Annotated in this window: 43 protein-coding genes and 1 tRNA gene; 42 read left to right on the forward strand and 2 right to left on the reverse strand. The window is 39.1% G+C overall.

What is annotated here, in order from left to right; all coding sequences use genetic code 11:
- The 22 genes from lon to VIK44_RS12200 form a co-directional block, all read left to right on the forward strand.
- Positions 1-1,240: endopeptidase La (lon, locus tag VIK44_RS12095; protein ID WP_331554146.1), on the forward strand; the 1,240-nt coding region annotated here is incomplete at its 5' end.
- Between the two features lie 43 nt (positions 1,241-1,283).
- Positions 1,284-1,865 carry a ribosome biogenesis GTP-binding protein YihA/YsxC gene (gene yihA / locus VIK44_RS12100; protein WP_331554147.1) on the forward strand — a complete coding sequence of 194 codons (582 nt, stop codon included), beginning with the start codon at positions 1,284-1,286 and terminating at the stop codon, positions 1,863-1,865.
- Between the two features lie 245 nt (positions 1,866-2,110).
- A complete protein-coding gene (gene queG, locus VIK44_RS12105; protein ID WP_331554148.1) occupies positions 2,111-3,046 on the forward strand; it encodes a tRNA epoxyqueuosine(34) reductase QueG in 936 nt (311 codons plus the stop codon).
- Positions 3,047-3,124: 78 nt separating this feature from the next.
- Positions 3,125-4,600 carry a glutamate--tRNA ligase gene (gene gltX / locus VIK44_RS12110; RefSeq protein ID WP_331554149.1) on the forward strand — a complete coding sequence of 492 codons (1,476 nt, stop codon included), beginning with the start codon at positions 3,125-3,127 and terminating at the stop codon, positions 4,598-4,600.
- Positions 4,601-4,752: 152 nt separating this feature from the next.
- Complete coding sequence (gene secD, locus VIK44_RS12115) at positions 4,753-6,036, forward strand: protein translocase subunit SecD (RefSeq protein ID WP_414637077.1); 1,284 nt, start codon at positions 4,753-4,755, stop codon at positions 6,034-6,036.
- A gap of 13 nt (positions 6,037-6,049) precedes the next feature.
- Positions 6,050-6,943 (forward strand): protein translocase subunit SecF, encoded by an 894-nt coding sequence (gene secF, locus VIK44_RS12120; RefSeq protein ID WP_331554151.1) that lies wholly within the window; start codon positions 6,050-6,052, stop codon positions 6,941-6,943.
- A gap of 286 nt (positions 6,944-7,229) precedes the next feature.
- Positions 7,230-8,348 (forward strand): lysylphosphatidylglycerol synthase transmembrane domain-containing protein, encoded by a 1,119-nt coding sequence (locus tag VIK44_RS12125; RefSeq protein WP_331554152.1) that lies wholly within the window; start codon positions 7,230-7,232, stop codon positions 8,346-8,348.
- A gap of 126 nt (positions 8,349-8,474) precedes the next feature.
- Positions 8,475-10,595, forward strand: coding sequence for a single-stranded-DNA-specific exonuclease RecJ (recJ, locus tag VIK44_RS12130; RefSeq protein ID WP_331554153.1), 2,121 nt, complete (start codon positions 8,475-8,477; stop codon positions 10,593-10,595).
- The gene (locus VIK44_RS12135) at positions 10,595-11,113 is read left to right on the forward strand and encodes an adenine phosphoribosyltransferase (RefSeq protein WP_331554154.1); all 519 of its coding nucleotides are present in this window, start codon (positions 10,595-10,597) and stop codon (positions 11,111-11,113) included. Before recJ ends, VIK44_RS12135 begins: the two co-directional genes overlap by 1 nt.
- 36 nt (positions 11,114-11,149) lie before the next feature.
- Positions 11,150-13,315, forward strand: coding sequence for a bifunctional (p)ppGpp synthetase/guanosine-3',5'-bis(diphosphate) 3'-pyrophosphohydrolase (locus VIK44_RS12140; protein ID WP_331554155.1), 2,166 nt, complete (start codon positions 11,150-11,152; stop codon positions 13,313-13,315).
- 9 nt (positions 13,316-13,324) lie between these two features.
- Positions 13,325-13,777 (forward strand): D-aminoacyl-tRNA deacylase, encoded by a 453-nt coding sequence (dtd, locus tag VIK44_RS12145; RefSeq protein ID WP_331554156.1) that lies wholly within the window; start codon positions 13,325-13,327, stop codon positions 13,775-13,777.
- Between the two features lie 8 nt (positions 13,778-13,785).
- A complete protein-coding gene (locus VIK44_RS12150) occupies positions 13,786-14,415 on the forward strand; it encodes an MBL fold metallo-hydrolase (RefSeq protein ID WP_331554157.1) in 630 nt (209 codons plus the stop codon).
- 11 nt (positions 14,416-14,426) lie between these two features.
- The gene (gene hemZ / locus VIK44_RS12155) at positions 14,427-15,881 is read left to right on the forward strand and encodes a coproporphyrinogen dehydrogenase HemZ (RefSeq protein ID WP_331554158.1); all 1,455 of its coding nucleotides are present in this window, start codon (positions 14,427-14,429) and stop codon (positions 15,879-15,881) included.
- A gap of 219 nt (positions 15,882-16,100) precedes the next feature.
- Entirely contained in the window at positions 16,101-17,870 is a 1,770-nt protein-coding gene (aspS, locus tag VIK44_RS12160) for an aspartate--tRNA ligase (protein WP_331554159.1), read from the forward strand.
- Positions 17,870-18,337 (forward strand): SoxR reducing system RseC family protein, encoded by a 468-nt coding sequence (locus VIK44_RS12165; protein ID WP_331554160.1) that lies wholly within the window; start codon positions 17,870-17,872, stop codon positions 18,335-18,337. Before aspS ends, VIK44_RS12165 begins: the two co-directional genes overlap by 1 nt.
- Before the next feature lie 144 nt (positions 18,338-18,481).
- Positions 18,482-18,558, forward strand: a tRNA-Pro gene (locus VIK44_RS12170).
- 142 nt (positions 18,559-18,700) lie between these two features.
- Positions 18,701-19,816, forward strand: coding sequence for a hypothetical protein (locus VIK44_RS12175; RefSeq protein ID WP_331554161.1), 1,116 nt, complete (start codon positions 18,701-18,703; stop codon positions 19,814-19,816).
- 12 nt (positions 19,817-19,828) lie between these two features.
- A complete protein-coding gene (locus VIK44_RS12180; protein WP_331554162.1) occupies positions 19,829-20,479 on the forward strand; it encodes a YggS family pyridoxal phosphate-dependent enzyme in 651 nt (216 codons plus the stop codon).
- Positions 20,480-20,489: 10 nt separating this feature from the next.
- Positions 20,490-20,978 carry a cell division protein SepF gene (locus VIK44_RS12185; protein WP_331554163.1) on the forward strand — a complete coding sequence of 163 codons (489 nt, stop codon included), beginning with the start codon at positions 20,490-20,492 and terminating at the stop codon, positions 20,976-20,978.
- 6 nt (positions 20,979-20,984) lie between these two features.
- The gene (locus VIK44_RS12190; RefSeq protein ID WP_331554164.1) at positions 20,985-21,254 is read left to right on the forward strand and encodes a YggT family protein; all 270 of its coding nucleotides are present in this window, start codon (positions 20,985-20,987) and stop codon (positions 21,252-21,254) included.
- A gap of 40 nt (positions 21,255-21,294) precedes the next feature.
- A complete protein-coding gene (locus VIK44_RS12195; protein ID WP_331554165.1) occupies positions 21,295-22,032 on the forward strand; it encodes a YlmH/Sll1252 family protein in 738 nt (245 codons plus the stop codon).
- 27 nt (positions 22,033-22,059) lie between these two features.
- The gene (locus tag VIK44_RS12200; protein WP_331554166.1) at positions 22,060-22,977 is read left to right on the forward strand and encodes an RluA family pseudouridine synthase; all 918 of its coding nucleotides are present in this window, start codon (positions 22,060-22,062) and stop codon (positions 22,975-22,977) included.
- Between the two features lie 201 nt (positions 22,978-23,178).
- Here the strand turns inward: VIK44_RS12200 and VIK44_RS12205 are convergent, their stop codons facing one another.
- Positions 23,179-24,951: an Rqc2 family fibronectin-binding protein gene (locus VIK44_RS12205; protein WP_331554167.1), complete on the reverse strand. Its 1,773-nt coding sequence runs from the start codon at positions 24,949-24,951 to the stop codon at positions 23,179-23,181.
- 426 nt (positions 24,952-25,377) lie between these two features.
- Between VIK44_RS12205 and VIK44_RS12210 the strand changes: the two genes are divergently transcribed.
- The 13 genes from VIK44_RS12210 (at position 25,378) to VIK44_RS12270 (ending at position 38,831) form a co-directional block, all read left to right on the forward strand.
- Complete coding sequence (locus tag VIK44_RS12210; RefSeq protein WP_331554168.1) at positions 25,378-26,256, forward strand: YicC/YloC family endoribonuclease; 879 nt, start codon at positions 25,378-25,380, stop codon at positions 26,254-26,256.
- 8 nt (positions 26,257-26,264) lie between these two features.
- Complete coding sequence (gene gmk / locus VIK44_RS12215) at positions 26,265-26,945, forward strand: guanylate kinase (RefSeq protein WP_414637078.1); 681 nt, start codon at positions 26,265-26,267, stop codon at positions 26,943-26,945.
- Positions 26,946-26,947: 2 nt separating this feature from the next.
- Positions 26,948-27,247, forward strand: a complete 300-nt coding sequence (rpoZ, locus tag VIK44_RS14265; protein WP_414637079.1) for a DNA-directed RNA polymerase subunit omega — start codon at positions 26,948-26,950, stop codon at positions 27,245-27,247.
- A gap of 13 nt (positions 27,248-27,260) precedes the next feature.
- Entirely contained in the window at positions 27,261-29,648 is a 2,388-nt protein-coding gene (gene priA, locus VIK44_RS12225) for a replication restart helicase PriA (protein WP_331554169.1), read from the forward strand.
- Positions 29,649-29,841: 193 nt separating this feature from the next.
- Positions 29,842-30,282, forward strand: coding sequence for a peptide deformylase (def, locus tag VIK44_RS12230; RefSeq protein ID WP_331554170.1), 441 nt, complete (start codon positions 29,842-29,844; stop codon positions 30,280-30,282).
- On the forward strand, positions 30,279-31,220 hold the full coding sequence (gene fmt / locus VIK44_RS12235; protein ID WP_331554171.1) for a methionyl-tRNA formyltransferase: 942 nt from the start codon (positions 30,279-30,281) through the stop codon (positions 31,218-31,220). Before def ends, fmt begins: the two co-directional genes overlap by 4 nt.
- A 67-nt stretch (positions 31,221-31,287) precedes the next feature.
- Entirely contained in the window at positions 31,288-31,974 is a 687-nt protein-coding gene (locus tag VIK44_RS12240; protein WP_331554172.1) for a zinc metallopeptidase, read from the forward strand.
- A complete protein-coding gene (gene rsmB, locus VIK44_RS12245) occupies positions 31,974-33,299 on the forward strand; it encodes a 16S rRNA (cytosine(967)-C(5))-methyltransferase RsmB (RefSeq protein ID WP_331554173.1) in 1,326 nt (441 codons plus the stop codon). The genes VIK44_RS12240 and rsmB overlap by 1 nt, the downstream gene beginning before the upstream one ends.
- A gap of 202 nt (positions 33,300-33,501) precedes the next feature.
- Positions 33,502-34,533: a 23S rRNA (adenine(2503)-C(2))-methyltransferase RlmN gene (gene rlmN, locus VIK44_RS12250; RefSeq protein WP_331554174.1), complete on the forward strand. Its 1,032-nt coding sequence runs from the start codon at positions 33,502-33,504 to the stop codon at positions 34,531-34,533.
- Entirely contained in the window at positions 34,530-35,276 is a 747-nt protein-coding gene (locus tag VIK44_RS12255; RefSeq protein WP_331554175.1) for a Stp1/IreP family PP2C-type Ser/Thr phosphatase, read from the forward strand. Before rlmN ends, VIK44_RS12255 begins: the two co-directional genes overlap by 4 nt.
- Positions 35,266-37,101: a Stk1 family PASTA domain-containing Ser/Thr kinase gene (gene pknB, locus VIK44_RS12260; RefSeq protein WP_331554176.1), complete on the forward strand. Its 1,836-nt coding sequence runs from the start codon at positions 35,266-35,268 to the stop codon at positions 37,099-37,101. Before VIK44_RS12255 ends, pknB begins: the two co-directional genes overlap by 11 nt.
- A gap of 207 nt (positions 37,102-37,308) precedes the next feature.
- Positions 37,309-38,196 carry a ribosome small subunit-dependent GTPase A gene (rsgA, locus tag VIK44_RS12265; RefSeq protein WP_331554177.1) on the forward strand — a complete coding sequence of 296 codons (888 nt, stop codon included), beginning with the start codon at positions 37,309-37,311 and terminating at the stop codon, positions 38,194-38,196.
- Positions 38,196-38,831, forward strand: coding sequence for a thiamine diphosphokinase (locus tag VIK44_RS12270; protein WP_331554178.1), 636 nt, complete (start codon positions 38,196-38,198; stop codon positions 38,829-38,831). The genes rsgA and VIK44_RS12270 overlap by 1 nt, the downstream gene beginning before the upstream one ends.
- Positions 38,832-38,899: 68 nt before the next feature.
- Here VIK44_RS12270 and rpmB read toward each other — a convergent pair whose 3' ends face one another.
- Positions 38,900-39,088 (reverse strand): 50S ribosomal protein L28, encoded by a 189-nt coding sequence (rpmB, locus tag VIK44_RS12275; RefSeq protein ID WP_331554179.1) that lies wholly within the window; start codon positions 39,086-39,088, stop codon positions 38,900-38,902.
- A gap of 139 nt (positions 39,089-39,227) precedes the next feature.
- Between rpmB and VIK44_RS12280 the strand changes: the two genes are divergently transcribed.
- The 7 genes from VIK44_RS12280 to VIK44_RS12310 form a co-directional block, all read left to right on the forward strand.
- Positions 39,228-39,572 (forward strand): Asp23/Gls24 family envelope stress response protein, encoded by a 345-nt coding sequence (locus tag VIK44_RS12280; protein ID WP_331554180.1) that lies wholly within the window; start codon positions 39,228-39,230, stop codon positions 39,570-39,572.
- A gap of 12 nt (positions 39,573-39,584) precedes the next feature.
- Positions 39,585-41,198 (forward strand): DAK2 domain-containing protein, encoded by a 1,614-nt coding sequence (locus tag VIK44_RS12285; RefSeq protein ID WP_331554181.1) that lies wholly within the window; start codon positions 39,585-39,587, stop codon positions 41,196-41,198.
- A 39-nt stretch (positions 41,199-41,237) separates the two neighbouring features.
- Positions 41,238-43,277 carry an ATP-dependent DNA helicase RecG gene (recG, locus tag VIK44_RS12290; protein WP_331554182.1) on the forward strand — a complete coding sequence of 680 codons (2,040 nt, stop codon included), beginning with the start codon at positions 41,238-41,240 and terminating at the stop codon, positions 43,275-43,277.
- 8 nt (positions 43,278-43,285) lie between these two features.
- Positions 43,286-43,855 (forward strand): 16S rRNA (guanine(966)-N(2))-methyltransferase RsmD, encoded by a 570-nt coding sequence (gene rsmD, locus VIK44_RS12295; RefSeq protein WP_331554183.1) that lies wholly within the window; start codon positions 43,286-43,288, stop codon positions 43,853-43,855.
- Positions 43,845-44,342, forward strand: a complete 498-nt coding sequence (gene coaD, locus VIK44_RS12300) for a pantetheine-phosphate adenylyltransferase (RefSeq protein WP_331554184.1) — start codon at positions 43,845-43,847, stop codon at positions 44,340-44,342. The genes rsmD and coaD overlap by 11 nt, the downstream gene beginning before the upstream one ends.
- On the forward strand, positions 44,339-44,785 hold the full coding sequence (locus VIK44_RS12305) for a hypothetical protein (RefSeq protein ID WP_331554185.1): 447 nt from the start codon (positions 44,339-44,341) through the stop codon (positions 44,783-44,785). The genes coaD and VIK44_RS12305 overlap by 4 nt, the downstream gene beginning before the upstream one ends.
- 21 nt (positions 44,786-44,806) lie before the next feature.
- The coding region (locus VIK44_RS12310; protein WP_331554186.1) for a CvfB family protein at positions 44,807-45,481 on the forward strand (675 nt) is incomplete at its 3' end.

The raw sequence follows: 45,481 nt of genomic DNA on the forward strand, positions 1-45,481 counted from the left end.
AACCTCCATAGCAAAATCCATTGCCAGGGCACTTAATCGAAAGTATGTACGAATGTCTTTAGGGGGAATGCGTGACGAAGCTGAGATTCGTGGCCACCGCCGAACCTATATTGGTGCCATACCGGGAAGAATCATTTATAATATTAAAAAATGCGGCACTCGAAATCCACTCTTTCTTTTAGATGAAGTAGACAAACTGGGCCAGGATTTTAAAGGGGACCCGGCCTCAGCGTTACTTGAGGTTTTAGATCCGGAACAAAACAATACCTTTACGGATCACTATATGGAATTGCCTTTTGACCTTTCCCAGGTGCTTTTTTTAACCACGGCCAATGCCCTGTCATCCATTCCGCGACCCTTATTGGATCGGATGGAAATTATTGATGTGAACGGTTATGTTGAAAGTGAAAAAGTTGAGATCGCTAAGAGATATCTTATCCCTAAGCAGCTGGAAATCCACGGGTTAAAAAAATCAACCTGTAAAATCAGTGAAACTGTTATAAAGAACACCATTGAGTATTACACAAGAGAGTCCGGGGTTCGTGAACTCGAACGTAAAATCGCTCAAATCTGTCGTGTTGCAGCCAAAGAAATCGTTGAAAAAGATCGCAAAAGCATTAGTGTTACCCAAAAAAATCTTGAAAAATTTCTGGGAAAACATCAATATTCCTTTGAAACAGTTGGGGATAAAAAAGAAGTCGGGGTTGTTAACGGCCTTGCCTGGACATCCGTTGGCGGAGACACCCTTCAAATTGAAGTTATTGTGGTAGATGGTACCGGAAAAATTGAATTGACTGGTCAGTTGGGGGACGTCATGAAGGAGTCTGTAAAAGCGGGAATCAGTTATATCCGTTCCAAAGCAGAAGATTTGGGTGTCAGATCGGATTTTTATTCCAAGAAAGATATTCATTTACATGTCCCTGAAGGAGCAGTTCCGAAAGATGGCCCATCAGCAGGGATTACCATTGCAACAGCGCTGGTTTCAGCACTAACCAATAAGCCAGTGCCTCAGAATCTTGCAATGACCGGTGAGATTACCTTAAGAGGTCGGGTTCTCCCCATCGGAGGACTTCGGGAAAAACTCACAGCTGCCCATCGGGCCGGCATTAAAGAAATCATTTTACCCAAAGAAAATGAAAAGGATCTTGAAGACGTGCCAAAGGTTGTTTTAGAAGCACTTCATATTCAGTCTGTATCAAACATGTCTGAGGTTATTGAAATTGTTTTTAACCAGTTATAAAAGGATAAGTCAGATCCTAAGAACATTAGAAATGGAGTAAATTATGAAAGTAACAAAAGCAGAGATTGTCATCAGTGCTGTGGCGGAAGCCCAGTATCCTGTTGACAATCTGCCTGAAATTGTCCTGCTGGGACGATCAAACGTAGGAAAGTCATCATTTGTTAATACCCTTATTGAACGAAGGGGATTAGCGCGCACCAGCTGCCAGCCAGGAAAAACACAAACCATGAACTTTTATCGGATCAATGATCTTTTTCATTTTGTAGATATGCCTGGTTATGGCTATGCCAAGGTTTCTAAAACCGAACGGGAAAAATGGGGAAAGATGATTGAAAAATATTTAAGAAATCGGGAAAATGCTGTCCTGATTTTTCAACTCATGGATTCTCGGCATGTGCCATCCGAAGATGACCGACTCATGCATGAATGGTTAACCTATTATGGATTAAACCCGGTAATTATCGGAACAAAATCAGATAAAATTTCAAGAACGAATCAAAAAAAATCAATTAATCAGATTGTAAAAGCACTGGATTTAAGGGATACCCGGGAAATTATCTTTTTCTCTACCGAAACAAAGGAAGGAAAAGAAGAGGCCTGGGCTAAAATAGAGTCAGTATTGTAATAAAACAATAAGAGCTACCCACAGGTAGCTCTCATGTTGTCGACAAACGACCGTCCCGACCAATTGTTAATCAGTTGTATGCTTCAATTCGTACAGGCTGTCGCCTGTTCGCCTTAATGCACACAACACGATGTAACTAATTGTCGGTACTGCTTTATCAATTTGTCTAAAGTCACGGAGCTACCCATCGGTAGCTCTTTCTCGTGGTGGGGAAGCGCAAATATGATTGGAGGAAAAAACAGATCATGAATGAACTGGAAATCAGAAAATTCGCAAAGAATCTGGACATTGATTTGATTGGTTTTTTTTCCACTGATTCGTTGGTTGAATGTCTGCCACACCTTGAAAAGCGTGTATCCCAGGGTTTCTTCACCGGGTTTGAAGGGGGAACACCGGAAGAGCGCATTGATTATCATCGCGATTTTCCCAGTGCAAAATCGGGGATTGTCATAGGAATTAATTATTATCAGGAGGTGAAAAAACCAGTGGATGACAAATCCAGGGGAGCTTTGGCAGCCGTTGCCTGGGGAAAGGATTATCATCTGGTCCTTCGAGAAAAGATGTTGCTCTTAATGGCGAAGATAAACTATGAACTGACGCGTCAGGGAAAACAGACTGTGATTTATAAAAGCTATGTGGATAACAGTCCCTTGGTAGACCGGGGCTCTGCATATAGAGCCGGATTAGGGTTTTTTGGTAAAAATAATTGTCTGATTAATGAAACCCTAGGGAGTTATTTTTTTATCGGACAAATTCTCTTGGATTATGAAATCGATTTTGAACCTGTAAAGCCTATTCCCGATGGTTGCGGTGATTGTCATCGTTGTCTCGATGCTTGCCCTCAGGGGGCTTTGGGACAGGGATTCAGCCTTGAACCTTCACGATGCACGGCTTATCTTACTCAAAAAAAAGAATTAACCGATGAAGAAGAAAGTCGGGTGAACAATTCTCTTTATGGGTGCGATTTATGTCAGCAGGTTTGCCCCTACAATCGGGATTTGGAAAGAACAAAAGAAAAAGATTTTTGGATAGAACCAGAAACAGCTTATCCTGAAATAAAAGAAATCGTAAATTTATCAAACAAAGGGTTTCAAAGGAAGTTTGGAAAAACTTCAGCAGGATGGCGTGGTAAAAAAGTCCTGGTACGCAATGCTAAACTCTTTGAGAAAAATCAAAAATAAGCATGATAAATTGAAGCATAAATGCTATAATGATGAGGTTAATGAACTTTTAATTTTTTTATTTAAATGGAGGTACGAATGGTACGAAATCGTTTTGCGCCGAGTCCGACAGGAAATGTCCACGTAGGCAGTCTGCGGACAGCGTTATATAATTATTTATTTGCAAAGAAAACGGGTGGAGATTTTTTACTCCGTCTAGAAGATACAGATCAGACACGCTTCGAGGAAGGGGCAGTGGACAATCTGCTTAATGCCTTAAACCTTACCGGAGTTATTCCCGACGAAGGATTGATTAAAATCAATGGTGAGGTCATGCAAAGGGGGGACTTCGGCCCCTATATACAGTCCGAACGTTTGGATATCTATCAAAAATATTTAAAAACACTGGTGGACAATGGTGATGCTTACTACTGCTTCTGTACCAAAGAGCGGTTGGAGGAAGTCCGTGATTCTCAAAAGAAAGCTGGACAAACACCAAAATACGATGGACATTGCCGTGATCTTAGTCCGGCGGAAGTTCAGTCGAAAATTGACGCCGGAATACCTTATGTTATTCGATTAAAATTACCTGAAAATGTTGTCCTCAGTTTTGAGGATGGGGTTCGCGGAATTATTGAAATGAATACCAATGACTTGGATGATCAGGTGCTGCTTAAAACCGATGGCTTTCCAACCTACCATTTGGCGGTAGTAATAGATGATCACCTGATGGGGATTACCCACGTTATTCGTGGTGAAGAATGGTTGCCATCAACCCCGAAACATGTCTATTTATACCAGTGCTTTGGTTGGGAGGCGCCTGAATTCATTCACCTGCCGAATATTTTAAATGATGACCATAAAAAATTAAGTAAACGTCAGGGTGATGTTTCCGTAGGAGATTTCCTGGCTAAAGGATATTTGCCGGAGGCCTTAGTCAATTATCTGGCGCTTTTAGGCTGGAGTCCTGAGGATGATCAGGAAATATTTACGATGGAGGAACTCATTCAGGCCTTTGACATTTCCAGGATTAACAAGTCAGGAGCCGTTTTTGATCGATCCAAACTTAATTGGATGAATGCCCATTATATCAAGGAATTGCCCATTGAGATTTTAGTCAAAAACCTGGTTCCTTTTCTGGTGAAAGCAGGCACTATTAATAATGAAGACGTTGAATTACGAAAAGATTGGCTAGAAAAAATCGGAGAGCTTCTTCGGGATCGCATTGAGTATTTCGCCCAGTCTACAGAAAAACTGGCCTTGATTTTCAAAAACGATTTTGTAGTCACTGATGAGGAAGCATTGGAATTTCTCAGGTTAGAGTCAACAAAACGTCTTTATCAGGTGTTGGTTGAAAAAATTGAAGCCACCGATGTTCTGGATGCTTCCCGTGGCAAAGCAATTCTCAAGGAAATTCAAAAACAGGAAAAAATCAAAGGCAAGATGTTGTATATGCCAAGTCGGATTATGATCACCGGCGAAATGCATGGTCCGGATCTTACATTGATTATGGATGTTTTGGGGAAAGAAGAAATATTGGCACGGCTAATTTCCATGAAGCCGATAATAGCGTAAAGATAAAAAAAATAAAAATGGATAATTTTTAGGTTCTTTTCAAAGTTAGTTGAAATAATATATATCACGTCATGAATCATATGTAAAATTCTCGTTTTTCATGATAACCAATTATACGTTCAACTAACATTGGTAAGAACCAATTTTTATTTATGAATAAAGGAGAAGAGCGTGTGGATAAGAAGAATATACATAGAAAAAGTGTGATCAAGTTAATTGCAATCACCTTAAGTATTGCTCTTGTGGGCTATATATTATTTTATGGTATCACCGTTGGTGTTTACAACATTGGAAATATTGGTAAGAGCATCAATTACGGTTTGGATTTAACCGGAGGGGTAAATGTTGTATTAGAGGCTCAGTCCACCGATGCAGATCCGGTAACGTCTGAAAAAATTGACTCTTCAATTTTAACAATACGTCAAAGAATTGATTCCATCGGCGTGTCAGAACCTACCATAACAAAACAGGGTGATAATCGAATTCGTGTTTCAATCCCATCAGTCAGTGATCAGGAAGAGGCGTTGAACCTTATTGGTAAAACAGCTCAGTTAGAGTTTTTAGGACCGGATGACTCAGTTATTCTAACGGGGAAAGACGTTATTGATTCTAAGGGTGTCATGCAAACTGATAATAGCGGTGTAGAAAAAGCGGTAGTTACCCTTAAATTCAGTGAAGAAGGAACCAAGCTTTTTGCTGATGCCACTCAAAAATACCAGGGACAAATAATAAAAATTAAACTGGATGATGAAGTCATTTCTTCGCCTACAGTTAATGTTGTCATCACTTCAGGGGAAGCTGTGATTGAGGGAATGAAAGATATAGATGAAGCCGGAAACCTGGCATCATTAATCAGAGGAGGGGCACTCCCGGTTAAACTTGAACCTGTGGAAATTCGAACCATTGGTCCTACTCTGGGACAAAATTCCCTAAGTGAAAGTATTTTTGCAGGAATTATCGGGATTAGTCTGGTTCTTATTTTCATGCTGGTCGTTTATAGAGGACTGGGATTTCTGGCAGATCTTGCACTTCTTATTTATATTATAATTGTACTGACCATCATGACTGCCCTCAATGTAACCCTAACACTTCCGGGAATCGCTGGTCTTATTCTCACGGTAGGTATGGCGGTGGATGCCAATGTTATTATTTTCTCTCGAATCCAGGAGGAGGCCCGTTCGGGGAAATCTTTGTTAACCTCCATAGATGTTGGCTTTGCAAGAGCCTTTGGTACAATCCTGGATTCAAATGTAACCACTCTCATTGCGGGATTTGTTCTTTTTTTTCTTGGAAGCGGAAGCGTCCAGGGCTTTGCAGTCACTCTGATTTTAGGGATTCTGGTGAGTATGTTTACCGCAATAGTTATTACAAAAAGACTAATAAAAATTTTGGTTAAAACAGGCTTATTTAACAATAACGCCTTTTACGGATTATAGGGAGGGGACCATAATGAAAAGAATACAAGTTGCAGAAAAAAATAAACTATGGTTTACTCTCTCTTTAATATTAGTTACCATAAGTCTTGGTTCCCTTTTTATTCAGGGACTTAACTTTGGGATTGATTTTATTGGTGGAACCATTGTGACCATGGAGTTACATGCGCCTTTCGAAGAAGCAGATGCTCGAGGGATTGTGGATAAGTTTGATACCGGGGCAGATATAACCTATGCCGGTGACGCTAAAACTCAGGTGATCATTACAACTAAAAAAAGTTTGAATACAGAGGAGCGGCAGGCCTTGTTTTCAGGTTTTCAGGAAAAATACAACCTGCAGGCGGCAGATCTTTTATCCATTGATACAGTGAATCCTTCTATTGGTAAGGAAATGGCGAGTAATGCCATCATTGCCATTGTTGTTGCCGTGTTATTGATGCTGGTATATATTACTTTCCGTTTTGAATTTCTCTTTGGAATAACCGCTGTTATCGCCTTGGTTCATGACTTGATTGTTGTTTTAGGGGTATATTCGATTTTTCAAATTCAAGTAAACTCGCCATTTATTGCAGCGATGCTAACGGTGCTGGGGTATTCAATCATGGATACAGTTGTTGTTTTCGACCGTATTCGGGAAAATCGGCCTAAGTTTGGGAAACATGCCTATTTGGATTTGGTGGACACCAGTGTAACACAAACCATTGTCCGAAGTATTAATACTTCCCTTACGACTTTAATAGCCATTACTTCATTGTATATCTTTGGGGTTCCGGCAATCAAGGATTTTGCCTTGCCATTAATGGTAGGAATTGCCATTGGAACCTATTCTTCAATTTTCAATGCTAGTGCTCTCTGGTATACAATCAAAGAGTATCAATTTAAAAGGCATGAAAAAGCAATTGCAAAATAAGGTGCATGAGACCATGATTTTAACTCAGTAATTGAGCGCCAGAGATGAATTTCTCTGGCGTTTATTTTTAGGTGCCCTTGGCGTATAGTAATCTAATGGACGACTAAAATATGACTGGAATTGTCAATGTTTTATTTAAGATTTGTTTCAAGGTTTTTATATAATAAAGTATTTATGTGATGGATCAGAAAAGCCAATCGAGACAAAGTATCAATAGCTCCTTACTTTGCAATAACAGTATGGTATAATATCAACATTTATATAAAATCGAAATAGGTAGGTAAAGATGAATCAAAGAGAAGAGAAAAAAAAGGGTTGGCTTTTTAAATGTTTGAAGAAATATTCCAATGTAGTATTCTTTATTATAATAGTTGGAGTCACAGCCTTGATTATTTTAACCCAGGTTGATCCGCAAACATTTCTTAATATCATAAAAGAAACAAAGGTTGAATTCTTGCTTTTGGGGATTAGTTGTATCTTTATTTATTGGATTTTAGAAGCATATATGTTATTAAAACTCATGAAATCCGAAAAACAGAATGAAAAGTTTTCATTTGCCTTTACCTTGACCATGGTTGGTCAGTATTACAATCTTCTTGATCCCAGTTCCAGTGGCGGGCAACCACTCCAGCTTTATGAAATGTCTAAAAAAGGCTATGGTCTGGGAGCAGGTACAGCGGTTCTCGTTAAAAAATATGCACTGTATCAGGTAACCATTACTTTTCTTGCAATAATAGCGACTATTTTTTGTATTACGGAACTCCATCAAAGCCTGGCTGCTGCCAAGTGGCTGATTGTCATTGGTCTTATTTTAAATGTCGCAGCAGTTATTATGATTTTTATCCTGATCTACAACCCAAAGGCTGGAAAGAGAATTTTATTAGGTTGCGTGAAGCTTTTGCTAAAATTGCATATCCTTAGAGATCCGGAAAAAAATTACAGAAAAATTGATCATTTCTTAGGTGAATATAGAATAGCCATAAAATCCTTAACAAGTGAAAGATGGGAAACCTTTAAATTATTTTTGATTTCCATTGTGCAAATGTTAATTTTTTACGCTGTTAATTATTGTGTTTATTTGTCTTTGGGATTACACGATACTAATGCCATAACCATTATTTCGCTTCAGGCTATTCTCTATGTAGCAGTGGCCTTTATACCAACACCTGGTGCGGCCGGAGGAGCTGAAGCAGGCTTTTTATTAATTTTCGGACCCATATACGGAGCTGGAAATGCCCCAATAGCCATGATTCTATGGCGTTTCATCAGCTTTTATTTCATTCTTGTTTTTGGAGCGGCTTATTTATCCATTCATTCCCTTAAAATGGGCAAAGAGAAGGCTAAAGAAATTGGAAATGAACTCTCTACCGGGGTTGATCATCTGATTGAAGAAACTGAGAAATAAAACCTGATACAACCAATTCATATCTAAACAATCCTCACTGCGGTTTCAGAAATGTGTCGAATCCAGTACTCATTTTTGGATGATATGCATCGGATAAGATAAATATATTACAAAGAGGTTAAAACAATGACAGCAAAAACTAAATGGAATCCACGCAATAGTGAAAAAGACAATAAAAATGCAGAAAATAGGCACAAATTAATTAGCGATTTAATGTGCAGCTTTGGATTAAGTCCCTTAACTGCTGAAATTTTGATCAACCGAGGGTGTACTTCCGTTGATGCAGGCCGTCGTTATCTTAAACCAGGTCTAGAGGATTTGCATGATCCCTTTTTACTTCAAGATATGGAAAAAGTGGTAAAACGGATCATTGAAGCAAAGACAAAGAACGAAAAGATATGTCTTTACGGGGATTATGATGCGGATGGAACAGCCGGGGTTTCGGTGCTGTTAAAATTCATGAAGAGTCAGGAATATAATGTTGACTACTATATTCCTAATCGCCTGGAAACAGGATATGGTCTTCATATCGCATCGCTGGAAACTCTTATTGATGAGGGTGTAAATCTCATTATTACCATCGATAATGGTATTTCAGCTAATGAACAAATTGACTTTTGCAAGACAAAAAATGTGGATGTAATTGTAACGGATCATCATGAATGTCACGGAACCCTTCCGGATGCATTTGGCATAATTAATCCCAAACGACCAAACTCTGACTATCCCTTTAGAGACCTTTGCGGAGCTGGGGTTGCGTTAAAGCTAATTCAGGCTTTAATCACAAAGCTTGAATTATCAGTGGATCTACAGGAAACCATTGAGTGCGTGGCTTTGGCCACAGTAGCTGATTTAGTGCCTCTTCGGGATGAAAATCGGACTCTGGTATCTCTGGGCTTGGAGTATCTCAATCATGCTCCGATGAATTTAGGAATACAGGCCTTAATGAAAGTGAGCGATATAAAAGAATTGAAAGCCTGGCATTTTGGGTTTGTCCTGGGACCTAAAATTAATGCAGCAGGTCGCCTGGGAGAGGCGAACCGTATTGTCGAGCTGCTCACAGAAAGGGATCCTCAAAAGCTAACAGTCCTGGCAGAATTTCTCAGTGAAGAGAATCGCAAGCGACAGGAATTGGAACTGAAAATATTGGATGAGGCCCTAAAGGTGGTTGAAACCAACCGACTTTTCGAACAGGATATTCTGGTTGTTGTCGGGGATGGTTGGCATTCAGGGGTTATTGGTATTGTTGCCAGTCGGCTTCAGGAAAAATATTATGGCCCTGTGATTGTCATTGGAATAGAAAATGGTATTGGAAAAGGATCCTGTCGAAGCGTGGATGGATTTAATATTTTTGAAGCCCTGTCTTCTTGTAATGATTTATTTACAGGCTTTGGAGGTCATGCCATGGCGGCCGGGTTTTCAATCCCCGAAGAAAATATTATTAAGATGGCAAGTGATATAAATGCTTATGGAAAATCCGTCAATCTGAAAGACAGTCTTGTTAAACGACTTTATTATGACAGTGAAATAAAACCGGAGGAAGTCACCTGGGAGCGCTTAAAAGAACTTGAGCTTTTTGAACCCTGTGGTATTGGAAACCCGGGGGTTCAGTTTATGATGAACAACACCGTCTTAAAATCCGGAGGGAGGATGGGGAAAGAAAAGACCCATCTTTATTTAAACTTTCAAAATTTTCGAGGGGTGGGTTTTGGGTTAGGCGATTTTCTGAGTGTCATGCCTGAGATTGCATTTGGAGGTCAGCCAGGCATCGGGCTCGTGTGTCGGTTGGATAGCAATGAGTTCCGAGGAGAAAAATCCATTCAGTTAGTAATTAAAGACATTAAAAAAAATCCCGTTTGGGAATTTGAATCTGCCAAGGTGTTGGTCAAATTAATTGTGAAAGAAAAAAATCCAATGGAAAAAATTGAGGTCATCCTTGATGGCATTTTCCCAGGTGAGCTGGCCTTAAATCGGGGTACCTTAAGACTTGCATATGGCCTTATGAAAAAATGTGGTAATCAGGGAATAACCATTCAGAAAACCGGTGAAGTCTGTAAAAATCTGTCACCCTTTCATTTGCTTCTAGCCTGTGAGACCTTAAGAGAAGCAGGTCTCATCGCATACGCTTTGAAAAATGACACCTTATTCTTTAAATTAATTCAAACAGACGAAAAAAAGGATATTCAAAAGACACAACTAATGATAAAATTGAGTGATATATTAAATTTTAGCAAGGGAGAATACTAATGAATCTTAAAGAAAAAATTTCAGTCTACGAAAACTTTCCCAAAGAAGGAATAAGTTTTAAAGATATTAATAGTCTCATACTTGAACCAAAAGCCTTTAAACTGGTTATCGACGAAATGCTTAAAGTAGCCAGGTCTTTAGATGCAAATATCATCGCAATCCCCGAAGCCAGAGGCTATATTTTTGGAACACCATTGGCTTATTTACTCGGTGTTGGGTTGGTTACTGTGAGAAAACCCGGGAAACTTCCTGGTGAAATTTCTTCTGAAGAGTATGATTTAGAATATGGTTCAAATATTATTGAAATTCAAAGGGCCGCCATTAAACCAGGAGACCGTATTATTGTAGTCGATGATCTTTTAGCCACAGGAGGTACCATTATGGCGGCAACAAAGCTCATTGAAAAGCTAGATGGCGAAATCGCAGGTATTATTACCTTAATTGAACTAACCGACCTTGGTGGTCGGGAAGTGCTGAAAGATTATTTTGTTCATTCATTTATTACCTATCCCTGTTAAACTGGGGGCTTAAATTTAAAAAGAGGCAGAAACAATATGGAAAATGATACAATAAGAGGAAAAATTGACAATGTAATAAACCTTGTAAAGGTAAATAATCCTGATGCCAATGTAGATATGATTAATAAGGCATATGAATTGGCTCGGGAAGCACACAAGGATCAAAAGCGTCTATCCGGTGAGGAATATGTTATTCATCCGGTTTCTGTTGCCTATATTCTGGCTGAAATGCAAATGGATACGGAAACCATTGTGGCAGCCATTTTGCATGATGTTATTGAGGACACTGTTTATTCGTATGACTACATAAAAGAAGCATTTAATGAACAGGTCGCAGATTTGGTGGAAGGCGTTACTAAAATCGGACGAATCGCCTTTCAATCAAAGGTTGAAAGTCAGGCAGAAAACCTTCGAAAAATGATTCTTGCCATGTCAAAAGACATTCGGGTCATCCTCATAAAATTAGTGGATCGCCTTCATAATATGCGGACACTGGAATATATGCGTGAATCAAAACAAATTGAAAAAGCTAAAGAAACTTTGGATATTTACGCACCTCTGGCAAATCGTCTTGGGATTTCCACCATTAAATGGGAGCTTGAAGATCTTTCTCTCAAATACCTTGACCCGGCCGGATACTACGATTTAGTTCAAAAAATAAAAACGAAGAAAAGCACCAGAGAGGCCTACATTGCCATGGTTATTAATATTCTTTCCAAAGAGATTGAAAAGGTTGGAACCAATGCAGAGATTTATGGCCGTTCTAAGCATTTTTATAGTATTTATCGAAAAATGAAAATTCAGAACCGTAATTTTGATGAGATCTATGACCTTATCGCGGTTCGGGTGATTGTCGATTCGCTAAAAGACTGTTACGGCGTTTTAGGAGTGGTACACTCCCAATGGACCCCAATTCCGGGACGATTTAAAGATTACATTGCCATGCCAAAACCAAACCTCTATCAATCCATTCATACCACGGTGATGGGACCTAAAGGAGAACCTTTCGAAATCCAAATCAGAACCAGAGAAATGCACGAAACCGCAGAATATGGCATCGCGGCGCACTGGAAATACAAAGAAGGCCGGATCGATTCAAAGGATTCTAAATACGAAGAGCAAATGAACTGGCTTCGCCAAATGCTTGAGCTTCAAAGAGATTCAGAAGATGCCGGAGAATTAGTGGAAACCATTAAGGTGGATTTGCTTAATGAAGAGGTTTATGTATTTTCACCTAAAGGTGCAGTGGTTCCCCTACCGGCAGGATCCTGTCCCCTTGATTTTGCCTATCGTATTCATAGTGATATTGGAAATCATTGCGTCGGAGCACGAGTCAATAACAAAATTGTTCCACTAAACAGTCCCTTAAAAAGTGGGGATATTGTGGAAGTGATGACCTCTAAAAATTCCAATGGCCCCAGCCGGGACTGGCTGAGCTTTGTTAAAAGTCCCCACGCAAGAAACAAGATCAAGCAATATTTTAAAAAAGAAGAAAAGGATGAAAATATCCAAAAAGGCCGGACAATACTTGAACGAGAAATAAAGCGTGAAGGTTTGCAACATTCAAATCTTTTAAATCTGGCCAACCTGGAGATGCTTGCCGAGAAGTGCGCTTTCAAATCCTTAAATGATTTTTATGCAGCGATTGGTTATAATGGTATAAAAACAGGAACTGTTTTTCAAAAAATGCGGCTTTTATTTCCGAAAGAATTCCCTGAGGAAGAAATTGTTCTTAAAAAGCCTCAGAGAGAATATAAACCAAGCAGCAATACTGTTATTGTGGAAGGTCACAACGATATTGATGTCCATTTTGCAAAATGCTGCAATCCGGTGCCGGGGGACAAAATTGTTGGTTATATCACCAAAGGCCGCGGTATTTCAGTCCATCGGGCGGACTGCTCAAATGTCCTTAATTTAAGTGATCCCGCCCGGATTGTCGTGGTGGAATGGAACAAATACAGTACCGGGTCATTTACTGCAGAAATTCATATTAAAGCAACCGAGTCACAGGGAACTATCATCAAAATTGCAAAAACTTTTATGGAATTGAAAATTCCGGTGACAGCACTGAATTCAAAAAATGAAAAAAACGAATACGACTTTTTTGCCGCAACCTTTGAGGTGAAAAGCCGTCGGGAATTAAATTTACTCATCAAGAACTTAAATAAAATCAGTGAAATTATACAGATTTATCGAGTATAAGGAGAAATAATGCGGGCAGTGATACAACGCGTATCTTCTTCAGAAGTGCGAATTAACAAAGAAATCGTTGATACTATCGGTTTTGGTTTAAATGTGCTGTTAGGTATTAAAGAAGATGATACTGAAGCAGATATGAACTATATCATTCATAAACTCATTCATCTTAGAATCTTTGAAGATGATGATGGAAAAATGAATCAATCAATTTTAGAGGTCGATGGTGAGATATTGCTGGTTTCTCAGTTTACACTTTATGGCGACTGCAGAAAAGGAAGACGACCAGGTTTTTCCAGAAGCGGACCAGTAGACGAGGCTCAGAAAAAGTACGATGTTTTTGTTGAGAAGCTGCGGTTGGAACCTCTAAAAAAGGTTGCAACCGGAGTTTTTCAGGCAGAAATGGAAGTTCGGATTATTAACGATGGACCGGTCACGTTGTTACTTGACAGTGAAAAACAATTTTAGGAGGAATTATGGAAATAAGAAAACTTTCCCTGGGACAAATGGGAACCAATTGTTATGTGCTTTGGGATGAAAATTCGCTTGAAGCAGCAGTCATTGATCCGGGAGCTGAAGATCGTCGCATCCTGGATATTATTGAAGAAAATAAACTAAAGGTAGAATATATTCTTTTAACCCATGGGCATTTTGATCATCTTGGTGGCGTTAATCAGGTGAAAGCATCAACAGGGGCCAAGGTTTTCATTCATGAAGAAGATGCGGACTGTTTGACAACACCGATGAGGAATCTTTCAGTTTTAGCAGGCATGAAGCTTGAACTTGATCCTGCAGACGGTTTGCTTTCTGAGAATGAAGCCATTCATCTCGGAGAACTTAACATTCGTGTGATTCATACTCCAGGACATTCCAAAGGAGGGGTATGCTTTTTAGTGGAGGATACCCTTTTTGCCGGGGACACTCTGTTTAACACATCCATTGGACGAACCGATTTCGCAGATGGTGATCTTGATGAATTGTTAGGAAATATCAGTTCGAAGATTTTTGTTTTAAATGATGACATAAAAGTTTTACCGGGTCATGGTGAAAATACCACTGTCGGTTATGAAAAGAAACATAATCCCTTTCTTCAGGGACAGTCATAAGGAAGGCTTTCATGAGAATTCTTCGTTTTGATTTAGAACGCCCGGACCTGGAATACTATTTTCATGAATTATACCAAGCCTTTGATCCAGGTGTGAAAAATATTCTTGAAGGTGATTCTGATGGCGTTCTCACTCAGAAGTGTGAAGGAAAAACGCTGGTTTTAACCTTGTCCTGGGAGGGATTCCAGCCACTAGAACGGCATTTTGAATTTAATAGGAATGATGATCCTCTTGATAAAAGTATTTACAAGGGGTTTCTTTATGAACTTTTGTGTGAATATTTTGGTAAAACTCTGGAATGGGGCACCTTAACAGGAATAAAGCCAGTCAAAATCGTTCAAAATTATCTTCGTGAAGGAATGTCTATTTCTTCGATTGAAGATAAGTTTAAAAAATATTATCGGGTGAGTTCTGACCGTACACAATTGCTGATAGATATGGCCATCAGGCAAACGCCCTTTTTAATAACCAAAAATGGAAGTATTAACAAGAAACATGTCAGTGTTTATGTTGGTATTCCTCTATGTCCTGCGAAATGCACTTATTGCTCATTTATATCCACCATAGTCGATAAAAATGCCAATAATTTAGAGCTGTATTTTAAAAATTTACTTGCGGAGGTGTATCGTATTGGAGAAACTTTTAACAGCCATGGCATTAGCATCGATACGCTGTACATTGGTGGAGGAACTCCCACAGTTTTAAGCGCCGAACAGTTAGAAATACTGATGACTGCAATGGAGAAATCATTCGATCTTTCAAAACTACGTGAGTATACCCTGGAAGCCGGCCGACCGGAAACCATTACTAAAGAAAAATTAGAGGTCGCCAAAACCCATGGGGTTGGCAGACTTTGCCTTAATCCCCAAACCATGAATTCTCAAACATTAGAGACTGTAGGAAGATACTGGGAAAAAGGGTTAATTGAAAAACAGGCAGCATTGATTCAGTCAATGGGTTTTAAAACGATGAATATGGATCTCATTATTGGTTTAGCTGATGAAAGTCCGGAAGATTTTTTATTTTCTCTTAAAACGGTTATGGCATTGGTTCCGGAAAACATTACAATTCACAACCTTTCTATAAAAAAAGGATCAATAATAAAGCATGATAATGGCATTCATGTCGGAAAGGGTTATGGCGAGGATTTTTATCAGACGGTTAGAAAACGGCTCAGTGATAATGGTTACGATCCTTACTATTTGTATCGACAAAAATATACCCAGGGCAACAGTGAGAACATCGGTTATTCAAAAGCTGGACATGAAGGGATCTACAATATTTTAATGATGGCAGAAAAACAATCCATTATTGGGATTGGCGCAGGATCCACCGGAAAGCTTTATGATCCGGCTAATGATAATATCCAGCGAGTGATTACCGTAAAGGATATTAAGACCTATAATGAACGCTTTGATCAGTTGATAGAAAAAAAGATTAAAGCATATCATTTTTTCGATTTTTAACTGTTAAAAGTAACTTTCTAAATTCAAGTTCTGTAAAAAGCGGGGGTAGGGAACTACCTCCGCTTTTTATATTTAATCTTTATATTTAGAAGTGATCGGGTATAAGTTATAAGTATTGGCATGATGATTTTGAATTCTGACTTGACATTTTTGTCTTATCTTCATTATAATGTAAAGGTTAAGATGATAAAATATCATGACTATATATTTGGAGGTATAATGAAGACTTTTTATAGAAATGCCCTGTGTGGGGAATTAAATGCAAATGACGTCGGGAAGATCGTAGAACTTTCCGGATGGGTAGATAATCGAAGAAACCTGGGAGGTGTGCTTTTTATTGATCTGAGGGACCGCTCAGGGAAGGTTCAGCTGGTTGTCAATGAAAAGCAGCCTGAAGCCTTTGAAGTGGCTGAAAAGGTTAGAAATGAATTCGTTTTGAATATTAAGGGCGAAGTCGTTTTAAGAAGTGAACAGAACATTAATAAAAACCTTCCTACTGGAGAGATTGAAGTGGAGATTAAGGAATTAACCATTCTTGATACCGCAGAAACTCCGCCAATTTACATTGAAGATAATGACCAGACTAACGAAGCAGTGCGTCTGAAATACCGTTACCTTGATTTAAGAAAACCGAAATTCCAGAAAATGTTAATGACACGACATAAAACAGCAAGCCTTGCCAGAAACTTTTTAAGTGACCATGGATTTTGCGAAATCGAAACCCCAATGCTTGCAAAACCAACCCCGGAAGGGGCCCGGGATTTTTTAGTACCTTCACGGGTTCAGAAAGGTAAATTCTTCGGATTGCCTCAGTCACCGCAATTATTCAAACAAATCTTAATGATTTCAGGAATGGATCGTTATTATCAAATTGTAAAATGCTTCCGTGACGAAGATCTCAGGCAGGATCGTCAACCGGAATTTACGCAAATCGACATGGAAATGTCCTTTGTTGATAAAGATGATATTATTGCGGTCAACGAAGAAATGATTGCGAAAATCATGAAAGAAATAAAGGGTGTTGACGCTCAGATACCGATGTTAAGAATGACGTACAAAGAAGCCATGGATCAATATGGTTCTGACAAACCGGACACCCGTTTTGGTTTGAAACTCATTGATTTATCCGATATTGTCGCCAATTCAGAGTTTAAGGTTTTTTCAGGTGCTGTGAAAAAGAAAGGCACCGTCCGAGCCATTAATGCTAAGGGCGCCCAGGCTAAATTAAGTAAAAAAGGAATTAAAGGCCTCGAAAGCTTTGCAAAGATTTACAAAGCGAAAGGGCTTGCATGGATTGACGTCTCCGATGGGGAAATGAAGTCACCAATTCTTAAATTCATATCTGAGGACGAAAAACAGGCTATTTTTGCAAGAACCGATGCAGAGCCAGGAGATTTAATTTTTATTGTTGCCGACACGGATGAAATTGTTTGTAATGCTTTGGGTCAGTTAAGACTGGAATTAGCACGAAAGCTGGAATACGATCTGGAAGGTCAATACAATTTCCTTTGGGTGACCGATTTTCCATTACTTGAGTATGATCCTGAATCCGGAAAGTACACTGCAAAGCATCATCCTTTTACAGCACCTTTGCCCGAGGATTTACAATATCTTGAAACAGATCCTAAACGGGTTCGGGCAGATGCGTTTGACATGGTTATCAACGGGGTTGAACTCGGTGGCGGAAGCATTCGTATTCACAATCAAAAAATCCAGGAACGGGTTTTCACAGCCTTGGGCTTTACCAGAGAAGCTGCCTGGGAACAGTTTGGATTTCTCTTGGAAGCACTGAAATATGGCACACCACCTCATGGCGGACTTGCTTTTGGCCTCGATCGGCTGGTAATGTTACTCACGGACAATGATAATATCCGTGATGTCATTGCTTTTCCTAAAACTCAAAACCATGGTTGTTTAATGATGGATGCCCCCGGTAGTGCAGAACTGGATCAACTCATTGACCTTGGTATCAGTCTTGATGAACTCTAATGAAAGAAATTGGAATTATCATTGATACAAAGGGAAAAATTGCACGAGTCCAAATACAACGACATTCTGCCTGTGGTGATTGTGGCGCCTGCCATATGAGTAAGCAAAAGTCAACCATGGAGGCCATGGCAAAAAACCCTATTGGTGCTAAAACAGGGGAAACGGTAGAAGTTGAAATGCAGTTTGCCAGTGTATTTAAGGCAGCTTCAATTATGTACGGAATCCCCTTGGTAGCATTCTTGTTTGGGAGTAGTATTACCTATTATCTGATTATAAGTTTAGGACTGAACTGGGATCAGTCATTGGTGCCTTTCTTTTCTGGAATCGCATTATTAGCGGTTGCCTATGGCGGCATTAAATATTTTGATAAAAAGGGTGTATTTAACAGCAAATATCAACCGGTAATCACAGCGATCATTGAAAAAAAAGAAGTTGAAAAAATACCCATGAAAAAAATAATGGGGTGATTTTATTGGATGTCGGTGTTCTTAAGAATACCGACACTTTTAAGATTTAATGGCATTTATTTAATTCAATAATATTAAGAAGTAGAGGAAAATAAAAAAACAACTTGATTAATGGCATATAAATCATTATAATGATTTTACTGTCTGGGTGTAGCGCAGCTTGGTAGCGCGCTTGACTGGGGGTCAAGAGGCCGGAGGTTCAAATCCTCTCACTCAGACCATTTTTTTTAAAGGTGAAAATATGAGTCAAAAAAAGAGAAAAAAAAATAGACGCGTCATTTTACGCAGTAAAATATTTTTAGGAAGCGTTTTTTTTTTATTGTAGCGATCATCATTGTTACTAGCTATCGTGGAAATATGAGTATGCTTCTTGAAAAAATACAGTATACTGAATCGCATAAAACGGAATTATATTTTTTTAAAGATGTCGATTATAAGGTTATTGATGATTTTAAAGCCAGTGATCTCACCCTTGCAGAAGGAGAGAAGGCGAATGGATATAAAGCTCTGACAAACACCCCTAAGGTTGTGAATACTGCCTTTATTAACGAGGAAATTGCTGTAATTGATAAGATCATAGCAGAGCAATACTATAATAACTGGGGTAGAATCGTCGGAGATGTTGTTTCAAATTATCAGGGTTTATCAAGCATTACCAGTCAGATTGGTGAAACAGAACGGGAACGAAAGAATTTTCTCATTGAATCTGTTCAGTACATGGGTCAGGATCTTGCGACTCTTCAAAAAACCCGTGAAGATCTTGTGGGTTTAAGTGATGGTGCACCGAGAAATATCAGCCTTAACGATTTGAAAATGCTTTCCAGCGGGTATGTTTATACCACAATTAAGCCTGTTGAAAAAATAGTTGATGAGAATATGCTTCCCTATGTTAATCTGGCCTTTTTAAAATCGGTGAGTAAAATTGACCAGGAATCTCAAACGCTTCTTAAGGTTATTAATAATGACCATGTTTATGTGGCATTTACAATTCCTGAGGGAACAAGTATCATGGGAGAAAATGAAGTTCTTGCACTTAAGTCTGAAATGATGGGCACGGATGATCCCGGTGTTAACCAGGCATTTTATGACTTTTTAGTTAAACGTGTTGATCAATTGTACTATTTTCCTCAGCTTCGCTTTAAATACGAGGATAAAGTTTATTCAGGTTATTTTGTGGATGTAATAAAAGAAGGCGATCAAAAGATAATAGTATTAATGATTAAAGACTACATTAATGATTTTTCAAATGTGGTGATCGGTGATGGTGAGGTATATATCCAGGATTATAAAGCCTTTAAAATACCTCAAAGTGCTGTGTTTAAAGTCAATGGAGAAACTAAAGTAGATACCGTAACCAAAGGGTATTTTAGTGATCCAACATCGGTAACCGTTGAAAAAGACATTCTTGGGAAATCAATTTTAAAAGCTGATGATAATCCAGGGCTGAATAGCGGAATGCGAATTAAAATTTACCCTTAAGGAAGTGAAAGCGTGATTGCTGATAATATCAGAAAAATTGAGTCCGAGCTTCCAGAGCATGTGAGACTTGTTGCAGTAACAAAATATCATAGTCTGGAAGATACCCAGGCTGTCATAGATGCAGGTGTCTTTGATCTGGGAGAGAGCAGAGTTCAAGATTTTCTAAAGAAATATGAAGTTTTAGGAGATGGTCCGCGTTGGCATTTTATTGGGCATCTTCAAAAAAATAAAGTTAAATATCTAATCGGTAAAACCTTTCTCATCCACTCAGTGGATTCATTGGAACTGTTGGAAGTTATTGATCGTGAAAGCAAAAAAAAAGGTTTAATTACTTCAATATTACTTCAATTGAATCTCGCCAGAGAGGATAGTAAATCAGGCTTTTTAGAAGAAGACTTAAACAGTGTACTTAAGGTTATTCCACGGTACAAAAATATTAAAGTCCTGGGGATTATGGCAATGGGGCCATTGACACAAAATAATGAAGAAATTCGAAATGTTTTTGTGGAATTAAAAAGAATATATGATAGAATAAAAGAGGAATCTCTGAGCAGCGCTATCCAAATGGAATATTTGTCCATGGGGATGACAGATGATTATAGAATTGCAATAGAAGAAGGTTCCAATATGATAAGAATTGGAAGAAAAATATTTAATAGTTAGGAGATATACTATGGCAGCAGAAAAATTCAAGGATAAAATTATTAAGGTTTTTGGTATGGAAGTGGATAATGAGGACGGTTACGAAGAAATATACGATGAGGATGTTTATGACGATCATTCTGATGATAACAAGAGTGCTTTCAGTACACCAAAGACAAAGAAGTCAGCCGCATCACGTCGAAGTGACGTATCTGCTAATGAAGGGCCAGAAGTATTAGTATTGGAACCAGAAGTTTTCAAGGATGCTCCAGGTATTTGCAATAAAATTCGAGCTGGTAAAACAGTGGTATTAAATTTAAAAAACACTGATTATGAAAATGGTCGTAAGATATTTGACTTTTTAAGTGGTGCACTTTTTGCATTGGATGGTTCTTTAAATAAAATTGCAGACAATGTGTTTATTCTTGCACCAAAACAGGTGTCAGTATTAACGAATCCGGAAAGAGAAGAAGTTGAGTTCAATCCTGCTATTTTAGAGTGGGATGAGGGAAAAGAATAGGTTTATATGACTCAGAACATTTTGATACAGGCAGGCGATTTTTTATTTCAGGCAATCACATACTTAATTATTATTAACGTTGTATTTAGCTGGATAAGACCAAATCCTAACAATGTCATTGTAAAAACCATCTATGGTCTGACTGAACCGATTCTAACTCCATTAAGACGTTTTACAGTTTTTGGTGCACTTGACATGTCTGCCTTTGCAGCAATCTTATTAATTCAATTTATGCTGTTTCCTTTTTACAAGATGGTGGTTTCACTTATCTTCTAGTAAGTGTGTCTAAAATCCAGAAATAGGAAAGGGAAAATTTATGGTGGAAAAAAAAGACGTCTTTTTATTATCTCGTATTGAAGATGCATGTGCAAAAAATTTCGAACCACATTTTTTTGATTTTTATGATGAAACACTGCAGCATAAGATAGAGGACACTATAAAGCATTATGGTGTCCCTTATCTATTTTTTGGAGGGCAACCTGAGGCAGAGCGAAAAATGCTGTGTATTTATCCGGATTATATAGAGGAACAAGATCTCGAATGGCCGATTTTTGGTATTGTTTTTCAGAAAACATCACCCATTGACCACCGTAATGTGCTTGGTGAATTAATGCACATGGGAATTACCAGAGAAAGTCTTGGGGATATAGACCTGAGTGATGATCTGGTTCAAGTTATTGCCAACAAACGCCTTCAGGACTTTTTTCTGATTAACTTTAACAAAGTGAGCGGACACAGTATCAAGCCAAAATTTATTGACTGCTCAGAAATTAAGGCCTTTGAAAGAAATTTTAAACGTCTTAACCCGGTGGTGGCCTCTAATCGAGTGGATGGAATCATAAACAAGATATGGGGTTTTTCAAGGCAGGACAGTCTTGTCTATATTAAACAGGGAAAAGTTCGGGTTAATTATGAAGTCATCTCAAAAAGTGATTTCAGAATTAACCCGAATGATATTATTTCTGTGAGAGGGAAAGGAAAAGCGATGATCATTGCGATGGATCACCTTACAAAAAAAGGAAATATTCGTATGGAAGTTGATAAATATATTTAATAATAAGATGAAAAGGACAGAATCTTTATGAACGAAGAACGATTAGAATATGTGGTTCCGGAAGCAATCGACCAGCGTTTAGATGGATACTGTTGCACATTACCGGGGGATTACTCAAGAGAATACATTAAGCGATTGATTAAGAATAGGGCGGTTCTAGTCAACGGTGAGGTGAAAAAAGCAAGCCATCATTTAAAGGGCGGCGAGTTAATATCTCTAAAAATCCCCGAACCCCAGGAATGCCGGATTCTGGCAGAAAATATACCGTTGGAAATTGTTTATGAAGATGATGATTTACTGGTAGTGAATAAGCCTCAGGGAATGGTGGTTCATCCAGCCCCTGGAAATCGTTCAGGAACACTTGTTAACGGACTTATGCATTATACTAAAAGTTTGTCCACCATAAATGGAATAATGCGTCCTGGAATCATTCATCGCATTGATAAGGATACATCAGGATTACTGATGGTGGCTAAAAATGATCTTGCCCATCAGAGCTTGTCTCAGCAGCTCAAAGACCACACTATTTTACGGCAGTATTATGGACTGGTTAAAGGCGTTGTTAAATCGAATCGGGGGAAGGTGGATATGCCTATCGGCAGACACCCCATAGATCGTATTAAAATGGCAGTAACGCCTAAAAACTCAAAAGAAGCGATAACCCACTTTGAAGTCATTGAGCGTTTTGCCCGGTATACTTTGGTGTGCTTTCGACTTGAAACAGGTCGTACCCATCAAATCCGGGTTCATATGGAAAATATTGGACATCCCATTGCCGGGGATCCACTCTATGGCCTGGGTGATAAAAATAACCTTTTTAGAACCCAGGGCCAATGCCTTCATGCCCAAACATTAGGTTTTGTCCATCCAAGAACCGGGGAAAATCTTTTGTTTGAAGCACCTTTACCAGAAGAATTTCAAACGATTTTAGACAGCTTAAAATAATAAGGAGAATTGTTGCAACAGATCTCCTAAGACTGTATATAAAGTAGAAAAGTAAGTCCTGGGGACAATGGTAATATCAGGTGTCAGCATCATGGCGAACAGGCGATAGCCTGTTCGAACATGTAGCAGACAACGATTTACCATTGTCCCCAGGACGGGTTTGTCAACAATACAAGAGGCTGTTACAATAGCTCACGGTCATTATTCGTTTATATCTTCAAAAACCTCAATGCTCTCTATTTTTTCAATAGAGGGCGTAACGTACATGGTGTTATGGGTGGTAAAAGTCACCATGCCGGGTTTGGCTTTGTTAGGCTTCTTTAGATACTTGTATTCAAGATAATCCACCGGAACATTACTTGAGCTTCTGGCCTTGCTATACCAGGCGGCCAGGGTTCCAGCCTCCAGCAGCGTGGCTTCGGTAATGAAACGTCCCTTGGCGATAATAAGGACATGGGAGCCTGGCGTATTTTTAACATGGAGCCAGCAATCTTCGGCAGTTCCCATTTTTGTGGAAATGGTGTCGTTTTGGTAATTGTTTTTACCAACGAAAATATGAAACCCCTCAGAGGAAATGTAATGACGTGGTTTGGAAGGGGTTTGTTTTTTTCGATCCTCTTTGGTCAGGGCCTTTTTATTAAATTCAGAATGGACAAATTCATGACGAATTTCATCTAACTCGGATAATTCAGTGGACTGCTCTAAATTGTTTAAGAGGCTTTCGAGATAATAAACTTTTTCAGTGGTTTCACGGATATGTTCATCTAAATGAACCAGAGCGGTTTTGCCTTTATTATATTTTTTATAATACGCCTGGGCATTTTGGGCAGGGGTTCGATTTACTTTTAAGGGGACTTCAATGGATCCGCATTCCGGATCAAAATAATTCACAAGAGACACGGATTCCATTCCTTTTTGAATGGCATAGATATTGGCAGTGATAAGATCCCCTAAAAGCTTGTGTTTTTCGTTTTTGTGGGAGGTTTCAACATCCTGATGAAGATTTTTCAGCTTTTTTTTGTTTTTCTTCAATAAGGTTTGAAGTTGGTGAAAGAGATTGGCGCTATGGGTTTTAAAGCGTAGAATTTTATCTCGTCTGAAATAATATTCTTCAAGCATCACTGAAACACTTGGAAACTCTTCAATCCGGTGTTCCTGTCGCATGTGATGAAGATCCAGAGTAGCAAAGTCCAGCATATCGCGACCCCGGAAAATAATGTTTGGGAAGATCCGGGTTTTAATTTCAGAAACGACGTCACAAAAAGCCTGAAACAGAAATTGGCTTTGCTTTTTTGAAAGGTCAGAAACGTAAAGATTCGGATCAATGCCTCCACGAAAGGCAATTTCTCGGGCGATAATGGGGCTAATACCTAAAAATCCCTGGACTAAGGTTCTTTCAATGGGCTGGCCCTTGTATTCAATGAGCAAATCAGAGTAACTTTTTTCATCCAGATTAAAGAAATCAATACGATTGTTTTCCGGAGGATAAATATAGTCGCGCCCCGGTAGAATTTGGCGGTAGCGACTTGAGGTTGTTCCCACTTTTTTCAGGGAGTCCAGGATTTTGCGGGTTTCATCAATTAAAATGATGTTGCTGTTTCGCCCCATGAGTTCAATAAAAAGCTTGCGGATCACCGGTTCATTGAATTCGTTTTTTGAGGCAATCGAAATTTCTAAAACCCGATCCGTTTCGTGCTGGGAGAAGTCAATAATGGTGCCATTCAAACTATATTTACGAAGTACCATGCAAAAGCTAGGAGCAGAATGCGGGTTTTCCTTAAGTTTTTGGGCGATATATGCCCGTGGATTACTGGCATTGGCAGAAAGAAGAAGGTTGAAATTCTCCCGCCCGACATTAACAAGAAGGCGAATCTCATCCGCCTCCGGTTGATATATTTTACGAATACGTCCTCCGATTAAGAGGTTTTGAAATTCTTCTTTTAGATGATATAGGGTAACACCGTCAAAAGCCATGTTAGTCACCCTCCTTTCAGAGTATTGATTAATTTTATCATTTAAACCTTTGGAAGTAAAAGTGTTTAAGTAAATTGAAAATAACGGCCATGAAATTGGGACCAGGCTAAAGTCATCATTAAGAAAAACCAAAATTAACAGTAGTTTTGCTTATTATAATGAGAAAGAAGGGCGGTTTCATTGACATTTTAATAAGAATTCGATATAGTATATAGATTAAGTGTTTATGTGACGATTCAATAATATATTGTACTAACATAATACCTAATGATCTTATCATCGAAAGTGAAAAAGAATGAAAATAAAAAATGCATGGTTTTGGTAACGATTTTATTGTCGTAACCAATATGAATTTGGCCTGAAATTTTCAAAAAAACTACTGAAAATTGTGCCAAAACGCTATAAAATCGGAAATGGAGAAACATCATGAAAAGTATGACAGGTTTCGGTCGAGGAGATTATCGAGATGAGGAAGTCGAGTTTTCAATCGAAATAAAGACAATCAATCATCGATTCAGGGATTTCTTTATTAAGATACCTAAAACTTTGAATCCGATTGAGGAAAAAATCAGAAATACCATTGCTCAGAAAATTGCCAGAGGACGGATCGAGGTTTTTATTAAATACACAGAGCTGGGAATAAAAAACCGCCGGATTGTATTTAACAGTGATCTTGCCAAAAATTATATTTCGGTTCTCAATCAAATGCGACACCTTGATTCTATGATCAGTGATGATCTGAGTTTATCGCTCATTGCCAAATTTCCGGATGTTGTCATTATTGAAGAGGATCATGATGATTATGAAGAAATTTGGGAAAAAATTGAACCGATTCTCCTGAAAACTTTGGAAGAAGTCGATGCCAGCAGGGCAAGAGAAGGATCTGATTTACAGAAGGATGTCTTAAATCGATGCCAGTGTATACTTAATAATACAATGCAAATCGAAAAGAAAAGTCCTGATATGCTTCAAAAATACCGGGAAGAGCTTCGGGAAAGAGTATCAACCTATGTCGATTCAATAGAAATTGATGAGAAACGCCTCCTGATGGAAGTAGCCCTTATGTCCGACAAGCTTAATATTGACGAGGAGTTAACACGACTTAAAAGTCATATTGGCAGGCTGGAAGGCATTGCCATTGAAACAGAACCTGTGGGAAGAAAACTTGATTTTTTAATCCAGGAAGTTAATCGAGAGATAAATACTGTGGGATCAAAAGCCAATGATCTGGCAATCGCAAACATTGTGGTTGATGTAAAAAGTGAAATCGAAAAGATTCGGGAACAAATTCAAAATATAGAGTAGGGGTGTTTATGGAACCAATGAATGAATATCTCAAAAAAAGAGAAGAATTAAATGAAGATGGAGCAGGAGAGCTTTTTTTCGAAAGAGAAAAAGGCATTCTCATTGTCATATCAGGACCATCCTGTGCCGGAAAAGGCAGCGTTTGTAAAATAATCTGTGAAAAGAATCCCGATATCCGCCTTTCCATATCAGAAACTACCCGGGCACCCAGGAATCACGAAAAGGATGGCATCGATTATTTATATATTTCAAAGGAATGCTTTGAAAGGCGAATTAAGGTCGGTCTATATTTGGAATATGCCACCGTGTATGAAAATTACTATGGAACACCTAAAGATTATGTGGAAAATCTTCTGAACTCTGGTTTTGATGTGATTCTGGAAATTGATATTCAAGGAGCCGCCAAGGTCCGGAGTAACTATAAAAAAGGCATTTATATTTTCATTGTTCCTCCTTCAATGCAGGAACTCAAGCGTCGAATTGAAGAACGCGGCACAGAAAGTAAGGAACAGATGGAAATGCGCCTAAATTGCGCTTATGGTGAAATGAAAAATGCAGATGATTATAGTTACATTGTTATAAATGATGAGCTGGAAGATGCGGCAAACCGTGTTCAATGCATTATTACGGCTGAAAAATGTCGGACAGAACGTTTGAAAAATAAAATTGAAGAAATTCTTGGGAGATAAATATGAGATATCCTGCATTAAATGATTTAATCGCAAAAGCGGACAATAAATATTCGTTGGTTCTTGCCACAGCAAAACGTGCCAGAGAAATAATTGATGGAGATGAACCCCTGGTTAAAATTACGATTGATAACCCGGTGACTATTGCAACCAATGAAATTGCCGAAAATATGATCCACTGTATTTATCACGAAGGTAAATCTCATGAAACAGAAAAGTCTGATGAACCTTTAAAAAATGAGGCAGATATTATCGTCGGTAAGGTGGAAGAAACCGAAGTCACACTTGTAGTTAAAGGTTAGGATCAATGAAATTGTGAAAATTGCAGAAATCTTTTTAAACCAGAAAAACAAGCGTATCGATCGTGCCTATGATTATGCTATTCCAGTAAATTTGGAAAAGTACGTTAAGGTGGGGATGCGTGTGGTGGTTCCCTTTGGTTTTGGAAATCGGCGAATAGAAGGATTTGTTACCGTTGTTAAAGAAGCATCTTTTTACACAGGAAAAATGAAAGAAATTATTGAAAACATTGATAAAGAACCCATTTTACTTAAAGAACAGGTAGCGCTTTGTCTTTGGATGAAGTCCTATTATTGTTCTTTATTTTATGAAGCCCTTTCTTACTTTACAGCATCGGTTAAAGCCGTCCGAGAAATCGAATATCACCAAAACCAGAATAAGAATCCGGAGACATTAACCGGGAGCTGGTTCATACAGCATTATTTTAATGACCACCCCAATCGCATTCTCATGGATAAGAATATTGCAAAAAAAGATCATCACCTTTTGGAAGAGCTTTTAACCGGTGGGATTATTTATCCAGTGTATACCTGGAAAACAGTTTCAGACAAAGAAGAATTTTTTTATACCCTTACCGATCCGGGAAGGGTGGCTCTTAAAAAAGAAAAAGGTCTTGGGCATAACCAGCGACGACTTCTTGAATTTTTAAGCCAAAAAGATATGAGTGATGCTGAACTTAAGGTATTCTCAGGAAGTCTTAAAGGCAGTTTGAAAACCTTAATTACTAAGGACTATGTTTCAGTGGGTCACGTGAAGCCCCGGCCTTCGGTGGGAATAACATCAAAAGCAACGGAATCTTTTTTTCCGGAGGTTGTCCTCACTGAGAAAGAGAAAAGCTGGTATAAAGAAGTCAGTGATTTAAGCAAAGAAAAAAGAAAAATTCTTTTGCATGTTTTTAATGGTGCCAGTAAATTCCGTTTGTTTTTTAAAAGCATTGAAGATCAGCTCAAAAAAAACAAAGGCATCATTATTTTATTTCCGGAAATAAATATTACATTTCAGCGTATGGAAATGTTTTATAAATACTTTGGCGATCAGGTTGGCGTATTTCATGGGCGGCTCACTCAGAAAGAACGCTACAGCCTTTTTCAAAAAGTCCGCAGCGGAAAGATCCGGATTGTTATCGGGGTGCGGTCAGCTTTGTTTTTACCCATGAAAAACCTGGGACTTGTGATCATTGATGACGAGCATGATCCTTCCTATATGTCAATGGCAGCCCCAAGATTTCATACCACGGATATTGCCCGGAAATATTGCGAGTTAACCGGTGCCTTTCTGATTCTTGGCGACGATATGCCCCGGGTGTCCACCTGGTATGAAACTGAAAAAGGAGAAATAAAGCTTTTGAAAATCGGCGAAGCCCCTGAGATTCAAAAACCCATTGAAGTCATTGATATGCAAAAAGAGATTCACAATGGAAATATGGGCTTTTTCAGTCGCCGATTAATTGATCTTTTAAAATCCGGTTTACATAATCATCGGTTAAGTGTATTATTTATAAATAAAAAGGGCTATGCCAATTGCGTGTTTTGCAGAGCCTGTGGGCATGTCGAAAAATGCCCCCACTGTGGTGTTGCCTTAAAATATTTTGAGGGCGGACAATTACTCAATTGTCATTATTGTGGCTTTCGAAAAAAAATCCCGGTTCAATGCCCAACCTGTGGAGGTGACCAGATTCGGCACATGGGGTTTGGTATTGATCAGGTTGAAGCGCTGATAAAAAAAGGGTTTCCGGAAGCCCGTATCCTCAAAGTTCAGGGGAACCTTAAACCCACAGAAATAAAAAAAATCAATGAGGCATTAATGAAAGGCAAAATTGATATTCTCATTGGCACCCAGATTATTATTAAGCACTTTGATTTATCCGGAGCAGGCCTGGCCGGGGCACTTCTTATTGACAGTGATCTTAACCAGGGTGATTATCGGGCAGCAGAAAATGTGTATCAAACCTATGGTCGTTTTTTCGGAAAAACCATGGAAGGCGACACTGTTGGACTTATTCAAACCAATGATCCTGAAAATGACACCATTTACTCCATTGTTCATGAAAATTATGAAGATTTTTATACAGGTGAAATTAATTACCGACGGGTGATGAAGTATCCCCCAATAATGAACTTGGTTGTTTATGGAGTTTTCCAGAAGGAGGCCAAAGAGGCTGAAAGTGATGCTTTAAAACTCTATTTAGCATTAAAGGACAATTTAGAAAAAAATCAGGATTCCAGGAGCTTTCGAATATTTAAACCCATTAATCTTGGGGTTATTTCCGGAGGGAATCGGAAATACCAGATTATTTTAAAAATAGCCGATTTAAAAACATTTCAAAAAATAATGCCGGAAATCATCAGTTCCGGTGCAATTGAAAAATTAAAATCCAAGGTTTCAATTGAAATTAATCCGTAAAGAGAATCTTTAGGCAATTGCGAAAGTACCGTGAGCTTCGCTGTCTGTTTACATGAAACAATTTTTCCACTATACGTCGGACAGTTCTTTGAACTGTTCGCCTATACGTTATAAAATCGTTTATGAAAACTGACATCAAAGCAATTTACGGTTGTGTTGCAAGTACCTAGAAAGAATATAAAGGAGGAACAAAATGGCAGTGAGACAGTTGCGAATCGATGATGACCCGATTTTAAGAAAAAAATCCCGGGTTATAGAGGAAATCGATGAAAAAATTCAAATTTTAATTTCTGATATGATTGAAACCATGAAAGAAGCAGAAGGGGTTGGATTGGCTGCTCCCCAAATCGGCATTTTAAAAAGAATGGTGATTATTGATATAGGGAAGGGACCTGTGACTTTCATAAACCCAATCATCATAAAAAGTGAAGGTGAAGTATCCGATGAAGAGGCTTGCTTGAGTCTCCCTGAACGTTCAGGCTTTGTAAACCGCCCTCAAACTTTGGTGGTAGAAGCGATGGACAGAGAGGGAAACATATTTCAGCTGGAATGCTCGGATTTATTAGCACGTGCAGTTTGTCATGAACTTGACCATCTCGACGGCATTTTATTTATTGATCACGTAGTAGAATGAAAAATTTAAGAATTGTATTTATGGGAACTACTCATTTTGGTGTTCCGGCTCTTGAAAATCTGATTAATTCCAGTCATGAGGTCCTGGCAGTCATAGCCCAGCCGGATCGGCCTAACAAACGCGGAAAAAAAATCACTCCCTTGCCATTAAAGGCAAAAGCCATGGATCTGGGAATTGATGTATTACAGCCTGAAAACATAAAGGACCCTGAATTCGTGGAAAAATTAAGATCCTATAAAGCTGATGTTTTTATTGTGGCAGCTTATGGTCAGATGTTATCAGAGGAAGTTCTTTTTATGCCAGCTAGTGGTTCATTAAACATTCATGGATCGCTGTTACCACAATACCGGGGAGCTGCACCCATTCAGCGTGCCATTATTAATGGCGAAGAAAAAGCAGGGGTATCGATTATGCAAATGGGTCTGGGCATGGATACCGGGGATATGCTTTCAAAAGCTGAGATACCCATTACCACAGAAACCACCTTTGAAACACTTCACAATGATCTGGCTGACCTGGGAGCAGATTTGCTCATGAAAACCCTGGAGGATTTGCTTTTAGGAAAGCTGGATCCGGTGCCACAGAATGAAGATTTGGCAACCTATGCCCAAAAAATTCAGAAGGATACCGGCCATATTCTTTGGGATTTGGAAAGCCATGAAATTTTATCACTGATTAATGGTACGGATCCACAACCAGGCGCCTATTTTATTTACGAAAATGAAAAAATAAAATGCTTTATGCCGGTGATAATACCCTGGTTTGGAAATGAACCTCCAGGGACTATTATCAGAGCCAGCGGACAAGAAGGATTATTGGTAAAAACCGGTGATGGTGCCCTGAGTATTGGAGAGATCCAGGCCCCAGGAAAAAAAAGAATGGAAGCCAAGGTTTACCTTCGAGGCAATGCCCTGAAGATTGGAAAGATCCTGAAATAGAACAAAGCTGATCTTTAGAAAACCATGCTAAAATAAAATTACAAATAAAAGAATCGGAGGATAGAATATGTTTTTTTTCCCATTTGATATAACTTTTTTAATACTGATCCCAGGATTATTGCTGGCGGCTTATGCCCAATATCAGGTAAGCAGTGCTTACAAAACCTATAGTAATGTTCCCACAAAAACAGGAATTACCGGTGCTGCTGCAGCCAGAGCACTGCTTAATATCAATGATCTTAGCAACGTTGGCATTGAAGACATTGCCGGAAACTTAACAGATCATTATGATCCAAGAAAAAAAGTGATGCGACTTTCTCAGGGAGTATCACAAAAGGCAAGTATTGCTGCCGTTGGCGTAGCCGCCCATGAAACAGGTCATGCTCTTCAGGACAAGGATGGCTATTGGCCACTGCGAGCTAGAAATATTATTGTTCCTGTTGCAGGTTTCGGTTCCAATTTAGCCTGGCCTTTGTTTTTTATCGGGTTAATCTTTGCTCAGGGCTGGTTAATGGATTTGGGAATTGTACTTTTTTCCATTGCCTTGCTTTTTACCATTATTACCCTACCTGTGGAATTTAACGCCAGCAGCCGTGCAGTGAAATCATTAATTGATAATCAAATTATTCAACCAGGGGAAGAAGTCGGCGTGAAAAAGGTTTTGAGAGCAGCAGCTCTTACCTATGTGGCAGCCGCACTCATGGCTTTTCTTAATCTATTGCGATTAGTCATACTCAGAGGGTCCAGAAATTAATGAATATTCGTCAACAAGCCTTAGAGACACTACTGCGGATAAATTATGAAGGCGCCTATTCCAATCTTGAGACTAAAAAGGTCCTTTCCACAAATGACATTAAGGCCGAGGATGGCAGGCTATATTTAAATATTGTTTATGGTTGCCTTCAAAACCGGAGTTATTTGGATTACATCATTAAACAGCAAAGCAGCAAACCCATTAAAGAACTGCATAAAGAGGTTTCAGAAATCCTCAGAATCGCCATTTATCAGATTTATTTTCTTGATAAAATTCCAGATTATGCCATTGTCAATGAAGCTGTAAACTTAACGGTTGAGGTTCAACCACAAGCCAAAGGCTTTGTAAATGGTGTTTTAAGAAATATAATGAGAAAAATTGAAAAAAATGGCAAAGACTTTAAGTTTGAAAATTGGGATAATGAAAAGGAAGCGCAATCCATTCGTTATTCTCTTCCTTTATGGATTATTTATAAATACTACGAAACCTATGGTGATCAGGCAGCAGAAGAGATGATACCTCTGCTTAATGAAAAACCCCCTTTTACCATACGATGCAATACTTTAAAGACAACCATGGAAGAATTAATGGAAGAACTTCAGGCTCTGGGAGTTGAACCCGTTCAAGGGTCCTTATCGCCCAATGCTATCCATATCACCAATCTTGGTGTTTTTGAAAATAGCATTGAAGAAACCCCATTGTACAGGAACGGACATTTTGCCATTCAGGATCAGGCGGCTTTAGTGACGGTTGACCGATTAGATCCAAAGCCAGGGGATCGGGTACTCGATATGTGTGCCGCTCCTGGAGGAAAAACAACCTATATCAGTCAACTCATGGAAAATAAAGGAGAAATTGTTGGACGGGATGTTTCTTCCAATCGATTAAAATTAATTGCTGAAGCAACACAGCGGTTAGGTTGTACAAACATCGTTCTTGAAGCACAAGATGGCTGTGAATTTCAGAAAGATGATCAGGAAGCCTTTGATAAAATATTATTGGATGCGCCTTGTTCGGGACTGGGCGTCATCAGACGGAAACCCGAAATTCGATATCACATTACTAAGAAAGATCGAAAGGAACTGGTGAAAATTCAGGCAGATCTTTTAGAAAATGCTGTCGGCTGTTTAAAACATGAAGGACAGCTTCTTTATTCAACCTGTACGGTTAATCGGGATGAAAATGAAAATCAAATTAAAAATATTTTAATCAGGCATCCTGAATTAAAAGTGGTTCCCGACAAGAAGGGAAATGATTTCACTCAAACCAGTCCACTAACGGATCTGAGTGATGGATTTTTTATGTGTTTATTAAAAAAAGATTAAAATAAGGGATTGTTTACTGTTTGAGCTGCTTTAGAGATAAAGCAGCTTTTATTTTTCACAATATAAATCCATATATTGAGGGTTATAATTAAAAACATGCTTAATAAATTGTATTGATGAGGGTTTTTTGATATAATGATTTAGTCTATGTGAAGCAATCCTCGTGAAAACAGTGCTTCACTAAAAGAGTTGGGGTGAAAGCTTGAAGGAAAATATTTTTGGAAAAAATCTAATTGAATGTGAAACCTTGATGGTCGAACAGGGAGAACCAAAATACCGGGGCGAACAGCTTTTTCAGTGGCTGTATCATAAAAAGTCCGAGGATTTTAGTGAGATGACAAATTTCGCCAACAAGCTCAGAGAAACCCTTTCAAAAAACTACTCACTGAACCATGGAAAAATCCAGGAGATCCAAAAAGATTCACATGATGGCACAAAAAAATTTCTCATCGAACTTTCAGACGGAGAATGCATCGAGTCAGTTCTGATGCACTATCAGCATGGCGATTCTCTTTGCGTGTCTACTCAGGCAGGGTGCAATATGGGATGTAAGTTCTGTGCATCAACTCAGGGTGGAAAGATTCGAGATCTAACCTCAGGCGAAATATTGGATCAAATTTATTTAATAGAGCAGGCAGAAAACCTCCGGATCTCAAATGTAGTCATTATGGGAATCGGAGAACCGCTTGATAATTATAATGAGGTTATTAAATTCATTCGCATTGCCAACACAGGTTTTGGTATCGGGCAGCGAAAGATTACCCTGTCAACCTGCGGTTTGGTTCCAGGAATTAATGCCCTGGCAGAAGAAAATCTTCAGATCAATTTAGCGATTTCGCTACATTCTGTTTTTCAGGAACAACGAAAACAATTAATGCCCATTGCTGAAAAATATGACCTGGATGCGTTATTGGCCGCAATTGATGATTATTTTATTAAAACAGGTCGACAGATAACCTATGAATATGCACTGATGGATGGTTTTAATGACCGGGATGTGGATATTAATGGTTTAGTTAAGCTTTTAAGAGGGTCCCGGAATCACTTGAATCTCATTGGTTTAAACGCGATTGAAGAAGTGTCCTTTAAAGAAAGTGCACGCTTGGATTCTTTCTTTCGTGAACTGGAAAATAGAGGAATAAATGTAACCATGCGACGGAAAATGGGAAGAGAAATCGATGCAGCCTGTGGTCAGCTGCGAAAAAAAGGAAATAAGGATAAGGTGAATGTATGAAATGTGCCTATGGATCCAATGTAGGATTATTGAGAAAGGTGAATCAGGATGCCTATTTGGCTGCGACCATAAAAAATATTGATCGAATATCCTATGTTTTTGCAGTCGCAGATGGTTTAGGTGGTCATCTTAGCGGTGAAATCGCCAGTAAAACAGCGGTGGATTTTATTAAAAATAATTTATCAAAAATCTGTAATTATTTTGATTCCGAGGAAATGATGTCTTTTGTAAATGATATTAACCAGGAATTGAAAAAAATTGGAGATGATGAGCCGGCCCGTTTGGGAATGGCAACAACCCTGACCATGTGTATTCTTGATGGCAATGATTTGTGTCTTTGTCATGTCGGCGATAGCCGGGCTTACATTATTACCAAAGACGAGATAACCCGATTGACTAAGGATCATTCTTTAGTGCAGATATTGATTGATGAAGGGAAGATCACCCAGGAGGAAGCAGAAATACATCCTCAGAAAAATGTGATTACCCGAGCATTGGGAACAGATAATTCTGTAAAAGTAGATTTTTATCGGTATGATATCAATCCTGATGCTATTTATCTCATTTGTTCAGATGGTCTTTTTAATATGCTTTCAGATTATGAAATACAGACGATTGTGAATGAAAACAGTCTTGAAGACAGTGCGAAGATGCTCATTGATTCCGCCAATGAAAATGGAGGGAATGATAACATCACTGTTGTGCTTTTTAACCCTTTAGAAGGAGTGCCAGATGCTCAGTAGAACATTAGTAAATCGTTATGAAATCATTGAGCTTATTGGACGGGGCGGTATGGCTTATGTTTATAAAGCCCGTGATTTAAAGCTTAATCGTTATGTTGCGGTAAAAGTGCTCCGCGAAGAATACACTGAAAACGAACAATTTATTAAAAAATTTGATCGTGAATCTCAGGCGGTTGCCTGTTTATCGCATCCGAATATTGTCGGCGTTTTCGATGTTGGGGTTCAGGATAATATTTATTTTATCATCATGGAATATGTGGACGGTATTACCCTCAAGCAATACCTGATGAGAAAAGGGCGATTGGAATACGGTGAAGCAACGAAGTTTGTCATGGATATTTCTAATGCCCTTCGCTGTGCCCATGAAAATAAAATCATTCATCGCGACATTAAACCCCATAATATTTTATTAACCCGTGATTTAGTGCCGAAGGTAGCCGATTTTGGAATCGCCAGAGCGATTACCAGTTCAACATTAACAATGACAAATCAAACCATGGGCTCGGTCCATTATATTTCTCCGGAGCAGGCCCGTGGGGGTTTCGTTGATGAACGGTCGGATCTTTATTCCCTGGGTATTTTATACTATGAATTACTCACGGGAAAACTTCCCTTTGATGAAGAAAATACCGTGACCATTGCGATTAAGCATATACAGGAGGAAATTGTTCCACCAAAAGTGTTAGAACCAAGAATACCGGATGCCGTTAATAACATTGTCATTAAACTTACCGAGAAAAAGCCGGCGGATCGGTACCAAAATACAGATGAGTTAATGGAAGATCTGGAAATAATTCTTGAAGGCAGCAATTCGGCATCTAAAAATGGACACAGTCATGGCGGTAGCAGAAACGAAACCGCGGTTGTCCGTGAAGGCCTCTTCCACGTTGAAAACACAGGAACGCAACCACCGGTTCCTCCCGATAAGGATGACGATGATGACGGATACTATTATGAAACACCGGAAGAGACTAAAAAGCGAAAAAAGAAACGCAACATCATCCTGATTTCAGTTTTTGCCGTTATTGCCGTTTTTGCTGTCGGAATGACTGTCTATGCATATTTTACCGGAAAAACGGTCCAGGTTCCTGATGTTAAAGGAAAAACAGTGGCTGAGGCCACGACAACCCTTCAACAGCAGGGGTTGGTCATTGAGGTTGAAAAAGAAGTTTACAATTCTGATGTTGCTGCAGGTTTGATCATCACCCAAAATCCGGAAAATACCACTGAGTTACAGCGTGGTAAAACCGTTAAGGTGACCGTGAGTCGGGGAACAAAAACAGCCGCAATACCAGACGTTGTCGGGAAGAGTGAAAGTGAAGCAGTGAAAGCCATAGAAGCAGCTAATTTTGTGGTTGGAGAAATAAAACGCGAGTTCAACGGTGATTATGACGCAGACATTGTTTATGATATGAATCCTTCCGCAACCACTGTGGTTAATGAAGGAACTAAAGTTACCATTTATGTGAGTAAAGGGGAAGATCTTGTCAGCGTACCTAATGTGGTTGGACAAACTGAAACAGATGCCAGAAATACCATTTCAAATGCAGAGCTTACTGTTGGAACGGTTTCCTATGAAACCAGCTCAGACACTGCTAAAGATACGGTTATCAGGCAGTCCCCGGGAGAAGGTGCAAGTCTTGCGCGAAGCGGTTCAGTAACCCTTATTGTGAGCAGTGGTAAACCGCCAACGCCAACACCAACACCAACACCAACGCCAACGCCAACGCCAACGCCAACGCCAACGCCAACGCCAACGCCAACACCAACACCAACACCAACACCAACACCAACACCAACACCAACGCCAACACCAACGCCATAACGAAAGGTAAGACACGTGATATATAAAAAGACACATTGATAACGGAGATTAAAGAGCGAAAAGGTCGTATATAAAGGCGTTAATATGTCAAACGATACATTTTCAGTAAATGTGGAAGGCATTGGCCGACAGCTTTATGAAGTCTTTATTGACGGCGTAAGCGTCGGCAGCAGTTATATTGATTTTTAGAAAATGGAGGCCTGGCATTTGCTAGCAGAAGAAAAACAAATTGGAAAAATAATCAAGGGTATTGGGGGCTTCTATTATGTGAAGCCCCAATCCAGTGAAGAAATTGTGGAATGTAAAGCAAGAGGGGTATTGCGTCATCAGAAGATAGTGCCAACTGTGGGAGATGAAGTGGTAATCCAATCTGATAACCCCGGGGAGTGGACCATTGAATCCATTGAACCGCGAAAAAATATTTTTACAAGACCTCCTGTGGCCAATGTTGACATTGGCCTCATTGTTTTTTCGATGACAAGTCCTAAACCGAATCTATTGCTTTTAGACAAGCTTTTGATCAGTTCGGAGATCCAGAATGTGGAACCACTGATTTGTTTTACAAAAAAAGATCTGGTCAGTTCTGAAGAGGAAGAGGTTCTTAGAAAAATCTACAGTAAAACCCCTTATAATCTCTTTTTCTTCAGCGACGCTGATTTAGACACCATGGACCGGATTGCCCATGAAATAAGCTGTAAAACAGCTTTTATGGCAGGACCGTCAGGGGTTGGCAAGTCAACGATGGCAAACAATCTTTGTTCAAACCAAATCATGGAAACAGGACCCCTGAGTAAAAAGCTGAAAAGCGGAAAGCACACTACCCGTCACGTAGAATTACTCAAAATGAGAAGCGGTGGATTTTTGCTTGATACTCCCGGGTTCTCTTCTTACAAATTATCAGAGTATATCAAAGCAGAAGAGCTCAGAGAGTATTTCCCGGAATTTGCCAGAGGCGAATGTCGGTTTAAAAGCTGTTTACATCAAGGGGAACCAGGCTGTCAAATATCAGAAGATTTAAAAACCGGGAAAATCAGTCAAACTCGCTATGACCACTATCTGTATTTGTTAGAGGAAATAAAAAAGGAACAGCGTTAATGATTGTTATTATTTTTACAAATGGAAGCTATGGGAACCCCGGCTTCTATAAAGAATATCTGAAGAAATTCGAAGCACCCTATATTATCTGTGCCGATGGCGGGGCGAATTTTACAAAAAAGATCGGTTTAATTCCGAATGTGATTTTGGGAGATCTGGATTCGATCAGCGAAGAGACCTTAAGATGCTACCGGGATGTCGAAATTCGGCGTTATCCTGTTTGTAAAGACGAAACTGATACTCAGCTCGCCTTTAACCACGCCATTGAAATAGGGGCCACAGAGGTGATTGTTTTTGGTGCTCTGGGAACACGTCTGGACCATAGTCTGGGAAATATTTACCTTTTGACCCGATTTCTGGAAGCGGGAATTCAGGGACTGATTGTCGATGAAAAGAATGATATTTTTTTAATTCAAGATAAAAAAGTCTTGAATTTACCGATCGGAACAGTGATTTCTTTATTACCCCTGGGTGGAAATGTCGAAGGACTTAATATCCAGGGATTTAAATATCCCATTTTAAATGGAAAAATGACACTTGAAAATCCCTATGGTATCAGTAATGTTACTGCCCGGGAACGGCAGATAATTTCGCTGGAAAAAGGCATTCTGCTAGTCGACATTCCAAAGGATTAAGGGCATAAAAAAAGAGCCTTTCAATAAAGAAAGACTCCCCCTGCGTATTCCTGAAAAATAAGAAGAGCCTAAGCTCTTTCTACTTTACCGGATCTCAAACAACGTGTACAAACACTGATTCGTTGTGGTGTGCCTTCAATAACAACCTTAATTCTTTGCAAATTGGGTTTCCAAACGCGTTTGCTGTGTTTATTTGAATGACTGACCTGGTTGCCAGAAACAACGGTTTTTTTACATACAAAACATTCTTTAGCCATGACATAACCTCCCTTACGCTTACCTTTTATAAAACAAAGTGTATTATATCATGAAAAATAAAAATAAAGCAATAAAATTTTTGACTTACTATAAATTATTCTATAAAATAGAGAAAGAAAAAACAAAGGAGATACTAAAATGAAAATAGAAAGTGATCTAGGAACGATAGATATTACACGAAAGGCCATTGCCGACATAGCAGGCAATGCCGCAATGGAGTGTTATGGTTTGGTTGGTATGGCCCATAAACATGGCAAGGATGGGCTAATTGAAATCCTGTCCGGGGATCAGGCCAATAAAGGGGTCGGCGTAAGGATTGAAGATGACCGGTTAATCATTGAACTTTACGTTATTGTGGAATATGCAATAAAAATTTCTGTGGTTGCAGAAAATATTATTGCCAATGTAAAATACAAGGTGGAAAAGCAAACATCTTTAAAAGTAAAAAGAATCTGCGTAAATGTTGTGAGTGTGCGTGTATAAATGGAGGACAGAATGAAAACCCGGAAAATTGACGGTGAGATGCTTAAAAAAATGTTTGAATATGGTGCCAAAAATCTGGAAATAAACAAAAAAACAGTGGATGAGCTGAATGTTTTTCCAGTGCCTGATGGAGATACCGGAACAAACATGTCATTGACCTTTAACCACTCTGTATCAGAACTTGATAAAGTAGAGCAGCTGACTGTCTACAGTGTAGCAAAAACCGCCTCCTCAGGAGCACTGATTGGTGCCCGGGGAAACTCTGGAGTTATTCTTTCTCAATTGCTTCGTGGCTTTGCAGAAGGCTGTAAAGGCCAGGATTACCTTGATATTAACCTCATGGCAAATGCCCTTAAGCTGGCTGCTGAAGTGGCTTATAAAGCTGTTATGAAGCCAACAGAAGGCACAATCCTGACAGTGGCACGTGAAATGGGTGAGTTTGCAATGGCAAACATAAACAACTTTGAAGGCTTGGAAGATTATCTTGAAGCGGTCCTTAAACATGGAAAAGCGACACTGTTAAGGACCCCGGAAATGCTTCCCGTCTTAAAAGAAGCCGGTGTGGTTGATGCCGGGGGTCAGGGGCTGATCTGTATTGCTGAAGGTGCGGTAAAAGCCTTAACAAATCAGGAACTTGGAGCGAAAATTGAAGCCAGTTCCATCAACCTGGATAAATTTGTGGATGACTCAAATATGAAACCTGAGGATATTACCTTTGGCTATTGTACCGAGTTTGTTATAAAAAATGCCACAGAGATTGATGATGACAATTTAAGAGACTACTTTAATACCCTGGGAGACAGCGTGTTAGTCATTAAAGATGATGCTATTATTAAGGTCCATTTACATACGGACAATCCCGGTCTGGCATTAGAACGGGCAGGAAATCTTGGCAGTTTATCCCGTATTAAAATCGATAATATGCGTGAGCAATTTGAAAGCAAGGGCAAGCCCGCTGACCTTACACCGGTACCCTACGGATTTATAGCCGTGTCTCCGGGAGAAGGCTTAACAAAACTCTTTAAGGATTTGGGAATAACCCAGGTTATATCAGGGGGACAAACCATGAACCCCAGTACCCAGGATTTTTTAAATGAAATTGATAAGATCAATGCCGGAGTGGTGTTCCTTTTTCCAAATAACAGCAATATCATTATGGCAGCTAAACAGGCCAGTGAAATATCGGATAAACAGGTTTATGTGATTCCGTCAAAAAATATTCCCCAGTGCATCTCGGCCATGCTGGCTTTTTCACCGGAAGCAGAAGCTGCGGAAAATGAAAAAGGGATGAACGATGCTATTAAAAATGTAAAAACAGGTGAAGTAACTTATGCCGTGAGAGACACAAAAATTAACGGTCTTAAAATTAAAAAAGGCAATGCGATAGGGATTTCAGGTGGCGAAATAAAGTTTGCCGGCAGTAATATACATACCGTTACAGAAAATCTATTAAGTGAAATGGTCAATGAAGAGAGCGAACTGATTTCAATTTATTATGGAAAAGATACGACTAAAGAAGATGCAGAGGCTTTAGCAGAAGATCTTACGGTTGCTTTTGAAGAATGTGATGTAGAAATTCACTATGGCGGACAACCCCTTTATTATTATATTGTATCCGTTGAATAACAAGAAAAATTTCTGTGAGTGCGAAACCGGGAGGTAGCCATGGACTGGGATGATTCGATATTAACATTAAAAGGTGTGGGACCCAAGCGTGGAACCGCGCTGGAAGAACATCAGATAAAATCAGTGGGAAATCTTGTGAATTTCTATCCTAAAAGATATATTGACCGCAACGTTTCGGGTTCACTTGATGATGGAACCGAGAGCAAGGCGATAACAATAAAAGCCCTTGTCTGTGGTTATGGCCGACTCCAGCGTATTCGTGGGAATCTTTCGATTTTTAGTATTCCCCTTTTATGCGAAGAAGTTAAAATTACAGCTGTCTTTTTTAATCAGCCTTATTTAAAGGGCGTACTGAAAGATAATCAGGAATATTATTTTTACGGAAAAACTGAAAAAAACGGCGAAAAATTTAAAATAATGAACCCCCAGTTTGCCCCGGCAAACAACGCTGGGCGGTTTTTTGAGTTAACCCCTGTTTATTCAAAAATCCCGGGAATTCCCAATGATGCCATTCGAAAAATGCTCGTCCAGATTTTTAGCGGCCATCTGGAAATAGAGGATGGTCTTCCCGAAAGCATCCGAAAAAATTACCAGCTGCCGACCATGGCCTCAGCTTTGGAAGCCATTCATTTTCCGAAAACAAAGGCAGCGGTTTTCAATGGCAAAGAACGGTTAAAATTCAATGAGGCCTTGAAAATAAACATGGGGATCTTATCAAATGCCGGAGAAAGTAAATTTTCGAATATTTCGATTAACACTTTTGAAGGGATGAAAGCCCTTATTGGCAACCTGCCCTATGAGCTTACCCAAAGTCAGAAATCGGTGATTGACGACATTCTGGAAGACTTTAAAAATGGCCATGTAATGAACCGTTTAGTCCAGGGAGATGTTGGCTCGGGAAAAACCGTTATTGCCGTCATTTCGGCTTGTTTAATGGCCCAAAACGGTTATCAGACTGCCTACATGGCTCCCACTGAAATATTAGCCCAACAGCACGGTCGAAGCTTTAACACTTTGTTGAAAAACTCTGGGGTATCCGTTGAAATCATTACCGGAAGCCTGAAAACAAAAGAGCGAAGAGAAATCCTGGAGCGAGTGGCAAATGGTGAAACCTCGGTTGTGATCGGTACCCATGCTTTAATCCAGGATTCAGTGGATTATTATAATTTAGGGTTGGTCATTACCGATGAACAGCATCGATTTGGGGTGAAACAGCGTGGCCGACTTTCATTAAAAGGGAATCAACCCCACACCATGGTTATGAGTGCAACTCCGATTCCAAGAACCCTAGCCTTAATTCTCTATGGCGACCTTTCCGTATCATATATTGATGAGCTACCCAAGGGCCGAAAACCCATTAAGACCTATTGCTATGATGACGCATCTCTTCATAAAATATTTTCTTTTCTGGAAAGTGAAATGAAAAAAAACCGCCAGGTATTTGTGATTTGCCCATTCATTGAAGCCTCTGAAGAAATGTCTGAAGTGAAAGATATTGAATCGGTATACAGCGTTATTGCGAAACGCTTTGATGAAAATTATAATATCGGATTTTTGCACAGTCGCTTAGGTAATGATGAAAAAGAGGAGATTATTAAAGCGTTTAATCAGGGGGAGATACAACTATTAGTGGCAACCAGCATTATTGAAGTCGGAATCGACGTCCCAAACGTCAGTGCCATTGCAATACTGAGCGCTGAACGTTTTGGACTTTCCCAGCTTCATCAGTTGAGAGGCCGAGTTGGACGAGGGGAACATCAATCCTTTTGTTTCCTGGTGACAAACTCAAAAAGCCCTGAGACTCTTGCTCGAATGGAAGTTATTGTCAAAAATCGAAGCGGTAAAAAAATCGCTGATGAGGATTATCGTTTAAGGGGCCCCGGAGATTATTTTGGATTCAAACAACATGGGCTTCCCGACTTTGGTGTTCTAAATCCCATGGATGATATGGCCCTGATTCAGAAAACAAGGGAATTGGCGGAGACACTTTTTAACTCGACCGATAAAGAAGTGATGGCCTATCGGGAAAAGGTTCTCAAAACATTTTTCAAAGAAGTTGAAGAAATATCGTTAAATTAGGAGACAGGATGCGAGTAATAGCAGGGGAAAAACGAGGAAAGAAGTTAACAAGTATTCCAGGTGACAAGATTCGTCCGACCACCGACAAAATTAAAGGTGCCATTTTCAGTAGCATTCAGGTTGATTTAAGAAGTGCTAAAGTTTTTGTGGATCTATTTTCCGGAAGCGGTGCCATGGGAATTGAAGCTTTAAGCCGAGGAATTGAAACCGCCTACTTTTTTGATATTTCTCAGGAGAGCATTGAAATTATTAAAAAAAATATTGCCCTGACCGGATATGAATCCAGAGCCAGGGTCTTTAAAATCCCGGGAATCAAAGGCCTTGAAATGTTATCCATGAATAAAGTGTCCTGTGATATTATCTTCATGGATCCCCCTTATGTTCAGGGAGAAGGTTTAGCGAAGATCCTGGAAATAATTTCAGAAAAAGAAATTCTTTCTGAGACCGGAAAAATAGTGATAGAATCAGAGAAATCTGTTATAATGCCATTAGAAAAAAATAAATTAGTATGCTATAAATCAAAAAAATACGGAAATTCAATTGTAAGTTATTATTGTAGGGAGAAAAATGAGTTTTAAAATAGCAGTCTATCCGGGGAGTTTTGATCCTCTTACTAAAGGTCATCTCGACATCATTCAAAGAGCAGCCAAAGTTTTTGACAAACTGATTGTTTGTGTTATGGTAAACAATAGCAAGAATTATCTTTTTAGCAGTGAGGAACGAGCGCAACTGATTACCGATAGTCTGGAGGAACTGGATAACGTTGAAGTTGATACCTTTAATGGTCTCCTCATCGATTACGTGAGGTCAAGAAAAACCAATATTATTGTCAAGGGGCTTCGAGCCTTAACAGATTTTGAGAATGAGTTTCAGATGGCTTTAATAAATAAACATCTTGATAATAATATTGAGACCTTCTTTATGATGACAAGTAATAAATATTCGTATTTAAGCTCCAGTCTGGTAAAAGAGCTTGTAAAATTTCAGGGAAATGTGTCTGATTTTATACCGGCAAATGTAGAAAAAGCGATTCAAAAAAAGCATGAGGAAGGATTTATAAAATGAGAGTAATGGAACTATTAGCAGAATTAGAAGAAGTGATTGAAAAAGGTAACACCCTCCCTTTTTCATCCAGAGCCCTAGTTAATCCAGAAGAATTATTAGAAATTATTGATGAAATTCGAGATGCGATGCCCAGTGAATTAACTGAATCAAAAAAAATCGTGGCTGAACGAAAAAAGATTCTTTTTGCGGCCCAGGACGAAGCAGAACATATTAAATCTGAAGCGGAAAAACGTCTCAAAGAATTGATTGATACCAATGAGATTACAAAAACAGCATCGGCTCAGGCCAACGAAATGATCAATAATGCCAATGCCAGTGCGAAAGCATTAAAATTAGGTACACAAAATTATGCAGATAAGCTGCTTTATACGTTTCAGTTACAGTTAAAAGAAATGAACGACAGGGTTGAACAAAACCGAAATGAATTAAAAAACATGAAATAAATAAAAGACGAGGTTTAATGAATGATAGAAACAGGAAAAATCCAAACACTGAAAATTAATCGAATTACGGCCATAGGGGCGTTTTTATATGATGGAACCGATGAAAAAAATGTGGTGCTCCTCCCAGAAAAAGAAGTACCTAAGAGTGCTCGTCCAAATGATGATATCGAAGTATTTGTCTACAGGGATTCAAAGGATCGAATAATATCAACCACCCGCCGTCCTAAAATACTTTTAGGAGAGTTTGGCCATTTGAAAGTTGCAGATATTACAAAAGTTGGCGCTTTCATGGAATGGGGTCTCGAAAAAGATCTCTTACTCCCATACAATGAACAAACCACAAAAATTCAAAAAGGCCGGGATTATCTGGTATATCTCTATTTGGATAAAAGTGACCGACTTTGCGCAACAATGAAAATTTATCCACTGCTTAAAGTGGGCTCAGACCATAAAATCGGTGAATGGGTAGAAGGTTATGTTTATCAGATCAACCCTGAACTGGGAGCTTTTGTGGCAGTGGAAAACTTATACCATGGGCTGATTCTTATGAAGGACGCAGATGTCGATATCCAATGCGGTGATAAAGTTAACGCCCGGATTTCAGAAATAAGAGTTGATGGAAAGCTAATCCTAACGCCTAATCGACAGGCATATAAAGAAATACCAAAGGATGCTATTTTAATATTAACAAAGATG

This window comes from Acetobacterium sp. (assembly GCF_036508315.1).
Lineage (GTDB): Bacteria > Bacillota > Clostridia > Eubacteriales > Eubacteriaceae > Acetobacterium.

Coding starts and splice junctions, on each gene's coding strand:
- yihA (WP_331554147.1), top strand. CDS start 1,284: ATGAAAGTAACAAAAGCAGAGATTGTCATCAGTGCTGTGGCGGAAGCC.
- queG (WP_331554148.1), top strand. CDS start 2,111: ATGAATGAACTGGAAATCAGAAAATTCGCAAAGAATCTGGACATTGAT.
- gltX (WP_331554149.1), top strand. CDS start 3,125: ATGGTACGAAATCGTTTTGCGCCGAGTCCGACAGGAAATGTCCACGTA.
- secD (WP_414637077.1), top strand. CDS start 4,753: ATGAATAAAGGAGAAGAGCGTGTGGATAAGAAGAATATACATAGAAAA.
- secF (WP_331554151.1), top strand. CDS start 6,050: ATGAAAAGAATACAAGTTGCAGAAAAAAATAAACTATGGTTTACTCTC.
- VIK44_RS12125 (WP_331554152.1), top strand. CDS start 7,230: ATGAATCAAAGAGAAGAGAAAAAAAAGGGTTGGCTTTTTAAATGTTTG.
- recJ (WP_331554153.1), top strand. CDS start 8,475: ATGACAGCAAAAACTAAATGGAATCCACGCAATAGTGAAAAAGACAAT.
- VIK44_RS12135 (WP_331554154.1), top strand. CDS start 10,595: ATGAATCTTAAAGAAAAAATTTCAGTCTACGAAAACTTTCCCAAAGAA.
- VIK44_RS12140 (WP_331554155.1), top strand. CDS start 11,150: ATGGAAAATGATACAATAAGAGGAAAAATTGACAATGTAATAAACCTT.
- dtd (WP_331554156.1), top strand. CDS start 13,325: ATGCGGGCAGTGATACAACGCGTATCTTCTTCAGAAGTGCGAATTAAC.
- VIK44_RS12150 (WP_331554157.1), top strand. CDS start 13,786: ATGGAAATAAGAAAACTTTCCCTGGGACAAATGGGAACCAATTGTTAT.
- hemZ (WP_331554158.1), top strand. CDS start 14,427: ATGAGAATTCTTCGTTTTGATTTAGAACGCCCGGACCTGGAATACTAT.
- aspS (WP_331554159.1), top strand. CDS start 16,101: ATGAAGACTTTTTATAGAAATGCCCTGTGTGGGGAATTAAATGCAAAT.
- VIK44_RS12165 (WP_331554160.1), top strand. CDS start 17,870: ATGAAAGAAATTGGAATTATCATTGATACAAAGGGAAAAATTGCACGA.
- VIK44_RS12175 (WP_331554161.1), top strand. CDS start 18,701: ATGCTTCTTGAAAAAATACAGTATACTGAATCGCATAAAACGGAATTA.
- VIK44_RS12185 (WP_331554163.1), top strand. CDS start 20,490: ATGGCAGCAGAAAAATTCAAGGATAAAATTATTAAGGTTTTTGGTATG.
- VIK44_RS12190 (WP_331554164.1), top strand. CDS start 20,985: ATGACTCAGAACATTTTGATACAGGCAGGCGATTTTTTATTTCAGGCA.
- VIK44_RS12195 (WP_331554165.1), top strand. CDS start 21,295: ATGGTGGAAAAAAAAGACGTCTTTTTATTATCTCGTATTGAAGATGCA.
- VIK44_RS12200 (WP_331554166.1), top strand. CDS start 22,060: ATGAACGAAGAACGATTAGAATATGTGGTTCCGGAAGCAATCGACCAG.
- VIK44_RS12205 (WP_331554167.1), bottom strand. CDS start 24,951: ATGGCTTTTGACGGTGTTACCCTATATCATCTAAAAGAAGAATTTCAA.
- VIK44_RS12210 (WP_331554168.1), top strand. CDS start 25,378: ATGAAAAGTATGACAGGTTTCGGTCGAGGAGATTATCGAGATGAGGAA.
- gmk (WP_414637078.1), top strand. CDS start 26,265: ATGGAACCAATGAATGAATATCTCAAAAAAAGAGAAGAATTAAATGAA.
- rpoZ (WP_414637079.1), top strand. CDS start 26,948: ATGAGATATCCTGCATTAAATGATTTAATCGCAAAAGCGGACAATAAA.
- def (WP_331554170.1), top strand. CDS start 29,842: ATGGCAGTGAGACAGTTGCGAATCGATGATGACCCGATTTTAAGAAAA.
- fmt (WP_331554171.1), top strand. CDS start 30,279: ATGAAAAATTTAAGAATTGTATTTATGGGAACTACTCATTTTGGTGTT.
- VIK44_RS12240 (WP_331554172.1), top strand. CDS start 31,288: ATGTTTTTTTTCCCATTTGATATAACTTTTTTAATACTGATCCCAGGA.
- rsmB (WP_331554173.1), top strand. CDS start 31,974: ATGAATATTCGTCAACAAGCCTTAGAGACACTACTGCGGATAAATTAT.
- VIK44_RS12255 (WP_331554175.1), top strand. CDS start 34,530: ATGAAATGTGCCTATGGATCCAATGTAGGATTATTGAGAAAGGTGAAT.
- pknB (WP_331554176.1), top strand. CDS start 35,266: ATGCTCAGTAGAACATTAGTAAATCGTTATGAAATCATTGAGCTTATT.
- VIK44_RS12270 (WP_331554178.1), top strand. CDS start 38,196: ATGATTGTTATTATTTTTACAAATGGAAGCTATGGGAACCCCGGCTTC.
- rpmB (WP_331554179.1), bottom strand. CDS start 39,088: ATGGCTAAAGAATGTTTTGTATGTAAAAAAACCGTTGTTTCTGGCAAC.
- VIK44_RS12280 (WP_331554180.1), top strand. CDS start 39,228: ATGAAAATAGAAAGTGATCTAGGAACGATAGATATTACACGAAAGGCC.
- VIK44_RS12285 (WP_331554181.1), top strand. CDS start 39,585: ATGAAAACCCGGAAAATTGACGGTGAGATGCTTAAAAAAATGTTTGAA.
- recG (WP_331554182.1), top strand. CDS start 41,238: ATGGACTGGGATGATTCGATATTAACATTAAAAGGTGTGGGACCCAAG.
- rsmD (WP_331554183.1), top strand. CDS start 43,286: ATGCGAGTAATAGCAGGGGAAAAACGAGGAAAGAAGTTAACAAGTATT.
- coaD (WP_331554184.1), top strand. CDS start 43,845: ATGAGTTTTAAAATAGCAGTCTATCCGGGGAGTTTTGATCCTCTTACT.
- VIK44_RS12305 (WP_331554185.1), top strand. CDS start 44,339: ATGAGAGTAATGGAACTATTAGCAGAATTAGAAGAAGTGATTGAAAAA.